General features: G+C 73.5%; 52 protein-coding genes and 1 riboswitch (1 of these 53 only partly in view). Of the genes, 18 read left to right on the top strand and 34 right to left on the bottom strand.

Annotated features, from left to right (window positions below; all coding sequences use genetic code 11):
- From ACIF8T_RS04005 to rsmH, 16 genes are all read right to left on the bottom strand, one after another.
- On the bottom strand, nt 1-1096 hold the 5' portion of the coding sequence (locus tag ACIF8T_RS04005) for a DivIVA domain-containing protein (protein WP_400030844.1). It extends 62 nt beyond the left edge of the window; 1096 of the gene's 1158 nt are visible here — the first part of the coding sequence; it begins with the start codon at nt 1094-1096; the stop codon falls past the left edge of the window.
- Nucleotides 1097-1148: 52 nt separating this feature from the next.
- A complete protein-coding gene (locus ACIF8T_RS04000; protein ID WP_115908676.1) occupies nt 1149-1433 on the bottom strand; it encodes a YggT family protein in 285 nt (94 codons plus the stop codon).
- Between the two features lie 62 nt (nt 1434-1495).
- Nucleotides 1496-2137 (bottom strand): cell division protein SepF, encoded by a 642-nt coding sequence (locus tag ACIF8T_RS03995; RefSeq protein ID WP_400030842.1) that lies wholly within the window; start codon nt 2135-2137, stop codon nt 1496-1498.
- A gap of 129 nt (nt 2138-2266) precedes the next feature.
- Nucleotides 2267-2986, bottom strand: coding sequence for a YggS family pyridoxal phosphate-dependent enzyme (locus tag ACIF8T_RS03990; protein WP_400030840.1), 720 nt, complete (start codon nt 2984-2986; stop codon nt 2267-2269).
- A gap of 5 nt (nt 2987-2991) precedes the next feature.
- Nucleotides 2992-3720 (bottom strand): peptidoglycan editing factor PgeF, encoded by a 729-nt coding sequence (pgeF, locus tag ACIF8T_RS03985; RefSeq protein ID WP_400030838.1) that lies wholly within the window; start codon nt 3718-3720, stop codon nt 2992-2994.
- Nucleotides 3721-3730: 10 nt separating this feature from the next.
- Nucleotides 3731-4924 carry a cell division protein FtsZ gene (ftsZ, locus tag ACIF8T_RS03980; RefSeq protein WP_400030836.1) on the bottom strand — a complete coding sequence of 398 codons (1194 nt, stop codon included), beginning with the start codon at nt 4922-4924 and terminating at the stop codon, nt 3731-3733.
- Nucleotides 4925-5212: 288 nt separating this feature from the next.
- Nucleotides 5213-6007: a cell division protein FtsQ/DivIB gene (locus tag ACIF8T_RS03975; protein WP_400030834.1), complete on the bottom strand. Its 795-nt coding sequence runs from the start codon at nt 6005-6007 to the stop codon at nt 5213-5215.
- A 25-nt stretch (nt 6008-6032) separates the two neighbouring features.
- Complete coding sequence (gene murG / locus ACIF8T_RS03970; RefSeq protein ID WP_400030832.1) at nt 6033-7130, bottom strand: undecaprenyldiphospho-muramoylpentapeptide beta-N-acetylglucosaminyltransferase; 1098 nt, start codon at nt 7128-7130, stop codon at nt 6033-6035.
- A 6-nt stretch (nt 7131-7136) separates the two neighbouring features.
- Complete coding sequence (gene ftsW / locus ACIF8T_RS03965; RefSeq protein ID WP_400030830.1) at nt 7137-8489, bottom strand: putative lipid II flippase FtsW; 1353 nt, start codon at nt 8487-8489, stop codon at nt 7137-7139.
- A gap of 81 nt (nt 8490-8570) precedes the next feature.
- Nucleotides 8571-10013 (bottom strand): UDP-N-acetylmuramoyl-L-alanine--D-glutamate ligase, encoded by a 1443-nt coding sequence (murD, locus tag ACIF8T_RS03960; protein ID WP_400030828.1) that lies wholly within the window; start codon nt 10011-10013, stop codon nt 8571-8573.
- The gene (gene mraY, locus ACIF8T_RS03955) at nt 9995-11068 is read right to left on the bottom strand and encodes a phospho-N-acetylmuramoyl-pentapeptide-transferase (protein ID WP_400030826.1); all 1074 of its coding nucleotides are present in this window, start codon (nt 11066-11068) and stop codon (nt 9995-9997) included. Before mraY ends, murD begins: the two co-directional genes overlap by 19 nt.
- Nucleotides 11065-12480 carry a UDP-N-acetylmuramoyl-tripeptide--D-alanyl-D-alanine ligase gene (gene murF / locus ACIF8T_RS03950; protein WP_400030824.1) on the bottom strand — a complete coding sequence of 472 codons (1416 nt, stop codon included), beginning with the start codon at nt 12478-12480 and terminating at the stop codon, nt 11065-11067. Before murF ends, mraY begins: the two co-directional genes overlap by 4 nt.
- A gap of 28 nt (nt 12481-12508) precedes the next feature.
- Entirely contained in the window at nt 12509-14029 is a 1521-nt protein-coding gene (locus ACIF8T_RS03945) for a UDP-N-acetylmuramoyl-L-alanyl-D-glutamate--2,6-diaminopimelate ligase (RefSeq protein ID WP_400030822.1), read from the bottom strand.
- A gap of 213 nt (nt 14030-14242) precedes the next feature.
- Nucleotides 14243-16198: a peptidoglycan D,D-transpeptidase FtsI family protein gene (locus tag ACIF8T_RS03940; protein ID WP_400030820.1), complete on the bottom strand. Its 1956-nt coding sequence runs from the start codon at nt 16196-16198 to the stop codon at nt 14243-14245.
- Between the two features lie 5 nt (nt 16199-16203).
- Nucleotides 16204-16698 (bottom strand): septum formation initiator family protein, encoded by a 495-nt coding sequence (locus ACIF8T_RS03935; RefSeq protein WP_400030818.1) that lies wholly within the window; start codon nt 16696-16698, stop codon nt 16204-16206.
- Between the two features lie 21 nt (nt 16699-16719).
- Nucleotides 16720-17676: a 16S rRNA (cytosine(1402)-N(4))-methyltransferase RsmH gene (gene rsmH / locus ACIF8T_RS03930; protein WP_400030814.1), complete on the bottom strand. Its 957-nt coding sequence runs from the start codon at nt 17674-17676 to the stop codon at nt 16720-16722.
- 408 nt (nt 17677-18084) lie between these two features.
- On the opposite strand from rsmH, the gene ACIF8T_RS03925 reads away from it, so the two are divergent.
- The 4 genes from ACIF8T_RS03925 to ACIF8T_RS03910 all read left to right on the top strand — a co-directional run bounded on the left by ACIF8T_RS03925 (nt 18085) and on the right by ACIF8T_RS03910 (nt 23698).
- The gene (locus ACIF8T_RS03925) at nt 18085-18630 is read left to right on the top strand and encodes a beta-class carbonic anhydrase (RefSeq protein ID WP_400030812.1); all 546 of its coding nucleotides are present in this window, start codon (nt 18085-18087) and stop codon (nt 18628-18630) included.
- A gap of 270 nt (nt 18631-18900) precedes the next feature.
- Nucleotides 18901-19938 carry an AAA family ATPase gene (locus ACIF8T_RS03920; RefSeq protein WP_400030810.1) on the top strand — a complete coding sequence of 346 codons (1038 nt, stop codon included), beginning with the start codon at nt 18901-18903 and terminating at the stop codon, nt 19936-19938.
- Nucleotides 19938-21317: a DUF58 domain-containing protein gene (locus ACIF8T_RS03915; protein ID WP_400030808.1), complete on the top strand. Its 1380-nt coding sequence runs from the start codon at nt 19938-19940 to the stop codon at nt 21315-21317. Before ACIF8T_RS03920 ends, ACIF8T_RS03915 begins: the two co-directional genes overlap by 1 nt.
- Nucleotides 21317-23698, top strand: coding sequence for a DUF3488 and DUF4129 domain-containing transglutaminase family protein (locus ACIF8T_RS03910; protein WP_400030806.1), 2382 nt, complete (start codon nt 21317-21319; stop codon nt 23696-23698). The genes ACIF8T_RS03915 and ACIF8T_RS03910 overlap by 1 nt, the downstream gene beginning before the upstream one ends.
- Before the next feature lie 367 nt (nt 23699-24065).
- Here ACIF8T_RS03910 and ACIF8T_RS03905 read toward each other — a convergent pair whose 3' ends face one another.
- The 3 genes from ACIF8T_RS03905 to ACIF8T_RS03895 all read right to left on the bottom strand — a co-directional run bounded on the left by ACIF8T_RS03905 (nt 24066) and on the right by ACIF8T_RS03895 (nt 26331).
- Entirely contained in the window at nt 24066-24455 is a 390-nt protein-coding gene (locus ACIF8T_RS03905; protein ID WP_400030804.1) for a DUF3040 domain-containing protein, read from the bottom strand.
- A 275-nt stretch (nt 24456-24730) separates the two neighbouring features.
- Nucleotides 24731-25537 carry a methyltransferase gene (locus tag ACIF8T_RS03900; RefSeq protein ID WP_400030802.1) on the bottom strand — a complete coding sequence of 269 codons (807 nt, stop codon included), beginning with the start codon at nt 25535-25537 and terminating at the stop codon, nt 24731-24733.
- A gap of 188 nt (nt 25538-25725) precedes the next feature.
- Nucleotides 25726-26331: an SAV_6107 family HEPN domain-containing protein gene (locus tag ACIF8T_RS03895; protein ID WP_400030800.1), complete on the bottom strand. Its 606-nt coding sequence runs from the start codon at nt 26329-26331 to the stop codon at nt 25726-25728.
- A gap of 1247 nt (nt 26332-27578) precedes the next feature.
- On the opposite strand from ACIF8T_RS03895, the gene ACIF8T_RS03890 reads away from it, so the two are divergent.
- The 4 genes from ACIF8T_RS03890 (at nt 27579) to ACIF8T_RS03875 (ending at nt 33300) form a co-directional block, all read left to right on the top strand.
- Nucleotides 27579-28508: an ATP-binding cassette domain-containing protein gene (locus tag ACIF8T_RS03890; RefSeq protein ID WP_400030798.1), complete on the top strand. Its 930-nt coding sequence runs from the start codon at nt 27579-27581 to the stop codon at nt 28506-28508.
- Nucleotides 28480-30564 carry a YhgE/Pip family protein gene (locus tag ACIF8T_RS03885; protein WP_400030797.1) on the top strand — a complete coding sequence of 695 codons (2085 nt, stop codon included), beginning with the start codon at nt 28480-28482 and terminating at the stop codon, nt 30562-30564. Before ACIF8T_RS03890 ends, ACIF8T_RS03885 begins: the two co-directional genes overlap by 29 nt.
- Before the next feature lie 95 nt (nt 30565-30659).
- Nucleotides 30660-31289 carry a TetR/AcrR family transcriptional regulator gene (locus ACIF8T_RS03880; RefSeq protein WP_400030795.1) on the top strand — a complete coding sequence of 210 codons (630 nt, stop codon included), beginning with the start codon at nt 30660-30662 and terminating at the stop codon, nt 31287-31289.
- A 496-nt stretch (nt 31290-31785) separates the two neighbouring features.
- Complete coding sequence (locus tag ACIF8T_RS03875; RefSeq protein ID WP_400030793.1) at nt 31786-33300, top strand: phytoene desaturase family protein; 1515 nt, start codon at nt 31786-31788, stop codon at nt 33298-33300.
- A gap of 19 nt (nt 33301-33319) precedes the next feature.
- Here the strand turns inward: ACIF8T_RS03875 and ACIF8T_RS03870 are convergent, their stop codons facing one another.
- From ACIF8T_RS03870 to ACIF8T_RS03845, 6 genes are all read right to left on the bottom strand, one after another.
- The gene (locus ACIF8T_RS03870; protein ID WP_400030791.1) at nt 33320-34264 is read right to left on the bottom strand and encodes a hypothetical protein; all 945 of its coding nucleotides are present in this window, start codon (nt 34262-34264) and stop codon (nt 33320-33322) included.
- A gap of 56 nt (nt 34265-34320) precedes the next feature.
- The gene (gene metF, locus ACIF8T_RS03865) at nt 34321-35244 is read right to left on the bottom strand and encodes a methylenetetrahydrofolate reductase [NAD(P)H] (protein WP_400030789.1); all 924 of its coding nucleotides are present in this window, start codon (nt 35242-35244) and stop codon (nt 34321-34323) included.
- Between the two features lie 115 nt (nt 35245-35359).
- A complete protein-coding gene (thiE, locus tag ACIF8T_RS03860) occupies nt 35360-36022 on the bottom strand; it encodes a thiamine phosphate synthase (protein ID WP_400030787.1) in 663 nt (220 codons plus the stop codon).
- A 354-nt stretch (nt 36023-36376) separates the two neighbouring features.
- The gene (locus tag ACIF8T_RS03855; protein ID WP_400030785.1) at nt 36377-36742 is read right to left on the bottom strand and encodes an Rv2175c family DNA-binding protein; all 366 of its coding nucleotides are present in this window, start codon (nt 36740-36742) and stop codon (nt 36377-36379) included.
- A gap of 64 nt (nt 36743-36806) precedes the next feature.
- A complete protein-coding gene (locus ACIF8T_RS03850; RefSeq protein ID WP_400030783.1) occupies nt 36807-38048 on the bottom strand; it encodes an NAD(P)/FAD-dependent oxidoreductase in 1242 nt (413 codons plus the stop codon).
- Between the two features lie 32 nt (nt 38049-38080).
- On the bottom strand, nt 38081-38431 hold the full coding sequence (locus tag ACIF8T_RS03845) for a hypothetical protein (RefSeq protein ID WP_400030781.1): 351 nt from the start codon (nt 38429-38431) through the stop codon (nt 38081-38083).
- 52 nt (nt 38432-38483) lie between these two features.
- A riboswitch (TPP riboswitch) is annotated at nt 38484-38595 on the top strand.
- Between ACIF8T_RS03845 and thiO the strand changes: the two genes are divergently transcribed.
- The 5 genes from thiO to ACIF8T_RS03820 all read left to right on the top strand — a co-directional run bounded on the left by thiO (nt 38593) and on the right by ACIF8T_RS03820 (nt 43726).
- Nucleotides 38593-39762: a glycine oxidase ThiO gene (gene thiO, locus ACIF8T_RS03840; protein ID WP_400030779.1), complete on the top strand. Its 1170-nt coding sequence runs from the start codon at nt 38593-38595 to the stop codon at nt 39760-39762. It overlaps the preceding riboswitch by 3 nt.
- A complete protein-coding gene (gene thiS, locus ACIF8T_RS03835) occupies nt 39759-39959 on the top strand; it encodes a sulfur carrier protein ThiS (RefSeq protein WP_400030777.1) in 201 nt (66 codons plus the stop codon). Before thiO ends, thiS begins: the two co-directional genes overlap by 4 nt.
- Nucleotides 39960-39961: 2 nt before the next feature.
- Complete coding sequence (locus ACIF8T_RS03830; protein WP_400030776.1) at nt 39962-40756, top strand: thiazole synthase; 795 nt, start codon at nt 39962-39964, stop codon at nt 40754-40756.
- Nucleotides 40757-40844: 88 nt separating this feature from the next.
- Nucleotides 40845-42773, top strand: coding sequence for a Stk1 family PASTA domain-containing Ser/Thr kinase (gene pknB / locus ACIF8T_RS03825; RefSeq protein ID WP_400030774.1), 1929 nt, complete (start codon nt 40845-40847; stop codon nt 42771-42773).
- Nucleotides 42774-42847: 74 nt separating this feature from the next.
- A complete protein-coding gene (locus ACIF8T_RS03820; RefSeq protein WP_400030772.1) occupies nt 42848-43726 on the top strand; it encodes a deoxyribonuclease IV in 879 nt (292 codons plus the stop codon).
- A 10-nt stretch (nt 43727-43736) separates the two neighbouring features.
- On the opposite strand, the gene ACIF8T_RS03815 is transcribed toward ACIF8T_RS03820, so the two are convergent.
- Entirely contained in the window at nt 43737-44384 is a 648-nt protein-coding gene (locus tag ACIF8T_RS03815; RefSeq protein WP_400030770.1) for a sulfite oxidase-like oxidoreductase, read from the bottom strand.
- A gap of 185 nt (nt 44385-44569) precedes the next feature.
- Here ACIF8T_RS03815 and bfr point away from each other — a divergent pair, with 185 nt between their 5' ends.
- Nucleotides 44570-45049 carry a bacterioferritin gene (bfr, locus tag ACIF8T_RS03810; protein ID WP_400030768.1) on the top strand — a complete coding sequence of 160 codons (480 nt, stop codon included), beginning with the start codon at nt 44570-44572 and terminating at the stop codon, nt 45047-45049.
- Here bfr and ACIF8T_RS03805 read toward each other — a convergent pair.
- Nucleotides 45046-45300, bottom strand: a complete 255-nt coding sequence (locus ACIF8T_RS03805; protein ID WP_400030766.1) for a bacterioferritin-associated ferredoxin — start codon at nt 45298-45300, stop codon at nt 45046-45048. The two genes, bfr and ACIF8T_RS03805, sit on opposite strands and share 4 nt — an antisense overlap.
- Nucleotides 45301-45449: 149 nt before the next feature.
- Nucleotides 45450-46802 carry a class II 3-deoxy-7-phosphoheptulonate synthase gene (locus tag ACIF8T_RS03800; protein WP_400030764.1) on the bottom strand — a complete coding sequence of 451 codons (1353 nt, stop codon included), beginning with the start codon at nt 46800-46802 and terminating at the stop codon, nt 45450-45452.
- A 94-nt stretch (nt 46803-46896) separates the two neighbouring features.
- On the opposite strand from ACIF8T_RS03800, the gene ACIF8T_RS03795 reads away from it, so the two are divergent.
- Both ACIF8T_RS03795 and ACIF8T_RS03790 read left to right on the top strand, forming a co-directional pair.
- Nucleotides 46897-46953, top strand: coding sequence for a trp operon leader peptide (locus tag ACIF8T_RS03795; protein WP_225634270.1), 57 nt, complete (start codon nt 46897-46899; stop codon nt 46951-46953).
- 97 nt (nt 46954-47050) lie between these two features.
- On the top strand, nt 47051-48931 hold the full coding sequence (locus ACIF8T_RS03790) for an anthranilate synthase family protein (protein WP_400030762.1): 1881 nt from the start codon (nt 47051-47053) through the stop codon (nt 48929-48931).
- Here ACIF8T_RS03790 and ACIF8T_RS03785 read toward each other — a convergent pair.
- The 5 genes from ACIF8T_RS03785 to ACIF8T_RS03765 all read right to left on the bottom strand — a co-directional run bounded on the left by ACIF8T_RS03785 (nt 48883) and on the right by ACIF8T_RS03765 (nt 53832).
- Nucleotides 48883-49878: a 2-hydroxyacid dehydrogenase gene (locus tag ACIF8T_RS03785; protein WP_400030761.1), complete on the bottom strand. Its 996-nt coding sequence runs from the start codon at nt 49876-49878 to the stop codon at nt 48883-48885. The genes ACIF8T_RS03790 and ACIF8T_RS03785 overlap by 49 nt on opposite strands.
- A gap of 125 nt (nt 49879-50003) precedes the next feature.
- Nucleotides 50004-51032 carry an ATP-dependent 6-phosphofructokinase gene (locus ACIF8T_RS03780; protein ID WP_400030759.1) on the bottom strand — a complete coding sequence of 343 codons (1029 nt, stop codon included), beginning with the start codon at nt 51030-51032 and terminating at the stop codon, nt 50004-50006.
- 78 nt (nt 51033-51110) lie between these two features.
- Nucleotides 51111-51800: a response regulator gene (locus ACIF8T_RS03775; RefSeq protein WP_400030757.1), complete on the bottom strand. Its 690-nt coding sequence runs from the start codon at nt 51798-51800 to the stop codon at nt 51111-51113.
- On the bottom strand, nt 51797-53029 hold the full coding sequence (gene macS, locus ACIF8T_RS03770) for a MacS family sensor histidine kinase (RefSeq protein ID WP_400030755.1): 1233 nt from the start codon (nt 53027-53029) through the stop codon (nt 51797-51799). The genes ACIF8T_RS03775 and macS overlap by 4 nt, the downstream gene beginning before the upstream one ends.
- A 26-nt stretch (nt 53030-53055) precedes the next feature.
- Entirely contained in the window at nt 53056-53832 is a 777-nt protein-coding gene (locus ACIF8T_RS03765; RefSeq protein WP_400031486.1) for a lysophospholipid acyltransferase family protein, read from the bottom strand.
- A 198-nt stretch (nt 53833-54030) separates the two neighbouring features.
- Here ACIF8T_RS03765 and ACIF8T_RS03760 point away from each other — a divergent pair, with 198 nt between their 5' ends.
- Together ACIF8T_RS03760 and ACIF8T_RS03755 are read left to right on the top strand one after the other, a co-directional pair.
- Complete coding sequence (locus ACIF8T_RS03760; RefSeq protein WP_400030753.1) at nt 54031-54846, top strand: alpha/beta hydrolase; 816 nt, start codon at nt 54031-54033, stop codon at nt 54844-54846.
- Entirely contained in the window at nt 54839-55489 is a 651-nt protein-coding gene (locus tag ACIF8T_RS03755) for a hypothetical protein (protein WP_400030751.1), read from the top strand. The genes ACIF8T_RS03760 and ACIF8T_RS03755 overlap by 8 nt, the downstream gene beginning before the upstream one ends.
- 28 nt (nt 55490-55517) lie before the next feature.
- On the opposite strand, the gene ACIF8T_RS03750 is transcribed toward ACIF8T_RS03755, so the two are convergent.
- The gene (locus tag ACIF8T_RS03750; RefSeq protein WP_400030749.1) at nt 55518-56270 is read right to left on the bottom strand and encodes an endonuclease/exonuclease/phosphatase family protein; all 753 of its coding nucleotides are present in this window, start codon (nt 56268-56270) and stop codon (nt 55518-55520) included.
- Nucleotides 56271-56679: the final 409 nt, after the last annotated feature.

Raw genomic sequence — 56679 nt, 5'->3', positions numbered from 1 at the left:
ACGGGCCCTGCGGACGCACCGGCGCCATCGGCTGGGTCATCGCCGGCGACATCTGCTGCTGACCGCCGTAGGACGGACCGGACGGCGACGGGCCGCCGCCCATCGTCTGGTTGCCGCCGTACGACGGCGCGCTCGCACCGGCCGGAGCCATGGACGGCGCCGGGGACGGCGGCAGCGACGCGGCCGCCGGAGTGCGCGGCGGGGCGAGCGAGTCGTCCGCCTGGGTCTCCAGCTGACGCAGCTGCGACTCCAGGTAGGACTTCAGCCGCGTGCGGTACTCGCGCTCGAAGCCGCGCAGGTCCTCGACCTTGCGCTCCAGCGTGGCGCGGGCGGACTCCAGGGAGCCCATCGCGACGCGGTGCTTCTCCTGCGCGTCCCGCTCCAGCGCGTCGGCCTTGGCACGGGCGTCACGCTCGAGACCCTCGGCACGCGAACGGGCCTCGCCGACGATCTTGTTGGCCTCGGAACGGGCCTCCGCGATCGCCTGGTCGGCGGTCTGCTGGGCCAGCGACAGGACACGGGCGGCGCTGTCGCCACCAGGGCCCTGACCGGGCATGCCGGGACCGCCCATGGGGCCGCCCATCGGACCCGGACCCATCTGCCCCTGCATCGGACCCTGGCCCATCGGACCGGGACCCTGCCCCATCGGGCCGGGGCCCTGCGGGCCCCCCTGACCGCCGGGGCCGGCGGGCAGCTGCGGCGCACCGCTCGGCAGCTGGGGCGGACCAGCCATGGGGCCGCCCATCTGCTGCTGCGGCGGGCCCGATATGCCGGCGGGGACGGGAGCACCCGGACCGCGCATGCCCTGCTGAGGCATGCCTTGCTGGGGCATGCCCTGCTGAGGCATGCCCTGCTGGGGCATGCCCTGCTGCTGGTCCTGCTGCTCCGGAGGCTTGCGCATGTTCTGCTGGTTCTGCGCGGCCGCGCGCGTGGCGGCGGCCAGCTTGGCGCGCAGGTCCTCGTTCTCGCGGAGCAGGCGGGTCAGTTCGGCTTCGACCTCGTCGAGGAAGGCATCGACCTCGTCCTCGTCATAGCCTTCTCGGAGGCGGACGGTCGTGAACTGCTTGTTCCGCACGTCCTCGGGGGTCAACGGCATCTCTTCACCTCAACGTAGTCGTCGGCATCGGCAAGACCGTAGTTCACATCGCTCACAGCCGGCTCACGATCGAGATCAGGATGTAGACGATGATCATCAGTACGAAGAAGGACAGGTCGAGCGCCACGCCCCCGAGACGCAGCGGCGGGATGACCCGCCGCAGAAGCTTGAGCGGTGGATCAGTGACAGTGTAGGTGGCCTCCAGAACGACCACCATCGCCTTGCCGGGTTGCCATGAGCGGGCGAACTGGAACACGTAGTCCATGACCAGCCGGAAGATGAGCACGATGAGGAAGCACATCAGCGCGATGTAGATGACATCCAGAACCACGCTCATGACCCGCGCTTCCCTCTCCCCTGTGCCGTGCTCTGCGGTACTGCTGTTTCCGGTGGTGCGTCTCAGCTCTGGTTGAAGAACCCGCCCTCTGCGATGCGGGCCTTGTCCTCCGCCGTGACATCGACGTTAGCAGGCGACAACAGGAACACCTTCTGCGTCACCCGCTCGATGCTGCCGTGAAGACCAAACACCAAACCCGCCGCAAAGTCGACAAGTCGCTTCGCATCTGTGTCATCCATCTCAGTCAGATTCATGATCACAGGGGTGCCCTCACGGAAGTGTTCCCCGATGGTACGGGCCTCGTTGTAGGTCCGCGGGTGAAGCGTGGTGATCCGGTAAGGCTCCCGCTCGGACACGACCTTGGGCATGATCACCGGTGCGTTCTTCTCCAGACTCGATCGTTCTTGTGTGATGGATGCCACGGGCGCGATGCGCGCCGGGCGGCTGGATTCCGCGGGGAGCGAAGCGGCGCGTGCGACCGGCTCGCGGGGCGCGGGCGGCTGCACGACTCGCACCTCTTCGTCCCTTTGGGGCTGATGTGAGATATGTGCCGGATGGGACGGCTCGTGCCGCCGGTGGTCCCGTTCGGGCTCCGGATCCAGTTCGGGTTCGAAGTCGTCGTCGGGGTCGAATCCGCGGCCGTCGTACCCATCGTCCTCCACGAGGCCGAGGTAGACCGCCATCTTGCGCATCGCGCCGGCCATGCTCTGAGTCCTCCGCTCTGTGGTGGATCCGCTGACGACCGCCAAGTGCCCGCGATCCACGTGGTCCTTGAGTCCGCCTATCGGCGGCAATGACCATATTTTCTGCTGTGGTCCGACTTCCTGGCGACGTTACCCGAGCCTGGGGCGGACTCCGAGTACCGCGGTGCCGACGCGTACATGTGTCGCCCCGGCGGCCACGGCCTGTTCGAGGTCCGCGCTCATCCCTGCCGAGACCATGTTCGCAGCCGGATGGGCGCGACGCAGGTCGGTCGACAAATCAACCAGCCGCTCGAAGACCGCCTGTTGACGCCCCGCGTACTCCCCGGTGAGCGGCGCGACGGTCATCAGCCCGCCGACCCGGAGCCCCGGCGACTCGGCGATGAGTCCGGCCAACTCCTCGACCCCCTCGGGGGACACCCCGCCGCGCTCCCCCCGGCCGCTCGCCCCGGCGTCGAAGGCGACCTGGACGAGGCAGCCGACCTCCCGCCCGGTCCGGACGGCCTCCCGGGAGAGGGCGGTGACGAGCTTCGCGCGGTCGACGGACTGCACGACATCCGCGTAACCGACCACGGAACGCACCTTGTTGGTCTGGAGCTGACCGACGAAGTGCCACGAAAGGGGCAGATCCGAGCAGGCTGCGGCCTTGGGGGCCGCGTCCTGGTCGCGGTTCTCGGCGACATGACGCACACCGAGTTCCGACAGCATCCGCACATCGCTCGCCGGATAGGTCTTGGTGACCACGATCAGGGTCACCTCGTCACGCCTGCGCCCGGCGGCGGCGCAGGCGGCGGCGATCCGCTGCTCCACCTTCGCCAGATTGGCGGCGAGTTCGTCCTTGCGGTCCGTCATGCCCATCAGTCCAGCCACACATAGCCCGCGAGCCGCCCGGTGGTGCGGTCGCGCCGGTACGAAAAGTGATCGCCCGACTCCAGCGTGCACACCGGCGAACGCTCCCGGTCGCGCACCCCGAGCCGGCCGAGCTGGGCGTGCACCCCGGCGCCCACGTCGACCGCCGGCGTGCCCCAGCTCGTCCCGGCGTACGCCGCCGGCTCGACGGCGGCCACCTCGGCGCGCATCGCCTCGGGTACCTCGTAGCACCTCCCGCACACCGCCGGCCCGGTGCGGGCGACGATCCGGGACGGTTCGGCGCCCAGGTCCGTCATCGCGCGCAGCGCGGCGGGGACGACCCCGGCGACCATGCCGGGCCGGCCGGCGTGCGCCGCGGCGGCGATCCCCGCGACCGGGTCGGCCAGCAGGACGGGGACGCAGTCGGCGGTGAGCACGGCGAGGGCCAGGCCCCGCTGCGCGGTGACGATCGCGTCGACCTCCGGCACCGGCCGGTCGCCCCACGGTCCGTCCACGACCGCGACCTCCGCGCCGTGCACCTGGTTCATCCAGACCACCCGGCCCGGCTCGACGCCGAGCGACTTGGCGGCCAGCTCCCGGTTGGTGCGGACGGCGCCGGGGTCGTCGCCGACCGCGCCGCCGAGATTGAGCTCCTCATACGGAGCGGCGCTCACCCCGCCCCACCGGTCGGTGAAGGCGAAGTGCGCGCCGCTCACGCTCTCGCGCTGTCCTATCACGTCAGAAGGATCACTTGAGGAAGTCCGGCACGTCCAGTTCCTCGGCCGCGCTGTCCGCGTAGGTGCGCGGTGCCGGGGTGACCGGCGGGGCGACCGGGAGGTCGCTGACCGGCTCCGGCGCGGGCTCCGGCTCCTCCTTCGGGACCACGCTGCCGAGCGAGCCGAAGGACGGGCGGGACTCGGGCTGCCGGACCGGCGCCGGCTCCTCGCGCTTGGCCGAGGCCGAGCCGAGGACGTTGTCCCGGCGGGCCGGGGGCTGGCCCCCGTCGAAGCCGGCCGCGATCACGGTCACCCGGACCTCGTCGCCGAGGGCGTCGTCGATCACGGCGCCGAAGATGATGTTGGCCTCGGGGTGGGCGGCCTCGCTGACCAGTTGGGCGGCCTCGTTGATCTCGAACAGGCCGAGGTCGGAGCCGCCGGAGATGGAGAGCAGCACACCGCGGGCGCCGTCGATGGACGCCTCCAGCAGCGGCGAGGAGATCGCCATCTCGGCCGCGGCCACCGCGCGGTCGTCGCCGCGGGCCGAGCCGATGCCCATCAGGGCCGAGCCGGCCTCGGACATGACCGACTTGACGTCGGCGAAGTCGAGGTTGATCAGGCCGGGCGTGGTGATCAGGTCGGTGATGCCCTGGACGCCGGAGAGCAGGACCTGGTCCGCCGACTTGAAGGCGTCGAGAACCGAGACCTGGCGGTCGGAGATGGACAGCAGCCGGTCGTTCGGGATGACGATGAGGGTGTCGACCTCTTCGCGCAGCTCGGCGATGCCGTCCTCGGCCTGGTTGGCGCGGCGCCGTCCCTCGAAGGTGAACGGCCGCGTCACCACGCCGATGGTGAGGGCGCCGAGGGACCGGGCGATGTTGGCCACGACGGGCGCGCCGCCGGTGCCGGTGCCGCCGCCTTCACCGGCCGTCACGAAGACCATGTCGGCCCCCTTGAGGACCTCCTCGATCTCCTCGCGGTGGTCCTCGGCGGCCTTGCGGCCGACGGCCGGGTTGGCTCCGGCGCCGAGTCCGCGGGTGAGTTCGCGGCCGACGTCCAGCTTGACGTCGGCGTCGCTCATCAACAGAGCTTGCGCGTCGGTGTTGATGGCGATGAACTCGACGCCCTTGAGACCGACCTCGATCATCCGGTTGATGGCATTGACACCACCGCCGCCGACACCGATGACTTTGATGACTGCGAGGTAGTTCTGCGGTGCTGCCACGTCGAAGGCCTCTCGCCTCGAGTTACGTGTCGCCGTACCGCCGTGACGCGCTGCGCCCTGCGGTGCGACGACTGATGCCGAATGGGACGGTCCGTTTCGCCGACCCGAACCCTAACGCTGAAGTTTAGGGTTACCAGTGTGTCTGTTCCCTGGAGTCTTCTGAACAGGACACTAAGTCGACAAGTGGCGCACGTTCAACGAACACGCCGAACCTCCCGTTTTTCTTTTCACCCTATGTGATCAGCCATAGCGGTGCCCAACCAGGGTGCTGGCCTGCGCGGATGTGCGTCAACTCCCCGATGACGCCGGGGCGGTGGGCACGCTGACGTCGAAGTGCCGTGCGCCCGGGGCCGCTTTCATGAGAGCGGTGAGCGTACGGGCCTTCGCGGCCCCCTTCTCACCACTGCCCCAGTCGACGGTCCGGCCGTCCCGCAGGCGCAGCGAGATGTCGTCGTAGGAACGCACCTTGACGGTGCGCGTCTCGCGGGCGACGGCGGCCGGAACGGCGCGGGCGACCCGGACGGCCTCCCGCACCAGCCGGTCCTCGCCGAAGCGGCGCAGGCTCGCCGCGGCCGAGCTGGAACGCGTCACCGACAATTCGAGTCCGGGCACGCCTTTCGGCGCCTCGGAAACCGTGGCGAATCGGACGCCCTTATCATCCACCTCCACGAACTTTCCGCCCTTTTCGACAAGAAGTACCGGAGTTCGCTCCGTCACTTTCAGGTCGATTTGGTCCGGCCAGGAACGGACCACGTCGACCTCGTCGATCCGGGGCAATTCCCGGCGCAGCCGCGTCTCGATCCCCTCGGTGTCGACGGAGGCCAGGGGATCGCCGACCGGGACGTCGGCGGTCTCGCGCACCTGGGCGGACGTCAGCACCCGGGTGCCGGACACCGACACGCGCTCGACGCGCAGCCAGCTCGACGCGTACAGCAGCCAGAGCGTCCCGGCCCCGGCGAGCACGAGGGCCACCGCCGAGGCGACGACCGTCCGGGGACGGAGCCGGCGCAGCCGCCCGACGAGCGGCGGGCCGGACGACTCCTGCTGGGCTTCACCACGCTCGGCGGTGGTCGGTCCGGCCACGCTTCCTGCCCTCCGTCATACGTCCCTAGTGGTGTGCACGGCCGGCGGCGATCGCCTCGTACACCATGCCGACGAGCAGGTCGTCGGCGTCCCGGCGGCCGAACTCGGCGGCGGCGCGGGACATCTCGTACAGCCGGTGCGGGTCGGCGAGCACGGGCAGGACGTTCTGCTGGACCCACTCGGGCGTCAGTTCCGCGTCGTCGACCAGCAGGCCGCCGCCGGCCTTGACCACCGGCTGGGCGTTGAGCCGCTGCTCGCCGTTGCCGATGGGCAACGGGACGTAGGCGGCCGGGAGTCCGACGGCGGAGAGCTCGGCGACGGTCATCGCGCCCGCGCGGCACAGCATCATGTCGGCCGCGGCGTACGCGAGGTCCATCCGGTCCAGGTAACTTACCGGGATGTAGGGGGGCATCCCCGGCATCTGCTGCACCTGCGGCAGTTCGTTCTTCGGGCCGACCGCGTGCAGGATCTGGATGCCGGCCTGCTGGAGCCACGGGGCGACCTGCTGGACCACCTCGTTGAGGCGGCGGGCGCCCTGGGAGCCGCCGGTGACCAGCAGGGTCGGCAGGTTCGGGTCGAGGCCGAACGCCGCGCGCGCCTCGGGCCGCACGGCGGCCCGGTCGAGGGTGGCGATGGAGCGGCGCAGCGGGATGCCGATGTAGCGGGCGCCCCGCAGCTTGCTGTCGGGCGTCGAGACGGCGACCTGCGCCGCGTACCGGGAGCCGATCTTGTTGGCCAGACCCGGGCGGGCGTTGGCCTCGTGGATCACGATCGGCACGCCCAGGCGCTTGGCCGCGAGGTAGCCGGGCAGGGCGACGTAGCCGCCGAAGCCGACCACGACGTCCGCCTTGGTGCGCTCCAGGATCTGCTCGGTCGCCTTGATCGTGCCGCGCAGCCGGCCCGGGACGGTGATCAGCTCGGGGGTGGGCTTGCGCGGCAGCGGGACCGCGGGGATCAGCGCGAGCTCGTACCCACGCTCGGGTACGAGACGGGTCTCCAGGCCGCGCTCCGTGCCCAGGGCCGTGATGCCCACGGTCGGATCCTGCCTGCGCAGGGCGTCCGCGAGGGCGAGCGCGGGCTCGATGTGGCCCGCGGTTCCTCCGCCGGCGAGTACGACATGCACCGAAATTCACCGCTCTCCGGACGAGCGCGCCGGGGCGCGCCGTCGCATCGTGTTCCATCTCCGAGGCCCCGCGGAGCCTTTGGCCCCCCGCTTTCTACCAAAGCGAGGTTGCCGCATCGCAAGCGCCGCCCGCGCAGCGGGCTCGTCGCGCGCGAAGGCGATCAGCAACCCGATGGCGAACATGGTCGGCAGCAGGGCGGAGCCCCCGTAGGAGAACAGCGGGAGCGGGACGCCGGCGATCGGCAGCAGGCCGAGCACCGCACCCATGTTGATCACGGCCTGGGCCGTGATCCAGGTGGTCACGCCTCCCGCGGCGTACCTCACGAAGGGGTCCTCCGTGCGTCCGGCCACGCGGATACCCGCATAGCCTAGAGCCGCGAAGAGGGCGAGTACCGACAGCGTCCCCGCCAGGCCCAGTTCCTCACCGGTGACGGCGAAGATGAAGTCGGTGTGCGCTTCCGGGAGTTGTCCCCATTTTTCCACACTCGCGCCGAGCCCGGAGCCGAAGAATCCGCCGGACGCGAGGGCGTAGATCCCGTGCACGGCCTGCCAGCAGTCGACCGGTCCGGACTGGGGCTCGGTGGCGCCGAGGCACTGCAGGCGCGCCATGCGGTTCGCGCTGGACGTGATCAGGATCGTGCCGATCACGGCGGCGACCGACAGCACGCCGATGAACAGCCGGGTGGGAGCGCCCGCCAGCCACAGCAGCCCGAACAGGATGGCCGTGAGGATGATCGCGGTGCCCATGTCGCCGCCGAGCATGATCAGCCCGAGCAGCATGAAGGCGGCCGGCACCAGCGGGACGAGCATGTGCTTCCACTGCGCCAGCATCCTCTTGTCCTGCTTGCGGGCGAGCAGGTCGGCGCCCCACAGCACGAGGGCGAGCTTGCCGAACTCGCTGGGCTGGATCTGGAAGGAGCCGCCGAGGGAGATCCAGTTCTGGTTGCCGTTGACCGCCACTCCCACCCCCGGCACCTGCACCAGGGCCATCAGCACGACGGCGCCGGCGAGGATCGGGTAGGCCAGCGCCCGGTGCAGCCGCACCGGCATCCGGGAGGCCGCGTACAGCAGCGTGCCGCCGATCACGGCGGCGAGCAGCTGCTTGCGGAAGAAGTACGAGCCGGGCAGCGACATCTGCAGCGCGGTGATCTGGGAGGCCGAGTAGACCATCACCAGCCCGAGCACGGTGATCAGCATGCTGCCGCCGAAGATCACGTAGTAGGCGGTCAGCGGCCGGTCCCAGGCCTTGCGCACGCGCGTGTAAAGGCCGAGGACGGGGTTCTCGCGCGAGGGCCGGGGCGCGGCCGGCCCCCGGACGGCCCGCTGCACGGGCGGCCGCCCGGTACGGCTACCGGGCATCGGTGCCTCCGCTGTACGTCCGCATCGACCTCGACGGTCCCACGCGTCCCTCCCAAGGTCGCCCGGCGGCAGAGGGCCGGGTCAGGCGCCGAGTTCGCGAACCGCCTCCGCGAACGCGTCACCGCGCTTGTTGTAGTTGGCGAACATGTCCATCGAGGCGCAGGCCGGGGCCAGCAGCACCGTGTCGCCGGGCTGCGCGAGCCGCTTCGCCTCCTGGACGGCCTGGAGCATCGCCCCAGTGTCGGTCCGGTCGAGGTCGACCACGGGTACCTCGGGGGCGTGTCGCGCCAGGGCTTCGCGGATCAGGGCGCGGTCGGCGCCGATGAGGACGGCGCCGCGCAGCCGCCGCGCCGACTTGGCGACCAGCTCGTCGAAGGTGGCGCCCTTGGCGAGCCCGCCCGCGATCCACACGATCGAGTCGTACGCCGCCAACGAGGCTTCCGCCGCGTGCGTGTTGGTGGCCTTGGAGTCGTCGACGTACGCCACCCCGTCCACGTCGGCGACGTGGGCGATGCGGTGGGCGTCCGGGGTGAAGGCCCGCAGTCCGTCGCGGACGGCCCGGGCGGGTACGCCGAAGGCGCGGGCCAGGGCCGCCGCGGCCAGGGCGTTGGCGATGTTGTGCGGGGCCGGCGGGTTCACGTCGGAGACCTCGGCGAGCTCCTGGGCGTTCTTGTGCCGGTCCTCCACGAAGGCGCGGTCGACCAGGATGCCCTCCACGACGCCGAGTTGGGACGGCCCGGGCGTGCCGAGGGTGAAGCCGATCGCCCGGCAGCCCTCCTCGACGTCCGCCTCGCGCACCAGGTCCTCGGTGGCCTTGTCGGCCGCGTTGTAGACGCAGGCGACCCGGTTGCCCTCGTAGATACGGCCCTTGTCCCTGGCGTACGCCTCCATGGAGCCGTGCCAGTCGAGGTGGTCGGGGGCGAGGTTGAGGACGGCGGCCGAGTGGGCGCGCAGCGAGGGCGCCCAGTGGAGCTGGTAGCTGGACAGCTCCACGGCCAGCACGTCGTACTCCTCGTCGCCGAGGACGGCGTCCAGCAGCGAGACGCCGATGTTGCCGACGGCGGCGGTGCGCAGGCCCGCCGCCGTGAGGATGGAGGCGAGCATCTGGACGGTCGTGGTCTTGCCGTTGGTGCCCGTGACGGCCAGCCAGGGGGCCGCGTCCGGGCCGCGCAGCCGCCAGGCCAGCTCCACGTCGCCCCAGACCGGGACGCCCGCCTCCTCGGCGGCCGTGAACAGCGGCTTGTCCGGCTTCCAGCCGGGCGCGGTGACGATGAGCTCGGTGCCCTCGGGGAGGGTGTCGCCGTCGCCGAGGCGGACGGTGACGCCCAGCGCCTCCAGCGGGGCCGCCTGGGCCCGGGCGCGCTCGTCGTCGCCGTCGTTGACGACGGTGACGTGCGCGCCGAGGCCGTGCAGCACCGTGGCCGCCGGGACGCCGGAGACGCCGAGTCCGGCGACGGTGACGTGCTTGCCCTGGAAGTCGGGGCGTTCCGAAGACACCGAGGAGGTCACTTGTCCGCTGCCCATCCCGCGTAGAAGAGGCCCAGTCCGACGATCACGCAGATGCCCTGGATGATCCAGAAGCGGACCACCACCAGGACTTCGGACCAGCCCTTGAGTTCGAAGTGGTGCTGGAGTGGTGCCATCCGGAAGACGCGCTTGCCGGTGAGCCGGAAGGAGCCGACCTGGATGACGACCGACATGGTGATGAGGACGAACAGGCCGCCGAGGATGGCGAGCAGCAGCTCGGTGCGCGAGCAGATCGCGAGACCCGCGAGCACGCCGCCGAGCGCCAGCGAACCGGTGTCGCCCATGAAGATCTTGGCCGGCGAGGTGTTCCACCACAGGAAGCCCAGGCAGGCGCCCATCAGCGCGGAGGAGACGACCGCGAGGTCGAGCGGGTCGCGCACCTCGTAGCAGGCGCCCGGGTTGGTCAGGTCCAGCGCGTTGGCGCAGGACTCCTGGAACTGCCAGACGCCGATGAAGGTGTAGGCGCCGAAGACCAGGACGGAGGCGCCGGTGGCCAGACCGTCCAGACCGTCGGTCAGGTTCACGCCGTTCGACATCGCGAGGATCATGAACAGCGCCCAGACCACGAACAGCACCGGGCCGATCGTCCAGCCGAAGTCCGTGATGAACGACAGCTTCGTGGACGCCGGGGTGTTGCCGCGGGCGTCCGCGAACTGCAGTGAGAGCACCGCGAAGGCGATGCCGACGATCAGCTGGCCGGCCATCTTCGCCTTGGCCCGCAGACCGAGCGAGCGGCGCTTGACGATCTTGATGTAGTCGTCGAGGAAGCCGACCAGGCCCATGCCGACCATCAGGCCCAGCACCAGCACGCCGGAGTACCTCGGCGGCTCGCCGCTGATCACCTTGGAGAGGAAGTACGCGGCGACCGTCGCCAGGATGAAGGCGATGCCGCCCATGGTCGGCGTACCGCGCTTGCTGGCGTGCTCGCGCGGGCCGTCGTCGCGGATGTACTGGCCGTAGCCCTTGCGGGCCAGCAGCTTGATCAGCAGCGGGGTGCCGATCAGGGTGAGGAAGAGGCCAATGACTCCTGCGAACAGGACCTGATTCATCATCGGGCGGCGACCTCACCCTCGGCACCGGTCTCGAGCAGCGCCTCGGCCACCTTCTCGAGCCCGACCGAACGGGACGCCTTCACGAGCACGACGTCCCCCGGGCGCAACTCGCTGCGCAACAGGTCGACCGCCGCCTGTGCGTCGGACACGTGCACCGACTCCTCACCCCACGAACCCTCGTTGTATGCGCCCAGTTGCAGCCAGGCGGCTTCCCTGCCCCCGACCGCGACGAGCTTGCTGACGTTGAGCCGGACGGCGAGCCGTCCGACCGCGTCGTGCTCGGCGAGCGCCTCGTCCCCGAGCTCGGCCATCTTGCCGAGCACCGCCCACGTACGACGCCCCTTGGCCATGGCCGCCAGCGCGCGCAGCGCGGCCTTCATGGACTCGGGGTTCGCGTTGTAGGCGTCGTTGACGACCGTCACGCCGTCCGGGCGCTCGGTGACCTCCATCCGCCAGCGGGAGAGGGAGCCAGCCTCGGAGAGCGCGACGGCGATCTCGTCAGCGGACATGCCCAACTCGTGGGCGACGGCGGCCGCGGCGAGCGCGTTCGACACGTGGTGCTCACCGTACAGGCGCATGGTCACATCGCTTGCACCGGAGGGTGTGTGAAGCCTGAAGGAGGGCTGTCCGCTGTCCGTGAGTCGCACGTTCTCGGCACGAACATCCGCTTCGCCGGACTCTCCGAAAAAGATCACCTTCGCCTTCGTACGGGAGGCCATGGCCCGTACGTAGGGATCGTCCGCGTTGAGGATCGCGGCACCGCCGTCGGCCTCGGAGGGCAGCGCCTCCACGAGCTCGCCCTTGGCCTGGGCGATCTGCTCGCGGCCGCCGAACTCGCCGATGTGGGCGGAGCCGACGTTGAGGACGAGACCGATCCGCGGGGGCGTCAGCCCGGTCAGGTAGCGGATGTGCCCGATGCCGCGGGCCCCCATCTCCAGGACGAGGAAGCGGGTCTCCTCGGTGGCGCTGAGGGCGGTGAGCGGCAGCCCGATCTCGTTGTTGAGGGAGCCTGGCGTGAACACCGTGGGCGCCTTGCGCTGCAGCACCTGCGCGATGAGGTCCTTGGTGCTGGTCTTGCCCGCCGAGCCGGTGAGGGCCACGAGGGTGGCGCCGAGGCTCCGGACGACGTGCCGGGCGAGGGCGCCGAGGGCCGCCTGGACGTCCTCGACGACGATCGCGGGGACGCCGACCGGGCGGGTGCCGAGCACGGCGGCCGCGCCCGCGTCCACGACCTGCCGCGCGAAGTCGTGGCCGTCCACGCGTTCGCCGGCGAAGGCGACGAAGAGGCTGCCGGGCACCGCCTCGCGGGAGTCCCGGACGACCGGTCCGGTGACCTGTACGGACGGATCCGGTATGTCGTGCGTCTGCCCGCCGACGACTGCTGCGATCTCGGCGAGGGAGAGGGCGATCACAAGTTCATCCCCTGGGTCTTCTGGATTTTCATCCCTGGGTCTTCCGGATTGCTTCGCGGAGCACCTGGCGGTCGTCGAAGGGACGGACCACCCCGGCGATGTCCTGGCCCTGCTCGTGGCCCTTGCCCGCGACCAGCACGGTGTCCCCGGGCTGCGCGCGGGCGACGGCGGCGGCGATGGCCGCGGCCCGGTCCTCGAAGACCTGCACCTCGCCGCGCTGGTGCGCCGGCACGGAGGCCGCGCCCTGGAGCATGGTGGCGAGGATCGCGAGGGGGTCCTCGGAGCGGGGGTTGTCGGAGGTCAGCACGGCGGTGTCGGCGAGCCGGGCCGCGGCGGCGCCCATCGGGGCGCGCTTGGTGGTGTCCCGGTCGCCGCCGCAGCCGAGCACGACGTGCAGGCGGCCCTCGGTGACCTTGCGCAGGGCGCGCAGCACCGACTCGACGGCGTCGGTCTTGTGGGCGTAGTCGACGACCGCGAGGTACGGCTGCCCGGCGTCCACGCGCTCCAGGCGGCCCGGCACGCCCGGCACGGCGGCGATGCCGTCGGCGGCGGTCTGCGGGTCGAGACCGGCGGCGGCCAGGGCGACGACGGCGGCGAGGGTGTTCGCCACGTTGAAGGGGCCGGGCAGCGGGGCCTTGGCGCTGATCCGCTCGCCCTTGGGGCCCACGACCGTGAACGTGGAGTCGAGCTGGCCGATCCGGACGTCCTCGGCGCGCCAGTCGGCGTCGGGGTGGCCCTCGGCGGAGTAGGTGACGACCGGGACGGTCGCCTCCTTGGCGAGCCGGCGGCCGTACTCGTCGTCGGCGTTGACCACGCCGAGCCTGCTGCGCTCCGGCGTGAACAGCTGCGCCTTGGCCCGGAAGTAGTCCTCCATGTCGGAGTGGAACTCCATGTGCTCCGGGCTGAGGTTGGTGAAGACGCCGATGTCGAAGACGCAGCCGTCGACCCGGCCGAGGACCAGCGCGTGGCTGGAGACCTCCATGGCGACCGCCTCGACGCCGCGTTCGCGCATGACGGCGAACAGGGCCTGCAGGTCGGTGGCTTCGGGGGTGGTGCGCTCGGACTTGATGCGCTCGTCGCCGATGCGCATCTCCACCGTGCCGATCAGGCCGGTGGACCTCGCGGTCCGCAGGCCGCCTTCGACGAGGTAGGCGGTGGTGGTCTTGCCGGAGGTGCCGGTGATGCCGATCTGGAGCAGGTCCCGGCCGGGGTGGCCGTAGATCGCGGCCGCCAGTTCGCCCATCCGCGCGCGCGGGTCGTCGACGACCAGGACCGGCAGGCCGGTCGCGGCGGCGCGGTCGGCGCCGGACGGGTCGGTCAGCACGGCGGCCGCGCCGAGGCCGGCGGCCTGGGTGACGAAGTCGGCGCCGTGCAGGCGGGCACCGGGCAGGGCGGCGTACAGGTCGCCGGGGCGGACGGCGCGCGAGTCGTGGGTGATGCCCGTGATCCCGGCGGTGTCCTGCGGTGCGGCGACACCCAGCTGACCGGCGAGTTCCGCGAGGGGTGCGGCGGAGACCCGCGCCGGACGGGGCGGTCCCGGATATGTCACGGGATGACCCTTCTGGGTGGTTTGGGACTGATCAGCGTGTGGCACGGCGGTGAGCGTACCGGGCGTACCCGCCCGGGAGCGAAGCGAGGGGCCGGGGGCGCTCTGGTTCCCGGGGCCGGGGGTGATCGTTGTCACGGGGTGGTCCTGGTGGCTCGATGGTGCTCGGTGCTGTTCAGGGCTTGCGGGTGACGGGCCGGGGCCCTGCGGCCGCGGTCAGGGCCGGAAGGTGACGGGCAGGTTCGCGGGCTGGGTGCCGGTCGGCGGGATCTGCAGGGTCTTCAGGGCGAACTCCATCACCTGCTTGTAGACCGGCCCGCAGATCTGGCCGCCGAAGTAGCTGCCCTTGGTGGCGTTCTGGATGGCGCAGTAGACGGTGACGCGGGGCTGGTCGGCGGGCGCGAACCCGGCGAACGACGAGGTGTAGCCGTGGTACTTGCCGGTGGCCGGATCCACGCGGTTGGCCGTACCCGTCTTGCCCGCCACCCGGTAGCCGGGGATGCGCGCCTTGGTGCCCGTGCCCTCCTCGTCGTCCACGACCGACTCCAGCATCCGGGCGAGGGTCTTCGCCGTGCCGGCGCTGACGACCCTGGTCTTCTCGGGCTCCGGCGCGGCGCTGAAGCGTCCGTCGGGTCCCTTCGTGCCGCGCACGAGCGTCGGCTCGACGCGTACGCCGCCGTTGGCGATCGTCGAGTAGACGGACGCCGCCTGCATCGCGTTGATGGACACGCCCTGGCCGAAAGGGATCGTGTACTGCTGCGAGGTCGACCACTGGTCCGGCGGGGCGAGGATGCCCTTGGTCTCGCCGGGGAAGCCGAGCCCGGTGTAGCCGCCGAGGCCGAACTTGCGCAGGTAGTCGTAGAGGACCTTGTTGGCCTCCTTCTGCGTCTTGCCGAGCTGCCCGGTGGCCAGGATGGTGCCGATGTTGCTGGACTTGGCGAGCACGCCGTTGAGCGTGAGGTACCAGGTCGGGTGGTCGACGTCGTCCTTGAAGAGCCGGTCGCCGCGGTGCAGCCGGTTGGGCACCACGACGTGGGTCGTCGGCGTCGCCGCGTTCTCCTCCAGGACGGCCGCCATCGACATCACCTTGGCGGTGGAGCCGGGCTCGTAGGCGTCCTGGAGGGCCGCGTTGCCGAGCGCCGCGGGGTCGGCGTCGGACAGGTCGTTCGGGTCGAAGCCGGGCGAGTTGGCCATGGCGAGGATCTCGCCGGTGCGGGTGTCCTGGACGATCACGTAGCCGCGGTCCGCGCCGGACGTCTCCACCTGCTCGGTGATGGCGTTCTGCGCGGCCCACTGGATGTCGCGGTCGATGGTGAGCTCGATGTCGCTGCCGGGCACGGCCGGCGTCTCGGTGGAGCCCACGGTGGGCACCAGGCGGCCGCCGGACTGGGCGTAGCGGATCTTGCCGTCCTTGCCGGAGAGCTGCTCGTTCAGCTGGAGCTCGATGCCGCCGCCGGCCTTGTCCTCGGCGTTGACCCAGCCCAGTATCCCGGCGGCGAGGTCGCCGTTGGGGTACACGCGCTTGCTGGTGGGTACGGCGAAGACGCCGGAGAGGACGTTGACGGTGGTGCCGTCCGCCTCGGCCTTCTTGGTCAGCGCGCTCTTCAGGTCCTTGATCTGCTTCCAGACCTGGGGGGTCTGCCGCCCGGCGAGCTTGGTGTAGCGCAGGTTCCTGTTCTCGGGCCGCAGCTTGGCGACGAGGTCGTCCTGCTCCTGTCCCAGGATCGGCGCGAGCAGCGCGGCCGCCTGCTCGGGGCCGTCGGCGACCTTCAGCTCCCCGGGGGCGAACATCGTGGGGTCGGCGGTGATGTCGTAGGCGTCCTCGCTGGTGGCCAGCGCGATGCCGTTGCGGTCGGTGATCTCGCCGCGCTCGGCGGCCAGCACCTGCCCGACGTACCGGTTGCGCTCCGCCTTCGCGGCATACGTGTCGGCGTCGACGGCCTGCACCTGGAAGAGCCGTACGACGAAGGCGGTCAGGACGAGGGTCAGCGCCAGGCCGATCAGCCGCAGCCGGGGGCGCGGGCTGCCCAGGCGGATGGCGCGCGGGGCCGGGCGCGCGGCGGCGGGGCGGCGGGCCGGGCGGGCGCCCGGGCCGGGGCGGCGCCGGGCGTCCGGGCGGACGGGCCGGGCGGGGCCGGGCACACGGCGGCGCGTCGGTTCCCTGTCGGACACTTCCGTCACCTGCCGGGGGTCGGGGCCGTGGAGGGCGTGGGGGCGGGATCGGCCGTCGGGGGCGCGGGCGGGAGCGTCTGGGTGCGCATCGCCTCGGGGGCGAGGACCAGGGGCGCCCGCGCGCCGGCCGGCCGGGCGGCGGCCGGGCCGGGGACCCCCTTGACCGTGCCGTCGGGGTTCAGGAACGCCGGGTCGCCGCCGGGCACCATGCCGAGCTCGCGGGCGCGGCGCTGGAGGGCCTCGGGGGCGGAGTAGGCGTCGATGTCCCGCTCCAGGGCCTGCTCCTCGTCGGTGAGGTCCTTGGTCTCCCGCTGGAGGTCGTCGAGCTTGAACGCGCCCTCGCTCAGCGCGGAGTTCAGCACCAGCAGCCCGATCAGGCCGCCGCCGAGGAGCAGGACGACGAGGAGCACGAAGGGGGTGCGGGCCGCCTGCGCGCGCCCCGTCGGGAGGAGCTGGGCGAGCCGGGCCGCCCTGCCCCTCAGTTCGGGTTTGCTACTCACTGGCGTTCCCCTCCGCGGGCCTCACTCGGCGTCCTCCCTGATGCGTTCGGCGCCGCGCAGCCGCGCGGGTGCCGCCCGCCGGTTCTCGGCGATCTCCTCCTCGGTGGGAAGTTCGGCACCGCGGGTGAGCAGCTTGAGCCGGGGCTGGTAGCGCTCGGGGACGACGGGCAGCCCGGGCGGCGCGGTCGTGGCGGCGCCCGCCGCGAACACCTGCTTGACCAGCCGGTCCTCCAGCGAGTGGTACGACAGCACGGCGATCCGCCCGCCGACGGCCAGCGCCTTCACCGCCGCAGGGACGGCCCGCTCCAGCACCGACAGCTCGCCGTTGACCTCGATGCGCAGGGCCTGGAAGGTGCGCTTGGCCGGGTTGCCGCCGGTGCGCTTGGCGGCCTGCGGCAGCGCGTCGCGGATCAGTTCGACCAGGCGCGCGCTGGTGGTGAACGGCTCCCTCTCGCGCTCGCGCACGATCGCCGCGACGATCCGCTTGGCCTGCTTCTCCTCGCCGTACGCCCGCAGGATCCGCACCAGCTCGCCCGGCGGGTAGGTGTTGAGGACCTCGGCGGCGCTCATGCCGGTCGTCTGGTCCATGCGCATGTCGAGCGGGGCGTCCTGGGCGTAGGCGAAGCCGCGGTCCGCCTCGTCGAGCTGCATGGAGGAGACGCCGAGGTCGAACAGGACGCCCTGCACGCGCGCGATGCCGAGCCGGTCCAGCACCTCGGGCAGCTCGTCGTACACGGCGTGCACGAGCGTGGCCCGCCCCCCGTACGGCGCGAGCCGCTCGCCGGACAGGCGCAGCGCCTCCTTGTCGCGGTCGAGCCCGATCAGACGGGCCTCGGGGAACCTCCGCAGCAGCGCCTCGCTGTGCCCGCCGAGGCCGAGCGTGCAGTCGACGACCACGGCGTCCGGCCGCTCCAGGGCGGGTGCCAGCAGGTCCAGGCACCGCTGGAGCATCACCGGGACGTGTCGACTCTGGCTCAAGGGGCCCTCTCAAGCTCGGCGCGGCCGTACGCACCGCCGGGTCCCCGCCCTCCCCCGGCTTCGCCGGGTGACCCCGGTGAAGGGGAGGCCCGCCGGCGCCGGAAGCGTCAGCCGACCGGGAGCGGGAGGAGGCCGAGCCGTACGTACGCGCCGCGCACGTGGGGAGATCTCCGGAACGTCGCCCAGGTCTCCGGGGGAATTCGTCCAGCGGGGAGAGTCTCCGCGGAGAACCTCGCCTCCCGCTTCGCGTCACTTTAGTGCACCCTGTCTTGCGGTCAATCAACCGGCCTGCGCGTCGCGGCCGCCTCGGGCCGTGGCTATGGAGTAGCTCACATCCGGGTTCAATGGCGTTCTTTTGTCCCGTATCACAGGAGGCCGGTTCCGGGTGTGACCAGTACCGTCATGATTATGACGACTTCCGCATCGGTTCCCGCAGGCTCCGAAGCCGCCATCGGCGGCGGCACCGTGACCGACCGCCTCGTCGAGGCCAACGCCCGGTACGCCGCCGCGTTCACCGACCCCGGGATGGACGCCCGTCCCGTCCTCAAGGTGGCCGTCGTGGCCTGCATGGACGCCCGTATCGACCTGCACGCCGCACTCGGCCTGGAACTCGGCGACTGCCACACCATCCGCAACGCCGGCGGTGTGGTCACCGACGACGTGATCCGCTCGCTGACGATCAGCCAGCGCAAGCTCGGCACGCGCAGCGTCGTCCTCATCCACCACACCGGCTGCGGCATGGAGACCCTCACCGAGGACTTCCGCAGCGAGCTGGAGACGGAGATCGGACAGCGCCCGGCGTGGGCGGTGGAGTCCTTCAGCGACGTCGACCAGGACGTGCGGCAGTCCATGCGGCGCGTGCGCACCTCGCCGTTCCTGGCGCACACCGACGACGTGCGCGGTTTCGTCTTCGACGTGAAGACCGGCCTGCTGCGGGAGATCGACGCCGCCTGACCCTCCCGACCTGCCCGTCCCGTAACGTCCTGCTGTCGGAAACCTGTCGTTCAGGAGACGAAAAGGCCGCAAGACCGGACATGTCGCTGCCGGATGTCCACAGGCGAGTGACACGAATCGGTAACGGCGGCAAGAATGCGGGAGTGGTGTCACGCGGAACTGTTCACGCGTGATGTCCGTGTTACGGGGCGGGCCGGTCGGAGTGCCGGCCCTGGAAGATGGGGTAACCCCGCTCTTCACGAGCTGCGGGGAAAGGCCGAGGAGGGCCGGGTGACGACCTATGACGATCGAGCGAGCCTCACTGATCTGACCGCCGTGGTCGAGCGCGTGCGGAGTTCGGTGGAAGGCGTGATCGAGGGCAAGCCCGAGGTCGTACGGCTCTCGCTGACCGTACTGCTCGCCGAGGGGCACCTGCTGATCGAGGACGTTCCCGGTGTCGGCAAGACGATGCTGGCCAAGGCGCTGGCGCGGTCCATCGACTGCTCGGTGCGGCGCATCCAGTTCACGCCCGACCTGCTGCCGTCGGACATCACCGGCGTGTCCATCTGGGACCAGCAGCGCCAGGACTTCGAGTTCAAGCCGGGTGCCATCTTCGCGCAGGTGGTGATCGGCGACGAGATCAACCGCGCCTCGCCCAAGACCCAGTCCGCGCTGCTGGAGTCGATGGAGGAGCGCCAGGTCACCATCGACGGCAAGACCTACGAGCTGCCCAGCCCGTTCCTGGTCGTGGCGACGCAGAACCCGGTCGAGATGGAGGGCACCTACCCGCTGCCGGAGGCCCAGCGCGACCGCTTCATGGCCCGCGTCTCGGTCGGCTACCCCAGCGCGGAGGCCGAGCTGCGCATGCTGGACGTGCACGGCGGGGTCTCCCCGCTGGAGGACCTGCAGCCGGTGGCGCACGCCCACGAGATCGTGAAGCTGATCGAGGCGGTGCGCGGCGTGCACGTCTCGGACGCGGTCCGGCGGTACGCCGTGGACCTGGTCGGCGCCACCCGCACCCACCCCGACCTGAGACTGGGCGCCTCCCCGCGCGCGACGCTGCACCTGCTGCGCGCGGCGAAGGCGTCCGCCGCCCTCAGCGGCCGGGAGTACGCGCTGCCGGACGACGTGCAGGCGCTCGCCGTGGCCGTCCTGGCCCACCGGCTGCTGCCCACCGCCCAGGCCCAGCTCAACCGCCGCACCGCCGAGCAGGTCGTCCACGAGATCCTGCAGCACACGCCGGTGCCCGCGACGTCCCACCAGCAGAGCGGCTTCGGTCTGGGCCGCGGCGCGCAGGCCTACCCGCAGCAGCCGCCGCGGAGGCTGTGATGACCACCCCGTCCGCCGGGGGCACCGGGTACACGGAGGCCGACCGGGGGGACCGGAACGGCATCCGCACGGCCCTGGCGGGCCTGACCACCCGCGGGCGTTCCTTCCTGGCCGCCGGCGTCGCGGCGGCGGTCTGCGCCTACGTGCTCGGGCAGAGCGACCTGCTGCGGGTCGGCCTGCTGCTGGCGGTCCTGCCGCTGGTGTGCGCGACCGTGCTGTACCGGACCCGCCACCGGGTCGCGGGCAGCCGCCGCCTCTCCCCCGCGCGCGTGCCCGCCGGCTCCGAGGCCCGGGTCCACCTGCGGATGGAGAACGTCTCGCGGCTGCCGACGGGCCTGCTGATGCTCCAGGACCGGGTGCCGTACGTGCTCGGCCCGCGCCCGCGCTTCGTGCTCGACCGGGTCGAGGCGGGCGGCCGCCGCGAGGTGTCCTACCGGGTCCGCTCCGACCTGCGCGGCCGCTACCCGCTGGGACCGCTCCAGCTGCGCCTGAGCGACCCGTTCGGGCTGTGCGAGCTGACCCGGTCCTTCTCCACGTACGACACGCTGACGGTGGTCCCGCGCGTGGAGCCGCTGCCGCCGGTGCGGCTGAGCGGCGAGGGCCAGGGGTACGGCGAGGGCCGGCAGCGCTCGCTGGCGCTGGCCGGCGAGGACGACGTCATCCCGCGCGGGTACCGCTACGGCGACGACCTGCGCCGGGTGCACTGGCGCTCCACCGCCCGCTACGGCGAGCTCATGGTGCGCCGCGAGGAGCAGCCGCAGCGCGCCCGCTGCACGGTCCTGCTCGACACCCGCGGCATCGCCTTCCAGGGCGCCGGCCCGGACTCGGCCTTCGAGTGGGCGGTGGCGGGCGCCGCCTCCGTCCTGGTGCACATGCTGGAGCGGGGCCTCTCGGTGCGGCTGCTCACGGACACCGGCGACGCGGTGCCCGGCGAGGGCGGCGACGGGTTCTCCGGCGCGAGCCAGGAGTCGGCGGACGCGGCGGGGCTGATGATGGACACGCTCGCGGTGATCGACCACTCCGACGGGGCGGGCCTGTCCCGGGCGTACGACGTGCTGCGCGGCGGCGGCGAAGGGCTGCTGGTGGCCTTCCTCGGCGACCTCGACGAGGAGCAGGCCGCGGTGGCGGCCCGGATGCGGCAGCGCAGCTCGGGCGCGGTCGCCTTCCTGCTCGACAGCGGCACCTGGGGCCGGGAACCGGCCGGCGTGCCCGGCCCGTCGGACAAGGGCGGGGAGCGGCTGCGGATGCTGCGCGAGGCGGGCTGGACCGTGGTCGGCGTGCCGCGGGGCGCCTCCGTGGCCGAGCTGTGGCGGCAGGCCGACCGGGAGCGCACCGGCGTGGCCGCGGCCGGCGGGACGAGGGACGGGGGGACACCGTGATGAGCGGGCGGACACGACTGACGCTGGGCGCGTGGGCGGCGACCCTGATGGCCGCGTGCGCCCTGCTGCCGCTGGTCGAGCCGTCCACCTGGATCCTGCAGGCCGCGTTCCTGCTGGCGGTGCAGTCGGGGGTGGGCGCGGCGACCCGCCGGGTGCCGCTGCCCCGGCCGCTGACCGTGGCGGCGCAGGCGCTCGTCACGGTGCTGCTGCTGACGCTGGTCTTCGCCCGCGAGCACGCCTTCGCCGGGCTCGTACCGGGCCCGCGGGCGCTGGACCACTTCGGCGAGCTGCTGCGTCAGGGCTCCGACGACATCGCCCGGTACGCGATCCCGGCGCCGCTGACGTCCGACGGCATCCGTCTGATGCTCCTCGGCGGGGTCCTGATCATCGGGCTGCTGGTGGACGCCCTCGCGGTGACCTTCCGCAGCGCGGCCCCGGCGGGTCTGCCGCTGCTCGCGCTGTACTCCGTGGCGGCGGGGCTGTCCGACGGCGGCCTGGACTGGCTGTGGTTCCTGCTCGCGGCGGTCGGCTACCTGATGCTGCTGCTGGCCGAGGGACGCGACCGGCTCTCCCAGTGGGGCCGGGTCTTCGGCGGCGCGGGCGGGGAGCCGGGCGCCACCGTCGCCCCCGTGCGCACCGGGCGGCGCATCGGCGTGCTGGCCCTGGGCATCGCCCTGGTGGTGCCGCTCGGCCTGCCCGCGATGAACGGCGGCCTGCTGGACGCCGCCGGCGCCGGCGTGGGCTCCGGCAGCGGGGGCGGCGGCACGATCTCCGCGGTGAACCCGCTGGTGTCCCTGCGCGACAGCCTGAACGTGGACGAGGACCGCCAGGTGCTGTCCGTGCGCAGCGAGACACCGGACCGCAGCGACCTGTACCTGCGGATCGTCTCCCTGGACGACTTCGACGGCGAGACCTGGAAGCCGTCCAAGCGGCGCATCGAGCCCGTGCCGGACGACGCCTTCCCCACCCCGACGGGGCTCGGCCCCGGGGTGAAGCGCACGGAGTTCGACACCACGATCGCCGCGGCCGACTGGTACGCCCAGGACTGGCTGCCGATGCCCTACCCGCCGAGCGGGGTGCAGCTCCGGGGCAACTGGCGCTACGAGCCGGTGGGCATGACGCTGGTCGGCGACCACGGCCAGAACACCCGCGGTCTGACGTACGGCGTGAAGAGCCTGGACGTGCAGCCGACGGCGCAGCAGCTCGCCTCGGCGCCGGAGGCTCCCGCGGCCCTCGAGCGCGAGTTCACCGAACTGCCGGAGTCGCTGCCGCCGGGCGTGGCCACGACCGCCCGCCGGATCACCGAGGGCGCGGCGAACCACTACGACGAGGCGGTCAAGCTCCAGGACTGGTTCGCCGTGAAGGGCGGCTTCGAGTACGACACCCGGGTGGAGGTCGGCAGCGGCTCGCAGGCCATCGCCCGCTTCCTGCGGGACAAGCAGGGCTTCTGCGTGCACTTCTCGTTCGCGATGGCGGCCATGGCCCGTTCGCTCGGGATCCCGGCCCGGGTCGCGGTCGGCTTCGCGCCGGGCACCCCGCAGGCGGACGGCTCGGTGTCGGTGGGGCTGCGCGACGCCCACGCCTGGCCCGAGCTGTACTTCGAGGGCGTGGGCTGGACGCGTTTCGAGCCGACCCCGACGCGGGGCTCGATCCCGTCGTACACGGTGCCGGACACGCCCGGCATCTCGGTGCCGGACCCGGCGCAGCCGTCGGAGGCGGCGTCCTCGGCGCCCTCCGCCGCGCCCTCGGCGACCGAGAGCTGCACGCTGCAGCAGCGCAGGCTCGACGGCGGCTGTGCGAGCTCGTCGCCGCAGGCCGTGCTGGCCGCGGACGACGACGGCCCGAAGTGGTACACGGTGCTGGCGTGGGTCCTCGGCGGCCTCGTGGCGCTGGCGCTGCCCCTGGCACCCCTGCTCTGGCGGCGGCGGACCCGGGCCGTCCGGCTGGGGGCGCACGGCCGCTCGGACGCGGACGCGGCGGCGCACGCCCTGGCGGCCTGGCAGGAGCTGACCGACACCGCGTGGGACTTCGGCATCGTGCCGGACGAGTCGCTGACCCCGCGCAAGGCGGCGGCGCGGATCGTGCGGATCGGCGCTCTCGACCCGGCGTCCGCCGCGGCGGTGCACCGCGTCGCCGACGCGGTGGAGCAGGTCCTGTACGCGCCGCACCCCCGCCCCACGGCGGGTCTCACGGAGGACGTCCACCGCGTCACCGCGGGCCTGCGTGCGACGACGGGCCGCAGGACGCGGCTTCGCGCGGTGCTCGCCCCTCGTTCCACGGTCCGCGTGGTGTGGGCGGCGTCGGCGTGGTGGTCGGGTGTGCGGACACGGGTCCTGGCGATGCGGCCCACCTGGCGGAAGCCTTCGGGGCAGCAGGGCTGAGGAGCGGGGCGCGGGGGCTGAGAGGCGAGGCGCGCCGGCCGGCTGATGCCGGGGGGAGGGCCGGGTCCCGGGGATCCGGCCCTCAGGGCGTACCGAGGAGAGGCGGCCTCCGCGCAACCACGCACGGCGGACTGCACTCACGGCGTACGGCGAGGGCTCCGCTGCCGGTGGGCCCCGACGGCGGGACACCCCTTGATCCGGGGGCGGTGCGTGGACAGGGAGGGGCGGCGACGCGCCCGGTCCTCGGCGACCGCCTCGCCACTGCCCGCCGTGCGCGCGCATGCGTCAGGGGGGTGACCACCCGGCGGTGGTCACCCCCCTGCACACGTCTTCACTTGTGACCCGGAGCGTGATCGTCCGGGAAGCGCTAATGGCCCTGCTCGTCGCGGCGCCGCTGCCAGCGCTCCTCGATGCGGTTCATCATGGAGCGGCGCTGCCGGCCCTGATGGCGGGCGTGCGGTGCCCCGGCGGGCTGTTCGCCCGGCTTGGGGGCCTTGCGCCAGCCGGTCACCGCGAGAACCGCGCAGCCCAGCATGACGAGGAAGCCCACCACGCTGAGCCAGACCTGCTGGGCGACCATACCGGCCATGAGGAGCGCAATACCAACGAGGAAGCCCGCGACCGCCTGGTAGACCCGCCGCCGGGTGTACGTACGCAGCCCGCTTCCCTCAAGCGCCGACGCGAACTTGGGATCTTCGGCGTACAGCGCTCGCTCCATCTGCTCGAGCATGCGCTGCTCGTGCTCCGAGAGCGGCACGGAGTCCTCCTCATCGTGCAGTCGCCGGGGCGACGCGGGGGGTCCCTTCAGGATAGGCAGGGAATCGCCCCCGTGAAACCCGCCCCTCTGCGCCAAATGGCCAACCGGAGCCGCCATGGACGCCCGGCTCGCTGAGGCTCTCATTCCCCGGCGGCCGACCCGTCATGCCGGACGGTCTCCCTCGATCATACGGCGCCGCGCCTCCGTTCGGGGGGCCTGTGGCGTACTCCATCCGCAGCCGCGCCGCTGATCAGCGGCGCGCGGGCCGACGCGTCTCAGGCCCCGGCGGACGCAGGCGGCTCGTGCGACTCCTGCGTCTCCTGTGCCTCACGGGTCTCACCCAGCACGTGGAGCTGCGTGGCCACCGAATGGAACGCGGCGAGTTCCGCCGCGGCCTCCTCCAGCTTGAGCAGCGCCTCCAGGGCACCCGGCTCGGTGTCCACCAGCACGCCGGGGACGAGGTCGGCGAAGACCCGCACGCCGTGCACGGCGGCGACCCGCAGGCCCGCGTCCTCGACCAGCCCGGTGAGCTGGCCGGCGGTGAAGCGGCGCGGCACGGGGTCACCCGCGCCCCATCGTCCGTCCGGGTCCTCCAGCGCGTGCTTGGCCTCCTTGAAGTGACCGGCGAGGGCGCGCGCGAGCACGGCACCGCCGAGGCCGGCGGCGAGCAGGCTGAGGACGCCCTCGGGGCGCAGCGCGGCCACCGCGTTGCGGACGCCCTCGGCCGGGTCGTCCACGTACTCCAGGACGCCGTGGCACAGCACCACGTCGTAGCCGCCGCGCTCGGCGACGTCGAAGAGGCCGTGCGCGTCGCCCTGCACGCCCTGCACCCGGTCGGCGACGCCGGCCTCGGCGGCGCGGCGCTCCAGCGCGAAGAGGGCGTTCGGGCTCGGGTCGACGACGGTGACGCGGTGGCCGAGTCGGGCGACGGGCACGGCGAAGTTGCCGCTGCCGCCCCCGGTGTCGAGGATGTCCAGCGCCTGCCGCCCCGTGGCCTTGACCCGGCGGTCCAGGGCGTCCTGGAGGACCTCCCAGACCACGGCGGTACGGAGTGAGGCGCGGGGGCGCATCGGGTCCGACACGGCAGTTGACTCCTCGGCGCGGCACCGCCCCCTGCTGGGCGGAGCGAACGGGGCCTGCCCGGTCCGGCTGCGACAGGGAAGGCTTCAGGCGCCCTCCACCCTATTGCCTCGGCCGCCGCGCCAGGTCACCCCGGTGTCCCGGCCCGCGCGGAGGCCGGGCGCGCGTCCGGCCGTCCCCCGTCCGGGGCTCAGCCCGCGTCCGGCATGTCCCGGCCCGTGCCGCGACGGTCCTGGTCCGTGCCGCGCGGGTCCCGGTCCGTGCCGGGCCGGTCCGGCTGGTCCGTGTCCGGGCGCGGCTGCGGAAGGACCGGCTGGAGGACCAGCATGCGCTCCACCAGGCGGAGGAACATCGCCACGTCGCGTATCAGGTCGTCGGCGTCCCGGCTGCCGGCCGCGCCCTGGACGCCCGCCTCGGCCAGGGCGCGGCGCCGGGCACCCGAGGCGAACAGGGCGCTCCACTCGGTGAGTTCGGGCGCGATCTCGGGGAGCACTTCCCACGCGCTCCGTATCTTCGCCCGGGCCCGCGGCGAGGTCTCCGGCCGGCCCCGGGCGGCGAGCACGGCGGCGGCCGTGCGCAGGGCGGCGAGGTGGGCCGTCGCGTAGCGCTCGTTCGGCGTCTGGAGGCCGGTCGCCTCGTCGAGCCCCGCGCGCGCCTGGGCGAGCAGGTCGAGGGCGGCGGGCGGCGCCGAGGCCCGGCGCAGCACGGGGTGGACGTCGCTCGCCGGGCCGGTCAGTGAGGGGGCAGGGCCGGTGGCGCGGCGCCGGTGGGCGGCTGCTGCGTTGGAGCGGGCCATGACGAACCTCCTGTCGTCTGCGTGACGGCACACCTGCTACGGGAATGCCGTATGTGCCCATCGTGAGGTATGGCACTGACAATCCGATCTGACCTGGTGTTCTTTCCGGTAGCCAGACTCCGGGCGTCCATCCCTTACGGCCGGGTGGATCCGGTTGCGGCGGGAGCGGTGAGCCCGGTGGGGAGCCTCCGCGGGCGGTGCCGGGGAGGCGCGAGGGACGAGGCCGGGAAGAGGCGGCAGGGGTACGGCCCGGCCGGCCGCGTGGCGCGGACCGGTTGTGCTCGCGTTCCTGGCGCCGGCCGCCTTCGCCTTCGACACCGAGGGGAACCTGCCGGTCGGCCTCCTGGAGCCCGTCTCCGCGAGCCTGCGGGGCCGGTGCCGGTGCCGGCGGGGTCGGCCTCTTGGCACCGGTCACGGCGCGACGGTCGCCGTGGCGTCCCCGCCGCTCGCCCACGGTGTGCGGGCCGTGCCCCGGCGCCGTGTGCTCACGGGGCTGCCGGCCGCGCTGGTCGTGTCGGGTGCGGTCGCCGCGCCGGCGACCTCCCGTCGGCCGCTTCCCGTGGCGCGGCTGCTGACCGCGCTCGCCCAGGCACCGTCCCGGGCCGTGACGGGGCCGGTCGCGGTGGGTCCGTTCGCGCCCGAGGTCCGCGGGCGGGTGGTCGGGGCGCCGTCCGTCGCCGGTTCGCCCGGCCTTCGTGCTCGGTGTTCCCGCCGGGACCTGGCCGGGCCGGCGGACCGACTGGCGGGTGCCCGTCGCCGTGCCGGCGGGGCTGGGGCTCGTCTCCCTGGTGGCGATCGCCGTCGCGCTGCCGCCCTCGCGTCCGCAGGAGGAGCACGCCGCCTACGGGACGGGCCCGACGGCCGCCGGTTCGGGATCGTGCCGGCGGCCGGGGCACTGTCCGTCGCCGGGGCGTTCGCGGGGTTCACCTGCATCGTGAGGTTCCTGAGCGACGTGGGCGGGTTCGCCCCGAGCACGGTCCCGCCCTGTTCGCGGCTTTCGGAGTGGCGTGCCCGGCCGGAGTGAGCATCACCGGGGTGCTGCCGGCCCGCTTCCCGCGCGCCGCGCCGGCCCGCCCGTGCCTGAACCGACCCCCCGGGAACGCCCGGCACAACCGGGCACGGCACACGTGCGCCGGATCGGCGGGAACGGATCACCCGCGGTTTTGCGTCGGCCGGACGTTCGGGCTAGCTTTTGCACTGACCAGTCAGTTCAAATCGAGGTGACGAGTGCAGGGGGTGGGTGTGCCGTGGGCGGAATCGCCGTCACGGCCCGGGACCTCGGGCTCAAGGGGCCCCGCGGGTGGACGTTCCGCGGGGTCTCCCTTGACGCGCGGCCCGGCGCGCTGATCGTGATCGAGGGGCCGTCCGGCTCCGGCCGTACGTGTCTGCTGCTCGCGCTCACCGGGCGGATGAGGACCACCGAGGGGACGGCGGTCGTGGGCGGGGCCCCGCTGCCGAAGCGGATGGCTGCCGTGCGGCGGGTCAGCGCCCTCGCCCACGTGCCGGGGGTCACCGACCTGGATCCGGCGCTGACCGTCGGGGAGCACCTGCACGAGCGGGCGCTGCTGCAGCACCGGTACGGCGGCTCGCTGCGCGCGCTGCTGCGGCCGCGTGCCGAGCGCCGGAGCGAGGAGAGGCGGCGGACCGACGCCGTGCTCGCCGCCGCCGGCCTCGACCTGGAGGCCCTGCCCAAGGGCGGCCGGACGGCGGTGCGCGACCTGGAGCGCGTGGAGGTGCTGCGCCTGTCGGTCGCCCTCGCCCTGCTCGGCGGCCCCCGGCTGCTCGGGGTCGACGACACCGATCTGAAACTGTCGGCCGCCGAGCGCGCCGAGGTCTGGGCCCTGCTGAGGTCGATCGCCGAGAGCGGGACGACGGTCCTGGCCGTGGCCGGCGAGGCCCCCGACGGCGCGGTGGTGGTGTCCACCGCGGCGACCGCCGGCCGGGACGACGCGGCGGACGCAACCGAAGAGACCGAAGAGATCGAAGAGGCCCGAGGGACGCAAGAGACCCAAGGGACGGAAGAGACCGAAGAGACCGACCGGGCGGACCCGACCGAGCAGGCCGACCCGACCGAGCAGGCCGACGCGACCGGCCGGTCCGGCCGTACGGACACCTCCGACCGAGCCGACGAAGCGAAGGAGGCGGCCGATGCGCTCGCCGAAACTGGCCGCGCTTGAGCTGCGGCGCTTCGGCCGGGGCAGGCTCCCGCGGGCCGCCCTGGTCGCCCTGCTGGTGCTGCCCCTGCTGTACGGCGCCCTGTACCTGTGGTCGTTCTGGGACCCGTACGGCCGGCTGGACCGCATCCCCGTGGCGCTGGTGAACGAGGACAAGGGCGCGCGGGCCGACGGGGAGCGGATCACGGCGGGCGACGACATCACCGAGGGACTGCGGGACAGCAAGACCTTCGAGTGGCACGAGGTGAGCGCCGCCGAGGCCCGTGCGGGCGTCGAGGACGGCACGTACTACCTGTCGCTCACCATGCCCGCCGACTTCAGCCGGCGGATCGCCTCCAGCTCGGGCGACTCCCCCGAGACCGGCGCCCTGCAGGTGCGGACGAACGACGCCAACAACTACATCGTCGGCCAGATCTCCCGGACGGTCTTCGGCGAGGTGCGCCGGGCCGCGTCCTCGAAGACCTCGCGCGGCTTCCTGGACAGGATCTTCGTCTCCTTCTCGGACATCCACGGCGAGACCGTGAAGGCGGCCGAGGGGGCCGACAAGCTCAAGGGCGGCATCGGGAAGGCGGAGAAGGGCTCCAGGGACCTGGCCGGCGGGCTGGAGAAGGCCCAGGCGGGCAGCGGCAAGCTGGCCAAGGGCGTGAAGAAGCTGCACACCGCCGCGGGCCGCCTGGCGGACGGCTCCGCCCGGGTCGCGGCGGGCACCCGGACGCTCGCCGACAAGGTCAACGCGATCGACGACCGGATCGGCCCGTTCCTGAAGGACGACGAGAAGGCCATCGGGGACACCGCCCAGCTCGTCGCGGACGGCTCCCAGGCGGCCCGTGACGACCTCGCCGCCCTGGTGAAGCGGGCCCCGGAGGCCGCCGGGAAGGCCCGCACCGCCTCCGGCACACTGGACGAGGCCTACGCCGCCCAGTGCGAGGAGCCGGTCCTGCCCGGCGCCGCCTGCGCCGACCTGGAGAAGGCCAAGGAGGCGGCGGCCGACGTGGCGGTCGTCGCCGGCGACCTGGACACGCTGGTCGGCGACCACGACGCCGAGCTGAAGAAGCTCGACGAGGACCTCGGCACCCTCCAGAAGCAGGCCCAGGCCCTCGCGGACCGCGCGCCGCACCTGTCCGAGGACCTCGACGACGCCGTCGAGAAGGTCAACGATCTCAACGACGGGGCCGCCGCGGTCGCCGCCGGCGCGAAGAAGATCGACAAGGGGCTCGGCACCGCCGAGACCGGCGCCGCGGACCTGGACCGGGGCATCGACGAGCTGAAGACGGGCGCCGACGACCTGAGCGGCGGCATCTACAAGCTCGTCGACGGCTCCGGCAAGCTCGCCGGCGGACTCCACGACGGCGCGGAGAAGATCCCCGACTACGACAAGCAGGACCGCGACCGGCGCACCGAGGTCATGGCGGACCCCGTGCAGCTCGTCTCCCGGGACCTGCACAAGGCGCCCAACTACGGCACCGGTTTCGCCCCGTACTTCATCCCGTTGTCCCTGTGGGTGGGCGCGATGGTGGCGTACATGCTGATCCCGCCGATGAACCGGCGCGCGCTGGCCGCGGGTGCCTCGGCGTGGCGGATCGCGCTGGCGGGCTGGCTGCCGGTGGCGGCGATCGGGATGCTGCAGACCGTGGCGCTGATGTCGGTGCTGCACTGGGCGGTGGGCCTGGAGATGGTCCGGGCGGCCGGGACGGTGGGCTTCCTGTTCCTGGTGACGGCGTGCTTCGCGGCGATCGTGCAGTGGCTGAACGCGCGCTTCGGGGCGGCCGGCCGGATCCTCGTGCTGGCCCTGCTGATGCTCCAGCTGACGTCGGCCGGCGGCACGTACCCCGTGCAGACCAGCCCCGGCTTCTTCAACGCGCTGCACCCCTTCCTGCCGATGAGCTACGTCGTCGAGGCCCTCCGCAGGCTCATCACGGGCGGCGGCCTGGAACCGGTGTGGCACGCGTGCCTGGTGCTGACGGTGTTCACCGCGGGCGCCCTCGCGCTGACCGCGCTGTCGGCCCGCCGCCGCCAGGTGTGGACCCTGGACCGGCTGCACCCGGAGCTGACCCTGTGAGCGCACGCGTACCCGCGGCCTCCGCCGCCGGGCCGGCGGGCGTACCCTCCCCTCCCGTGCCGGAGCCGGGTGCCGCTCCTGTGACAATCAGGGCCATGGAACGCAGCAGTGCCGCGTCGGGCGGCAGCACCCGTCGCGAGGCCACCCGGCAGAAGCTCTACGAAGCGGCCGTCACGCTCATCGCCGAGCAGGGCTTCTCCGCCACCACGGTGGACGAGATCGCCGAGCGCGCCGGGGTCGCGAAGGGCACGGTCTACTACAACTTCGCCAGCAAGTCGGTCCTCTTCGAGGAACTGCTGCGGCACGGCGTGGGCCTCCTCACCGCCTCCCTGCGGGCGGCGGCCGAGGCGACGGCCGAGAGGGGCGGCACCAGGGTCGACGCGCTGGACGCGATGATCCGCGCGGGACTCGTCTTCATCGACCGCTACCCGGCCTTCACCCAGCTGTACGTGGCCGAGCTGTGGCGGACCAACCGGGCCTGGCAGGACACCCTGATGGTGGTGCGGCAGGAGGCCGTCGCGGTCGTGGAGGACGTACTGCGCGAGGGCGTGGCGAACGGCGAGCTCAGCGAGGAGATCGACGTGCCGCTGACGGCGGCCGCGCTGGTCGGCATGGTCCTGGTGGCCGCGCTGGACTGGAAGTCGTTCCAGCCGGAGCGCTCCCTGGACGACGTGCACGCGGCCCTGTCCCGGCTGCTCCAGGGGCGCGTGAGCGGCCGTCCCTGAGACGCGCGGCGGCGCCCGCCGTCCGCACGTGAAGGCGCCGGCCCGGGGTGGCCGCGTCCCCCGCGGGCCACCGTCGGACCGGCGCCTTCCGTGCTTCCCCCGTGTTCCCCCGTGCTTCCCCCCGTACGTTCCCCCTTCGGACCCCCGTCGCGGTCGTCCCCCGGGATCCCCCGTGCCTCGCTCCCGCCGGCACCGCCGGCGGAAGGAGCGGATCGCGGGCCGGCCCGTTCCGGCGCCCCGTGTCGCCGGTACCGGAGCCGTGCCCCTCTCCGTGTCTCCACTCTCCCGCCGACGGGGGCCGGCCCCCATCCGCGCGCGTACTCAAGTCCCCGGCTAGGTACGGGTACTCACCCCTGGGCCCGCGCCCCCAGCCCTCCTCGCCGCTCCCTGGTCACGTGCGCCTCCGCGCCGGTGCTCCCCCGCCGGAGTATCCGGGGAACCGGCTGGTCACGGACCCGGTCGGGGCTAGCCGGCGGCGGCCGATAAAGTCGCTGGCATGGCACGGATTGCGGTGATCGGCGCCGGGATGGGCGCGATGGCGGCCGCGGCCCGGCTGGCCGTCGCGGGCCACCGGGTGGCGGTGTACGAGCGGACGGAGACGTACGGCGGGGCCGTGCGCCGGTTCGAGCGGGACGGCTTCTCGTTCGACACCGGCCCGGGCCTGCTGCCGCTCCCCGCCGTCTACCGCGACCTCTTCGTCAAGACGGGCAAGGAGCCGCTGGAGGCGTGCGTCGAGCTGGTCCAGGTCGACCCCTCGGCGTGCCACGTCTTCGCGGACGGCACGCGGGCCGCGCTGCCCAACGCCTCCCGGGCGGGCGTGGTCGCGGCCCTCGACCGGGCGCTGGGCGCGGACGCCGGCCGGCGCTGGGGCGACTTCCTGGTGCGCGCCCGCGAGGCCTGGGACCGCACCCGCCGGCCCCTGCTGGAGGAGCCGCTGTGGCCGAACTGGCAGGTGCTGGCCGAGCGCGAGCCCTACCCGGCGGTCCCGCACCGCCGGCTGCTGCGCACCCGCCGGGCGGGCACCCTCGCCGAGGTCGGTGCCCGGGAGCTGCGCGACGCCCGGCTCGCCGCCCTGCTGGAGAGCCACGCCCTCGCCCACGGCCTGGACCCGCGGACCGCCCCGGCCGCCGCGGCCGTCCTGCCGTACATGGAGCACGCCTTCGGCACCTGGTACGTGCGCGGCGGGCTGCGGGAGCTGGCGCGCGCGGTGTACGAGCGCTGCCGGGCCCGGAAGGTCGAGTTCCACTTCGGTGCCGAGGTCGCCGGGGTGGTGGAGAAGGACGGCCGGGCGGCCGGGGTGCGGCTCGCCGACGGGACGGTGGCGGAGGCGGACTTCGTGGTGGCGGGGACCGCGCCCGGCACGCTGGAGCGCCTCACCGGGGGGACGGCGCCGCGCGGGGCCGGCGAGGTCCCGGCCCGGGCCGGCGCGGCCGGCCGCCTCACGGTGCTGCTCGCGCTGCGCGGCGGCCGCCCCGCGGACGCGCCGCACCGGACGGTGGTGCACACCCGGGACCGGGAAGGGGAGCTGGACGCCCTGTTCGGCCCGGCGTCCGCGCTGCCCGCGGACCCCACGGTCACCGTGCTGCGCCCCGGCGACCCGGCGCTGGTCCCGGACGCCGGGCACGAGGCGGTGACGCTCACCTCGGTGGTCCCCGCGCGGTCCGACGGCGGCCCGGCCGGGCCGCAGGCCTGGGAGCGGCACGCCGAGCGCATGGTCACCGCGGCCGGGCGGGCGGTGCCGGACCTGCGCGACCGTCTGCTCTGGCAGGAGGTCCGCACCCCCGCGGACGTCGCGGAGGCGACCGGCGCGGCGGGCGGGGCCGTCCCGGCGCCGGCCCTGGCGGCGGCCGGCGGGCGGCTGCTGCACCCGTCGAACCGCACGCGCGTCGAAGGGCTGTTCACCGTCGGCGGCTGGGCGCACCCGGGCGGGGGCCTGCCGCACGCGGGCATGTCGGGAGCCCTGGTGGCCGGGCTGATCGTGGAGGGGCCGGACTTCCGCGGCTCGCGGTGACCGGTGCGCCGCGGCGCGGTCAGAACCGGTACTGCTCGTCGAACCCGTTGCCGTGCGCCTGCTGCCCGTTGCCCTGGTACGGGTGGGGCTGCTCCGGCGGGAGCTCCCCGTACGGGTCGTCGGTGCTGCGCTGCTGCGGGACCCAGACGCCGCCGGGCGGGGTCGGGCCGTAGCCGCCGGCGGCGTACGGGTCCTGGGCGTAGCCCTGCTGGTCGTACTGCTGGTGGGCGCCGTAGCCGGAGTCGTACCCGCCCGCGTAGGACTGGGTGCCGATGTACGGGTCGGAGTAGGCGGCGTACTGCTGCTGGCCCGCCGTGTCGTAGCCGTAGCCCTGCTGCCCGTAGCCGGAGTAGTCGTAGGCGTAGGACGGGTCGGCGGTCCGGGCGGCGGCCGCGTGCTGGTCCTGGCCGTAGCCGGAGTCGTACGTGCCGTAGGAGCCGGTGTCGTCGGGCAGGGGCTGCGGCTCGTACACGGCGGTGGTCTCGGCGGCCGAGGGCTGCGCGGACCGGCCCGGCGTGAACACGTCGTCGCGGTCGTGGTCGTCGTCCCGGCCGTGGGCCGCGGCGTCGTGGCCGTGCGTGCCGTCGTCGTAGCCGTGCGTGCCGTCGTCGTAGCCGCTCCCGGCTTCGAGGCCGGAGACCTCCAGCGTCGGCTCCCGGCGGCCCCGGTCCGCGCGGCCGCGCCGGCCGCCGAGCCCGGGCAGGCCGGCCGGGGCGGAGACCGCCCAGCCCGCCGCGAAGCCGCGGCGGAAGGAGAGCGTGACGTAGGTCTGGCCGATCGCGAAGGCGGCCGCGCCCAGGCCGATGACGACGACGGACGGGATCAGCACGCCGATCACGACGCCGAGGAAGCCGCCGAAGGCGAGCAGGCGCCAGCGCAGCCGCGCCTTGTACTGCAGCAGCACCTCGCCCAGCAGCCACAGCGCGACGATGCCGAACGCGATGTAGAGGACCGTCCAGCCCATGTACGCCCCTCTCCCAGTGGCCGCTACGCAGTGTGTCGTACTCCGGTGCGACCGGTCTAGGCCCGCGGTGGGTGGTGCAGGCCCAGGTTCTCGTAGATTTCCAGCGTCGCCGTGGAGTTGTTGAGCGTGATGAAGTGCAGTCCGGGCACGCCCTCGGACAGCAGCCGCGCACAGAACTCCGTGGCGAAGTCGATACCGATGGAGCGTACCGCTGTCGGATTGTCCTTCGCTGTGAGGATCCGCTCTTTCAGGGCGTCCGGGAACGAGGCGTTACTGAGCTTCGGCAACCGTTCCAGCATCTTCACACTGGTCACCGGCATGACCTCGGGGATCACCGGGGTCTCGCAGCCGGCCGCGGCGACCCGGTCGCGCAGCCGGAGGTAGGACTCCGGGTGGAAGAACATCTGTGTGATCGCGTAGTCCGCGCCGGCCCGGCACTTGTCGACGAAGCGGGCGACGTCGCTGTCCCAGTCCGCGGAGCGCGGGTGCATCTCCGGGAAGGCCGCCACGCCGACGCAGAAGTCGCCCGACTCCTTGATGAGCTGGACGAGTTCGGCGGCGTAGGTGAGGCCCTGCGGGTGCGGGACCCACTCGCCCATGGGGTCGCCGGGCGGGTCGCCGCGCACGGCGAGCATGTTGCGGATCCCGGCGTCGGCGTACTGGCCGATGATGTTGCGCAGCTCGGCGACGGAGTGGTCGACCGCGGTGAGGTGGGCGACCGGGGTGAGGGTGGTGTCGGAGGCGATCTGCTCGGTGGCCCGCACGGTGCCGGCGCGGGTGGAGCCGCCCGCTCCGTACGTCACGGAGACGAAGTCGGGGCCGACGGCCTCGACCCTGCGCAGCGCGTTCCACAGGTTCCGCTCGCCCTGCTCCGTCTTGGGAGCCCAGAACTCGAACGAGTACGTCGTCTTCCCGGCGGCGAGCATGTCGCGCACGGTGCGTGCGCGATCAGTCCTGGTGGATGCGGTTCCGAGGGCCATACGGGCAGGTTAGCCAGGGGGCGGCGGTCCCCCAACAAGAGCAGGGAGATTTGACCTGTTTGTCGACTTGCTGTCCACCCCTTGGACAACGGGCCTCCGGCGGCCCCGCCCGCCCTCAGACCTGCCGCAGCCGCTTCGCGAACCCGGCCGCCGCCGCGCCCGGGTCGTCCGCCTCCGTGATCGCCCGTACGACGACGACCCGGCGGGCGCCCGCGTCGAGGACCTCGTCGAGGTTGCCGAGGTCGATGCCGCCGATGGCGAACCAGGGGCGGTCGGTACCGAGAGAGGCCGCGTACCGGACCAGGTCCAGGCCGGGGGCCGGACGGCCCGGCTTGGTGGGGGTCGGCCAGCACGGGCCGGTGCAGAAGTAGTCCACGCCGTCCTGCACGGCCGCGGCGGCGGCCTCGGACTCGGCGTGCGTGGAGCGGCCGATCAGGACCCGGTCGCCGAGGATCGCGCGGGCCGCGGGCACGGGAAGGTCGCCCTGCCCGAGGTGCAGGACGTCGGAGCCGGCCGCGTGGGCGACGTCCGCGCGGTCGTTGACCGCGAGCAGCTTGCCGTGGCGGGCGCAGGCGTCCGCGAAGACCCGCAGGTGCTCCAGCTCCTCGGCGGCCTCCATGCCCTTGTCGCGCAGCTGCACGACGTCGACGCCGCCGCCGAGCACCGCGTCGAGGAACTCGGGCAGGTCGCCCTGCCGCCTGCGGGCGTCCGTGCACAGGTAGAGCCGGGCGTCGGCGAGCCGGGCACGCGGGTCGGTGGCGGTGTCGGTTCCGGGCATGCGGATGTCCCCCGTGGTCGATGTGGACGGGCCCGGCGGGCCCGCTCTCGCGGCCGTCGGACCCGGGCCGGGCCCGACGACGGGTCAGGATAAGCCCCCGCCCGGACGCGCTCCGAGCCCTCGGCCGGGCCCCGGGCCGCCATGGACGGGTCGTGGCCGGCGCCGCGGGGGACGGGGCGCGGGGCGGACCGGGCACGCCGCCCGGCCCACGCCTGCCTCCCTCGGCACCCGCGTCGAGGAACACGGCCGGGCGACCGCCCCGGTCCCCCTCGCGGCGCCCGGCCGGCACCGGGCGCGTCCCGCTGTCGCCCCGGGGCACCGGGGACGGTCAGGCCCGTACCCGGCCGACCCGGGTCAGACGGCCAGCGCCTGGGCGCGGCGCTTCACCTCCGTGCCGCGGTTCTCGCGCAGGGCCTGCGCCGGGGTGCCGGGCAGGCTCGGGTCGGCCGTGAACAGCCACTCCAGCATCTCTTCGTCCGTGAAGCCGTCGTCCCGCAGCAGCGTCAGGGTCCCGGACAGGCCCTTGACGACCTTGTCCCCGTCGATGAAGTCGGCGGGGACGTGCAGCGCCCGGTTCTCACCCCGGCGTACGGCGATGAGCTGGCCCTCCTTGACCAGCTGCCGCACACGCGTCACCTCGACGCCGAGCATCTCGGCGATGTCGGGAAGGGTGAGCCAGGCAGGGACGAGAGCATCGATCTTTGCGTCAATCTCGGTCACGGAAACAAGCCTGCCATCCCCCACTGACAGGAGGAAGCCAGGCCGGTCCACCTGCGCGAACGCATCAGGCCGTCGCCGCCTTCAGCGGCCGCGCCGGGTCCGCCAGCAGCCGCGGCTCCATCACCGCGCCCGACTCGATCAGGCGGCGCCCCTGCGCCAGGTCCCGGGGCCGGCCGACCGCCAGCAGGGCGACCAGACGGCCGCCGCGCAGCCAGCACACCGTCCACGCCGGGCCGGAGGCGTCACCGCGCCACACCGTCCGGTCGGCGGACGCGTGGTGGCCGGCGTACTGGACGAAGCGGCCGAACTGCTCGGACCAGAAGTACGGCACCGGGTCGTACACCGCCGGTGTCTCGCCGGTGGCCCCGCCGACGATGTTCACGGCCACCGTGCGCGGCCCCTGCAGGGCGTTGTCCCAGTGGTGGACGAGCAGGCGCTCGCCGTAGCGGCCCGACGGGAAGGAGGCGCAGTCGCCGACCGCGTAGACGTCGGGCAGCGAGGTGCGCAGGTGCCGGTCGGCCACGATCTCGCCGTGCGCGCCGAGCTCGATGCCCGAGCCGGCCAGCCAGGCGGTGGCGGGCCGGGCCCCGATGCCGACGACGACCGCGTCCGCGGGCAGCCGCGTGCCGTCGTCCAGGAGCACCGCGCCGGGCTCGACGCGCCGCACGCGCGCGTGCGTGCGCAGCTCGGCCCCGGCGTCGGCGTACCAGGCGGCCATCGGCGCGGCCACCTCGTCCGGCAGCGCCCCGGCCAGCGGCCGGCCGGCGGCCTCGACGACGGTCACCGCGCAGCCCGCCTCGCGCGCGGCGGTGGCGAACTCCGCGCCGATCCAGCCGGCGCCGACGACCACGATGTCGTGCTGCCGGGCGAGCACCGGCCGCAGCCGTTCGGCGTCGTCCAGGGTGCGCAGCAGGTGCACGCCGGGCACGCCCTCCGTGCCCGGCAGCCGGACCGGCTCGGCCCCGGTCGCGACGACCAGGACGTCGTACGGCACGGGCCCGGCCCCGGTGTCCAGTTCGTGGTCGGCGGGCCGCAGGCCCAGCACCTCGCAGCCGAGCCGCAGTTCGATGCCGAGCGCCTCGAAGTCGACGTCGAAGGCGGAGCCCTCGGCCTTGCCGAGCAGCACGGCCTTGGACAACGGCGGCCGGTCGTACGGCTGGTGGGGCTCCGCGCCGATCAGGGTCACGGTGCCGGGGAAGCCCTGTTCCCGCAGCGCGACGGCGGTCTGCACGCCGGCCATGCCCGCGCCCGCCACGACCACCCGGCGCGGCCCGGACGCTCCCTGTTCCTGGGTCTGCTCGCTCACCTGATCACCCTAGTCACCTGACGGACCGTCAGTCAGTGCCCGTGCGCGGGAATCTGCTCCACCACGCTCGTCCCGCTGCCCCGCTGCGACTCCCACCGCCAGGTCTCCTCCAGCCGCACCCGCCCGTCGGGCAGTTCCGTCACCGTCGACACGCAGTGTCCCGACGAGGTCGTCCCGTCGTGCTTGAGCTGCACGTACCGGAAGTCCAGCCGGTCCCCCTCCCGGGTACCCACCAGATGCCCCCGTACGACGTCGCCGCCCGCGTACTCGGCCCACACCACGCCGTCCTCCTCGCGGTAGGCGAACCGGGTGCGGGTGCCGACCTGGCCCGGGGCCTGGTCGGCGACGGGGGCGAGGACGAGACCGTCGAGCGAACGGGCCACGGGCGGAGGCTCCCTTACTGAGACGTGCGGCGTCGGGCTAGGGTGGCCAACGTAGAGCACTCGCGGGAGCCCGGACGCACCGGGCTGAGAGGGAGGCTGGCGGCCTCCGACCGTACGAACCTGATCCGGGTCATGCCGGCGAAGGGAGGGGCTGGACGCCCATGTCGCGCACGTCCGACACGTCAGACGTCCTGGTCGTCGGGGGCGGGATCATCGGCCTGGTCACGGCCTGGCGGGCCGCGCAGCGCGGCCTGGCCACGGCCGTGCTGGACCCCGAACCCGGCGGCGGGGCCGCGCAGGTGGCGGCCGGGATGCTGGCCGCCGTCACGGAACTGCACTACGGCGAGCAGACCCTGCTCGGCCTCAACCTGGAGTCCGCCCGCCGCTGGCCCGGCTTCGCGGCGGAGCTGGCCGAACTGACCGGCCACGACCTCGGCTACCGCCGCAACGGCACGCTCGCGGTCGCCCTGGACGCCGACGACCGCGCCCATCTGCGCGAACTGCACGCCTTCCAGCAGCGCTCGGGGCTGGACTCCCAGTGGCTGTCGGGGCGGGAGTGCCGGCGTCTGGAGCCGATGCTCGCGCCGGGGGTGCGCGGCGGGCTGCGCGTCGACGGCGACCACCAGGTCGACCCGCGGCGGCTGGCCCGGGCGCTGGTGGCCGCGTGCGAGCGGGCCGGGGTGGTGTTCCACCGCGCGTGGGCCGAGCGGCTCACCGTCGTACGGGACCGGGCCACGGGCGTGGTGACGGCCGACGGCACCGCGCTGGGCGCCGGGCGGGTGGTCCTGGCCGCGGGCAGCCTCAGCGGGCGGCTGGCGGGCGTCCCCGACGACGTCCTGCCGCCGGTGCGGCCGGTGAAGGGGCAGGTCGTGCGGCTGGCGATGCCGACGCGGCACGGGCCGTTCCTCGGCCGGACCGTGCGGGCCGTGGTGCGCGGCAGCCACGTCTACCTGGTGCCGCGCGAGAACGGGGAGCTGGTCGTCGGCGCGACGAGCGAGGAGCTGGGCTGGGACACGACGGTGACCGCGGGCGGCGTGTACGAGCTGCTGCGCGACGCGCACGAGCTGGTCCCGGGCATCACCGAGCTGGCGTTCACCGAGGTCCGGGCCGGGCTGCGGCCCGCCTCCCCCGACAACGCGCCGCTGCTGGGCCCGACCGGGCTGGACGGACTGCTGCTGGCCACCGGCCACTACCGCAACGGCGTGCTGCTCACCCCGGTCACCGGCGACGTCATGGCGCACGTCCTGGCGACCGGTGAGCTCCCCGACGAGGCCCGTCCCTTCACCCCCCGCCGTTTCGGCACCGCCGTCCTCACGGAGCAGCCCGCATGAACATCTCCGTCAACGGCCGCCCCCGGGAGATCGCCCCCGGCACGGCCCTCGACACCGTGGTGAAGTCCCTCACCCAGGCACCCTCGGGCGTGGCCGCCGCCCTCAACGAGACCGTCGTCCCGCGCGCGCAGTGGCCGGTCACCGCCCTGAGCGAGGGCGACCGCGTGGAAGTCCTCACCGCCGTCCAAGGAGGCTGACCATGGCCGACGACCCCTTCGTCCTCGGCGGCACGTCCCTCGCGTCCCGCCTGATCATGGGCACGGGCGGGGCGCCCAGCCTCGACGTGCTGGAGCGCGCCCTGGTGGCCTCCGGTACGGAGCTGACCACGGTCGCGATGCGGCGCGTGGACCCCTCGGTGCACGGCTCGGTGCTGTCGGTGCTCGACCGGCTCGGCATCCGGGTGCTGCCCAACACGGCCGGCTGCTTCACCGCCGGGGAGGCCGTCCTCACCGCCCGTCTGGCGCGCGAGGCGCTGGGCACCGACCTGATCAAGCTGGAGGTCATCGCCGACGAGCGCACGCTGCTGCCCGACCCGATCGAGCTGCTGGAGGCGGCGGAGACGCTGGTCGACGACGGGTTCACGGTCCTGCCGTACACCAACGACGACCCGGTGCTGGCCCGGAAGCTGGAGGACGCCGGCTGTGCGGCGATCATGCCGCTGGGCTCGCCGATCGGCTCCGGCCTCGGCATCCGCAACCCGCATAACTTCCAGCTGATCGTGGAGCACGCGCGCGTGCCGGTGATCCTGGACGCGGGCGCCGGCACGGCCTCGGACGCCGCCCTGGCGATGGAGCTGGGCTGCGCCGGTGTGATGCTCGCCTCGGCGGTGACGCGGGCGCAGGAGCCGGTGCTGATGGCCGCGGCGATGAGGCACGCGGTGGAGGCGGGGCGGCTGGCGTACCGGGCCGGGCGCATCCCGCGCCGCCGTTTCGCGGAGGCGTCCTCGCCGGCCGAGGGCCGCGCGCACCTGGACCCGGAGCGCCCGGCGTTCTGAGGGCGCGACCGTCACAGGTCTGCTGCATTCCGTCCCCCGGGCGGCGGAACGAGCCGCCCTGCCGGCGGCGGCTCGTACACTCGCCTGCGTGGACACGACCCTTCAGGACCCGCTGGTCGGGCAGGTGCTCGACGGCCGGTACCGCGTCGAGGCGCGGATCGCGGTCGGCGGGATGGCCACGGTCTACCGGGCCGTGGACACCCGTCTCGACCGGGTCCTCGCGCTCAAGGTGATGCACCCGGCGCTCGCGGCCGACGCCTCCTTCGTGGAGCGGTTCATCCGCGAGGCGAAGTCGGTGGCCCGGCTGGCCCACCCGAACGTGGTGCAGGTCTTCGACCAGGGCACCGACGGGCCGTACGTCTACCTGGCGATGGAGTACGTGGCCGGCTGCACCCTGCGCGACGTGCTGCGCGAGCGCGGGGCGCTCCAGCCGCGGGCCGCGCTGGACATCCTGGAGCCGGTCCTGGCGGCGCTCGGCGCGGCGCACCGCGCCGGGTTCGTGCACCGGGACATGAAGCCGGAGAACGTCCTGATCGGCGACGACGGGCGGGTCAAGGTCGCCGACTTCGGCCTGGTCCGGGCCGTGGACACGGTGACCAACACCACCGGGACCGTGCTCGGCACGGTCTCCTACCTCGCGCCCGAGCAGATCGAGCAGGGCACCGCCGGCCCGCGCGTCGACGTGTACGCGTGCGGCGTGATGCTGTACGAGATGCTGACCGGCGCCAAGCCGCACGACGGGGACTCCCCCGCCACGATCCTCTACAAGCACCTGCACGAGGACGTCCCGCCGCCCTCGGCCGCCGTGCCGGGCATGGCGTACGAGCTGGACGAGCTGGTCGCGTCGGCGACCGCGCGCACCCCTGACGTCCGTCCGCACGACGCGGTCGCCCTGCTCGCGCTGACCCGCGGGGCGCACGCCCGGCTCGGCGCGGACCAGCTGGACGCGGTGCCGCCGCAGGCGCTCGCCGCGGACCACGACAACGCCGAGGACCGCACCAGCGTGATCCCGCGCGCGCTGACCGTGCCCCGGCCGCTGCCGGTCGGCGAGGACGGCGAGGCCCCCGCCGGCCTCGACCGCACCAGCCGCCTGCGCACGCCCGCCCCCGACCCGCCCCGGCGCCGCACCCGGCTGCGGCGCGGGCCGATGGCGGCCGTCGTCGCCGTCCTGCTGCTGCTCGGCGTCGGCACCGGCGTCTGGTACATCAACTCGGGTCAGTTCACCAAGGTCCCGCCGGTGCTGGAGAAGACCGAGACGCAGGCCCGGGACCGGCTGGAGGCGGCCGGGCTGGAGGTCGGCGAGGTCACGCACGCGTACAGCGACACGGTGGAACGCGGCACGGTCATCGGCACCGACCCGGCGGTGGGCGCCCGCATCCGCGGCAACGACTCGGTGGCCCTGACCGTCTCCAAGGGACCGCGGACCGTGCGGGTGCCCGACCTGGAGGGCTACCGGCTGGACAGGGCCCGGTCGGCCCTGAAGGACGAGGGGCTCCAGCCGGGCATGGTCACCCGGGCGTTCAGCGAGGACGTGGCCGCGGGCCAGGTCGTCTCCACGCGGCCCGAGCTGGGCACGAAGGTGCGCGCGGGCTCGGCGGTCGCGCTGACCGTCAGCAAGGGCCGCCCGGTGGACGTGCCCGACGTGACCGGGGAGGACCTGGCGGACGCCAGGGCGGAGCTCGCCGACGCCGGCCTGAAGGTGAAGGTCGCCGCCGAGCGGGTCACCTCCGAGCACGACAAGGGCCGGGTCGCCCGGCAGAGCCCGGGCAGCGGCGGCCGGGCCGCCGAGGGCGACACGGTGACGCTGACGCTGTCCAAGGGCCCGGAGATGGTCGAGGTCCCGGACGTCGTCGGCGACGGCGTGGACGACGCCAGGCGGAAGCTGGAGGCCGCCGGTTTCCGGGTCGAGGAGGACCGCGGGCTGCTCGGCCTGTTCGGCGACACCGTGGAGGGCCAGTCGGTGGACGGCGGGGACACCGCGCCCAAGGGGTCGACGATCACCCTCGAGATCCGCTGACCGGGCCCGCGGAGCGGCGGGCGTCACAGCGGTCCGGCGGCCGTGCGGGGCCTGCCGCATGACACCCTGAACGGGTGAACAGTGAGCAGTCCGGCCGCCCGCGCAACCCCGTCGGCGGCCACGTCCCCGTGGCCGGCGGCCTGCACTCCGTCGGCCTGTCCTACGCCCGCGAGCTGAAGGCGGAGGCCGTGCAGGTCTTCGTCGCCAACCCGCGCGGCTGGGCCACCCCCGCCGGCAACCCGAAGCAGGACGAGGCCTTCCGCGCGGCGTGCGCGGCCGAGTCGATCCCGGCGTACGTGCACGCCCCGTACCTGATCAACTTCGGTTCGCACACCGAGGCGACGGTGGAGCGGTCGGTGGAGTCGCTGCGGCACTCGCTGCGGCGCGGCCGGGAGATCGGCGCGCTGGGCGTGGTGGTGCACACCGGCAGCGCGACCGGCGGCCGGGAGCGGTCGGTGGCGCTGCGGCAGGTGCGGGAGCACCTGCTGCCGCTGCTGGACGAGCTCACCCACGACGACGACCCGTACCTGCTGCTGGAGTCGACGGCCGGCCAGGGCGCCTCGCTGTGCTCGCGGACCTGGGACTTCGGGCCCTACTTCGAGGCGCTGGACGCCCATCCGAAGCTGGGGGTCTGCCTGGACACCTGCCACATCTTCGCGGCCGGCCACGACCTGACCGGGCCCAGCGGCATGCACCAGACCCTGGACCTGCTGGTGGAGACCGTCGGCGAGGGCCGGCTGAAGCTGATCCACGCCAACGACTCCAAGGACGTGGTCGGCGCGCACAAGGACCGGCACGCCAACATCGGCGCCGGCCACATCGGCGAGGACGCGTTCCGGGCGCTGATGACGCACCCCGCGACCGAGGGCGTGCCGCTGGTCATCGAGACGCCCGGCGGCAAGGAGGGGCACGCGGCGGACGTGGAGCGGCTGAAGAAGCTGCGGGACCCGTGAGGCGGGCCGCTCAGAGGTCGGGGCCCTCCCCGGGCTCCTCCTGGTAGGAGTAGCGCTGTTCCTTCCACGGATCGCCGATGTTGTGGTAGCCGCGCTCCTCCCAGAAGCCGCGGCGGTCGGCGGTCATGTACTCCACGCCGCGGACCCACTTGGGGCCCTTCCAGGCGTACAGGTGCGGGACGACCAGGCGCAGCGGGAAGCCGTGCTCGGCGGTGAGCAGTTCGCCGTCCTTGTGGGTGGCGAACAGGGTGCGCTCCGAGGCGAAGTCCGACAGCCGCAGGTTGGAGCTGAACCCGTACTCGGCCCACACCATCACATGGGTGACGTCGGGCGCGGGCGGGGCGATGTCGAGGATGGTGTGCGCCGGGATGCCGCCCCACTCGGCGCCGAGCATGCTGAACTTCGTGACGCAGTGCAGGTCGGCGACGACCGTCCGGTAGGGGAGGGCGGTGAACTCCTCGTGGGTCCAGCAGTGCTTCGCGCCGTCGGCGGTGGCGCCGAAGACCCGGAACTCCCAGCGCTCCGGGCGGAACTTCGGGACCGGTCCGTAGTGCGTGACCGGCCAGCCCTTCTGCACCCGCTGCCCCGGCGGAAGCTCGAACTGTGCCCCTCCTCCTGAACCACGCGCTCCCGATCCGCGCTCTGCCGGCTGACCCATGACTCCATCCTGACAGACCTCGGGGGATGCACAGGACCGGGCCCACCCGTATTCGGACAATAAGCAACAAGCATGACTAAGCCAGCACTTACTTACTAAGTGAAGACTTACTGGACGATCTTCACCACCGGTGGAATCATGCGGCGCAACCCGCCAGTACCCACCGGTTGGAAGGAGCCTCTGCGATGCAGGGCGACCCCGAGGTCATCGAATTCCTGAACGAGCAGCTCACCGGTGAGCTGACCGCCATCAACCAGTACTTCCTGCACGCGAAGATGCAGGAGAACTTCGGCTGGACGAAGCTCGCGAAGTACACCCGGCACGAGTCCTTCGACGAGATGAAGCACGCCGAGGTGCTCACCGACCGGATCCTGTTCCTGGAGGGGCTGCCGAACTACCAGCGGCTCTTCCACGTGCGCGTGGGGCAGACCGTCACGGAGATGTTCCAGGCGGACCGGCAGGTCGAGGTCGAGGCGATCGACCGGCTCAGGCGCGGCATCCAGGTGATGCGGGAGAAGGGCGACATCACCTCGGCCAACATCTTCGAGACCATCCTCGCCGACGAGGAGCACCACATCGACTACCTGGACACCCAGCTCGAACTGATCGAGAAGCTCGGTGAGGCGCTCTACCTGGCGCAGCTGATCGAGCAGCCGGAGAGCTAGACGGCGGCCTCTTCGAACTCGCCCCGCTCCTCCGGCCCGGCCAGCACCGGCTCCCCCTGGCCGGCCGGCTCACGGCGCGGGTACGCACCCCTGCCCAGCAGCGCCTGGATCCGGCGCACGCACGACCCGCAGTCCGTGCCCGCCTTGCAGGCGGAGGCTATCTGGCGGGGCGTGCAGGCGCCGTTGTCCGCGTGCTGCTTGACCTGCTGCTCGGTGATGCCGAAGCAACTGCAGACGTACACGCGGTTCACCTCCTGCCGGGATCGTCGGTGGTGCCCGTCCCGACTGGTCGGTGAGGCAAACCTAACCTTACCCATGGCGCAGGTGCCGCAAAAGCGGGAGGGGGCGCGGATCGTATGTGATCCGCGCCCCACTCCCGGGCTGGTGACGGGCGACCGGGCTACTGGTCCCGGTACATCTCCGCGACGAGGAACGCCAGGTCCAGCGACTGGCTGCGGTTGAGCCGCGGGTCGCAGGCCGTCTCGTAGCGCTGGTGCAGGTCGTCGACGAAGATCTCGTCGCCGCCGCCCACGCACTCGGTGACGTCGTCACCGGTCAGCTCGACGTGGATGCCGCCCGGGTGGGTGCCGAGGGCCTTGTGGACCTCGAAGAAGCCCTTGACCTCGTCGAGCACGTCGTCGAAGCGGCGGGTCTTGTGCCCGGAGGCCGCCTCGAAGGTGTTGCCGTGCATCGGGTCGGTCACCCAGGCCACGGTCGCGCCCGAGGCGGTGACCTTCTCGACCAGCTCGGGCAGCTTGTCGCGGACCTTGTCGGCGCCCATGCGGACGATGAAGGTCAGCCGGCCCGGCTCCCGCTCGGGGTCCAGGCGCTCGATGTACTGCAGCGCCTCCTCGGCCGTCGTGGTCGGGCCGAGCTTGATGCCGATCGGGTTGCGGATCCGCGAGGCGAACTCGATGTGCGCGTGGTCCAGCTGCCGGGTGCGCTCGCCGATCCACACCATGTGCGCGGAGACGTCGTACAGCTGCCCGGTGCGCGAGTCGACGCGGGTCAGCGCCGACTCGTAGTCGAGCAGCAGCGCCTCGTGCGAGGAGAAGAACTCGACGGTCTTGAACTCCTCCGGGTCGGCCCCGCAGGCGTGCATGAAGTTGAGCGCCTGGTCGATCTCGCGGGCCAGCTGCTCGTAGCGCTGCCCGGACGGCGACGACCTCACGAAGTCCTGGTTCCAGGCGTGCACCTGGCGCAGGTCGGCGTAGCCGCCGGTGGTGAAGGCGCGCACCAGGTTCAGCGTGGAGGCGGACGCGTGGTACATCCGCTTCAGGCGCTCGGGGTCCGGGACGCGGGCCGCCTCGGTGAACTCGAAGCCGTTGACGGAGTCGCCGCGGTAGGTCGGCAGCGTCACGCCGTCGCGGGTCTCGGTCGGCTTGGAGCGCGGCTTGGAGTACTGGCCGGCGATCCGGCCGACCTTCACGACCGGCACGGAGGCCGCGTAGGTCAGGACCGCGCCCATCTGGAGCAGGGTCTTCAGCTTGTTGCGGATGTGGTCGGCGGACACCGCGTCGAAGGCCTCGGCGCAGTCGCCGCCCTGGAGGAGGAACGCCTCTCCCTTGGCGACGGCCGCCATCCGGGCGCGCAGCTGGTCGCACTCGCCCGCGAAGACGAGCGGCGGATACGACTCGAGGTCCGCGATCACTGCGCGCAGAGCCTCGGGGTCGGGGTACTCGGGCTGCTGCGCCGCGGGCAGGTCTCGCCAGGTGTTGCCAGCGGTCGGGCTGGTCTTAGCGTTCACGGTCACGCCCTCAACATTACGGGGTGATGTCCGGGCTTCCGGCCGATGCCCAGGAATTGAGACGCCGGATACGGTCCGGGCATGGGGTAGGGTGCGCCGTATGTTCGCGCACTCGACCCAGAACTGGTGGTGGACCGCTCCTCCGGCGGCCCACTGACTGCGCGTACGCACGACTTCGCGAAGGCCGCCCGAGAGGCGGCCTTCGGTGTTCTCCGGCTCCGGGGTCGTCTCTCCTCCACCGAGGGAGCACGACGATGAACCTGCTCGACCTGACCGACGATCCCCGCCCCTTCGCCCTGCTGCACCGCCGCACCCCGGGGCGCGACGGGAACACCGTGGAGCTGCTGCTCGGCCCGGTGTCCGCACGCGACCGCCTCGCCGACCTGCCCGACGAGGGCCTGGCCCTGGTGCCCTTCCGCCAGATCCGCGAGCGCGGCTTCGACGTGCGCGACGACGGCACCCCGCTGCTGGTGCTGACGCCCGAGGAGCGGTACGAGATCCCGCTGGCCGAGGCCCTGGACCGGCTGCCCGCCCACGACGTGCGCGTCGAGGGCGGCGGCTTCGACGTCGGCGACGAGGAGTACGCGCGGATCGTCGGGCGGGTGCTGCGCGAGGAGATCGGGCGGGGCGAGGGCGCGAACTTCGTCATCCGGCGCACCTACCAGGGCCGGATCCCCGGGTTCGGGCGGGCCGACGCGCTGGCGCTGTTCCGGCGGCTGCTGGAGGGCGAGCGGGGCGCGTACTGGACGTTCGTGGTGCACACCGGCGACCGGACGCTGGTCGGGGCGAGCCCGGAGGTGCACGTGCGGATGTCCGGCGGCACGGTCGTCATGAACCCGATCAGCGGGACCTACCGCTATCCCGACGGGGGCCCGACCCCCGAGCACCTGCTCCGCTTCCTCGCCGACGGCAAGGAGATCGAGGAGCTGTCGATGGTCGTCGACGAGGAGCTGAAGATGATGTGCACCGTCGGCGACATGGGCGGGGTCGTCGTCGGGCCGCGGCTGAGGGAGATGGCGCACCTCGCGCACACCGAGTACGAGCTGCGCGGCCGGTCCTCGCTGGACGTGCGGGAGGTGCTGAAGGAGACCATGTTCGCGGCGACCGTCACCGGGTCGCCGGTGCAGAACGCCTGCCGGGTGATCGAGCGGCACGAGGCCGGCGGCCGGGGCTACTACGCCGGTGCCCTCGCGCTCCTCGGCCGGGACCCGGGCGGCGCCCAGACGCTGGACTCCCCCATCCTCATCCGGACCGCCGACATCGACGCCGGCGGGCGGCTGCGGGTGCCGGTCGGCGCCACGCTGGTGCGCGGCTCGGACCCGGCGGGCGAGGTCGCCGAGACCCACGCCAAGGCGGCCGGGGTGCTGGCGGCGCTCGGGGTCCGCCCCCGGCGGCCGCGCGGGGAGGCCGTACGGCCCCGGCTCGCCGACGACCCCCGGGTGCGGGCCGCGCTGGACGGCCGCCGGGCCTCGCTGGCGCCGTTCTGGCTGCGGATGCAGGAGCGCTCGGACGCGCCGGGCGGGCACGCCCTGGTGGTCGACGGGGAGGACACCTTCACGGCGATGCTGGCGCACCTGCTGCGCGCTGGCGGACTGGACGTCACCGTCCGGCGCCACGACGAGCCCGGGCTGCGCGCGGCGGTGCTCGGGCACGACGGGCCGCTCGTCCTGGGCCCCGGTCCCGGCGACCCGGGCGACCCGCACGACCCCAGGATGCGGTTCCTGCGCGGGCTGGCCGCCGAGGCGCTCCGGACGCACCGGCACGGCGTCCTCGGCGTCTGCCTCGGGCACGAGCTGATCGCGGCCGAGCTGGGCCTGGACATCGTCCGCAAGGACGTCCCGTACCAGGGCGCGCAGACGGCCGTCGACCTGTTCGGGCGCACGGAGACGGTCGGCTTCTACAACAGCTTCACGGCGCGCTGCGACGACGGGACCGCCGCGGAGCTGGCCGCGCGCGGCATCGAGGTCAGCCGGGCGGCGAACGGGGAGGTGCACGCGCTGCGCGGGCCCTCCTTCGCCGGGGTGCAGTTCCACCCGGAGTCGGTGCTGACGCTCGACGGCGCCGCCATCGTGCGGGAGCTGATGGGTCAGCTGCGCGGCACCAGCACGTTCTCCGAGCGGCGGCCGGCCGTGTAGTCCAGGACGTTGCGCACCGTCGTCTCGACGATCTGGCCGACCGCCTCGCGCGTGTAGTACGCCTGGTGGGAGGTGACCAGGACGTTGGGGAAGGTGACGAGGCGGGCCAGGGTGTCGTCGGCGATGGCCTCCAGGGACTTGTCGAGGAAGAACAGGCCCGCCTCGGCCTCGTACACGTCGAGGCCGACGCCCGTGAAGCGGCCCGCGCGCAGCTCGGTGACCAGGGCGGCGGTGTCGACGAGGCCGCCGCGGCTGGAGTTCACCAGGATCGCGTCGTCCTTCATCGCCTTCAGGGCGTCGGCGTCGATCAGGTGCTGCGTCTGCGGCAGGAGGGGGACGTGCAGGCTGACCAGGTCGGACTCGGCGAGCAGCTGCTCCTTGGTGACGTACCGCATGCCGAGCTCCAGGCAGGCGGGGTTCTCCACGACGTCCCAGCCGAGCAGCCGCATGCCGAAGCCGTGCGCGATCCGGGTGAACGCCTCGCCGATCTTCCCGGTGCCCAGCACGCCCGCGGTGCGGCCGTGCAGGTCGCGGCCCATCAGGCCGTCGAGCCGGAAGTCGAAGTCGCGGGTGCGGGTGGAGGCGCGGACCACCCGGCGGTTGACCGCCATGGCCAGGGTCCAGGCGAACTCGGCGACCGAGTACGGGGAGTACGACGACACCCGCGCGATGGTCATGCCGAGGCGCTCGGCGACGGCCAGGTCGATGTTGTTGAAGCCGGTGGAGCGCTGGGCGGTCATCCGGGTGCCGCCGGCGGCGAGGGCCTCCAGGACGCGGGGGCCCAGGTCGCAGTTGACGCTGGTGGAGATCGCCTCGTGGCCGGCGGCGATGGGGGCGGTGTCCTCGTTGAGGAAGACGTCCAGGCAGCGGACCGGGTGGTGCCCGGCGAAAGCCCGCTCGATCAGTGGCTGCTCGTCGGCCTGCACGCCGAAGGCGAGGATCTCCACGGGGTGGGTTCCTTCCTGAGAGGTGGACCGTGTCCGCCGGACAGGGCGGACACGGCGGGCACGGGGGGGGCACGGCGGATGCGCGGTGGGGCGGGTACCCGCGTCCCGCCCGGGGCGACGCCGGCTCAGCCGAAGAACACGCCGATCTCCTCGTACAGCCGCGGGTCGACCTTCTTCAGCCGGGCCGTGGCCTCCGTGAGGGGCACGCGGACGACGTCCGTGCCCCGCAGGGCGACCATCGTGCCGAAGTCGCCCTCGTGGACGCAGTCGACGGCGTGCAGACCGAAGCGGGTGGCGAGCCAGCGGTCGGAGGCGCTCGGGCTGCCGCCGCGCTGGACGTGGCCCAGCACGGTCGTCCGGGCCTCCTTGCCGGTCCGCTTCTCGATCTCCACCGCGAGCCACTCGCCGACACCGGAGAGGGGCACCGGGTTGCCGGTGCCCGGCGAGTCGCCCGTGAACACCAGGTCGCCGCTGCTGGGCCGGGCCCCCTCGGCGACCACCACGATCGGGGCGTACGTGGCCCGGAACCGGGAGGTCACCCAGGCGCAGACCTGGTCGAGGTCGAAGGGCTGCTCGGGGATGAGGACGACGTTGGCGCCGCCGGCCAGGCCGGAGTGGACCGCGATCCAGCCGGCGTTGCGCCCCATCACCTCGACGACGAGCACCCGCATGTGGGACTCGGCGGTGGTGTGCAGCCGGTCGATCGCCGCGACCGCGGTGTTGACGGCCGTGTCGAAGCCGATCGTGCGGTCCGTCGCGGCCATGTCGTTGTCTATGGTCTTCGGCACGCCGACGCACGGCACGCCGTGCTCCTGCCACAGGCGCGCCGCCACGCCCAGGGTGTCCGCCCCGCCGATGACGACGAGTCCCTCGATCCCGTGCCCGGCCAGGTTCTCCCTGATCCGCGCGACGGCGCCCTCGTGCCGGAACGGATCGGTGCGCGAGGAGCCGAGGACGGTGCCGCCGCGGGGCAGGATGCCGCGCACCGCGGGGATGCCGAGGGGGACGGTCTCGTCCTCCAGCACCCCGAGCCAGCCGTCCCGGAAGCCGGTGAAGTCGTGGCCGTACTCCTGGACGCCCTTGCGGACGAGAGCGCGGATGACAGCGTTGAGACCGGGGCAGTCGCGGCCCCCGGTCAGTACTCCGACTCGCATGGGCAGGTCCCTTCGCCGCGGTGTCCGCTCCTTCCACGCTAACGAGGAATCGGCGCCCGCACGGCCGCACGCGCCGGGTCAGTCGTCGTCGAGGCCGCGCTCTATCGCGTACCGGACCAGCTCCACGCGGTTGTGGAGCTGGAGTTTGCCGAGGGTGTTCTGGACGTGGTTCTGCACCGTGCGGTGGGAGATGACGAGCCGTTCGGCGATCTGCTTGTAGCTCAGGCCCTTGGCGACCAGGCGCAGCACCTCGGTCTCGCGCTCGGTCAGCCGGGGCGCCCCCGGTGCGTCGGTGCCCTGCGCGGGGGCGGGTTCGGAGGCGAGGCGGCGGTACTCGCCGAGGACCAGGCCGGCCAGGCCCGGGGTGAAGACCGGATCGCCGGCGGCCGTGCGGCGCACCGCGTCCTGGAGCTCCTCGGTGGAGGCCGACTTCAGCAGGTAGCCGGTCGCGCCGGACTTGACCGCCTCCAGCACGTCGGCGTGCTCCCCGCTCGCCGACAGCACCAGCACCCGCACCGCCGGGTCGGCGGCGACGACCTCCTTGCAGACCTGCACGCCGGGCTTGCCGGGCAGGTTCAGGTCGAGCACCAGGACGTCGGGGGCGGCGGCCTTGGCGCGGCGGACGGCCTGCTCGCCGTCGCCCGCGGTGGCGACCACCTCGAAGCCGGACTCGGCCAGGTCGCGGGCGACGGCGTCGCGCCACATGGGGTGGTCGTCGACCACCATCACCCTGATCGTGTCCTGCCGGTCCTGCGTGGCGTCCGTCATCGCCGCTCCGCCTTCCCCCGTGTCCCGTGCGTGTCGCTCGTGTCCTTGGGCACCCTCAGTTCGACCTCGGTGCCCTGCCCCGGCACCGAGACCAGCTCGGCGCTGCCGCCCAGGTCCCGCAGCCGTCCCCGGATCGACTGGGCCACCCCGAGCCGGCCCTCGCCCTCGGCCTGGGCGAGCCGGCCCCGCGGGATGCCGGGTCCGTCGTCCCGGACGGTGACGATCACCTCGTCCGGCTCGTCCTCGACCAGGATCCACGCGCGCGCGTGCTCCCCGGCGTGCCTGCTCACGTTGTCCAGGGCGGCCCCGACCGCGGCCGCCACCTCCCGGGCGGCGCGCGGCGCCAGGGTCACCGGCGCGCCGGGCTCGGCGAGGCTGACCCGGGCCCCGGCGTACGGGGCGAGCAGCGCGCGCAGGTCGGCCGGGCCGTCCGCGTCGGGTTCGCCGGCGGCCCGGACGACCGCTCCCTCGGCGGCGTCCCGCGACGCCCGGGAGACGGGCACCAGCCCGCCGGAGACCAAGGTGCGCAGGGCGACCTCCTGCTCGCCGGCCAGCCGGCCCAGCTCGGCCGCCTCGCCGCCGAGCGCGGTCCCGCGCCGCTTCACCATGGCCAGCACCTGGAGCACGCTGTCGTGGATGTCCCGCGCGAGCCGCTCCCGCTCCCGCGTGGCGGCCTCGATCTCCAGGGCGCGGGCGAGGGTGCGTTCGGAGGCGCGGGCGACCTCGACGACGTACCCGATGGCGATGGAGGCGACCCAGACCAGGATCACGTTGTGGACGGTGTCGCGGGCCGGGCTGCCGCGTTCGACCAGGTTGGCGACGGCGACGAGGGTGGAGGCGAGGGCCGCCCAGCGCCAGCCGCCCTTGATGGCGAAGGCCAGCACCGAGCCGGCCGTCCAGATCGACGGCAGCGTCGGGCCGCCCGCGTGGATCCGCTCGGGGGCGTCGGCCAGCGGCGTGAGCAGGATACCGGTGACCGCGAGGGTGAGGTCGGCGGCGAGGAAGCCCCTGGTGCAGCGGGCGGCGTTCGCGAGCCGGGGCAGGGTGGCCAGGGTCCAGACGCACAGCACGGCGAAGTAGGCGACGGCGAGCCAGGGCCGGACGAACTCCTCGTAGGCGGTGGCGAACAGGCCGACCGCGTACACCGTCGTCAGCACCCGGTAGCCGGTGAGCGCACGCCACAGCGGCTGCTCGACCGACATCCTCGTGACCTTCTCGCGCCTGGCCATTCCCCCACCCCCCGGACCCGGCCCGGCTAGGGCTCGGACCGCCGCTTCTCGGCCTTCTCCTTCTCGGCCTGTTCCTTCTCCGCCCGCGCGAGCGCGGCCCTGGCCGCCTTCTCCGCTTCCTTCCCGGCCTTCGCCTCCTCCGCGAGCTGCCGCTTCATGGCGGTCGCGTACATGTCGACGTACTCCTGGCCGGAGAGGTTCATGATCTCGTACATGACCTCGTCGGTCACCGCGCGCAGCACGAACCGGTCGTGCTCCATGCCCTGGTAGCGGCTGAAGTCCAGGGGCTTGCCGATCCGGATGCCCGGCCGCATCAGCTTCGGCACGACCTTGCCGGGCGGCTGGATCTTCTCCGTGTCGATCATGGCGACCGGGATGACGGGCGCGCCGGTGGCGAGCGCCACGCGCGCGAGGCCGCCCGGCTTGCCGCGGTACAGCCGGCCGTCGGGCGAGCGGGTGCCCTCCGGGTAGATGCCGAACAGCTCGCCGCGCTCCAGCACCTCTATGCCGCTCTTGATCGCGGCCTCGCCCGCGCCGCGCGCGCCGGAACGGTCCACGGGGAGCTGGCCGACGCCCTTGAAGAAGGCGGCGGTCAGCCGGCCCTTCACGCCGGGCGTGGTGAAGTACTCGGCCTTCGCGATGAAGGTGACCTTGCGGTCGAGGACCGCGGGCAGGAAGAACGAGTCGGAGAACGACAGGTGGTTGCTCGCCAGGATCGCGGGGCCCTCGGCGGGAACGTTCTCCAGGCCCTCCACCCAGGGCCGGAAGGCGAGCTTCAGCGGCCCTCCGATGGTGACCTTCATCGCGCCGTACAACAACCGAGTGCCTCCTGTGTCTGTGGATCAGACCATAACCCGGAGCGCCGTCAATGGCGCCGACGACCCTGGTCGGTGTCAGTACGGTCGCGTACGGTGAAGGCCCGCGCACGATGTGCCGGTCCCTTCACACCCGCCCGACCCCCTTTGCCGCCTTTGCCGCACTCGACGAACAGGAGGCCGAAGGTGCCGCTGCTGCCCGGAGCCGAGCCGCTGCGCCACGCCGGCTCTGAGACCGCCGTCCTGCTCTGCCACGGCTTCACCGGTTCGCCCCGGTCGCTGCGCCCCTGGGCGGAGCACCTCGCCGCCCGCGGCCTGACCGTCTCGCTGCCGCTGCTGCCCGGGCACGGCACGCGCTGGGAGGACCTGCGGATCACCGGCTGGCAGGACTGGTACGCGGAGGTGGACCGCGAGCTGCGGCTGCTGCGCGAGCGCTGCGCGACGGTGTTCGTGGCCGGGCTGTCCATGGGCGGGGCGCTCGCCCTGCGGCTGGCCGCCCGGCACGGCGACGCGGTCGCCGGCGTCATGGTCGTCAACCCGGCGAACAGGATGCACGGCCTGGCGCAGCACGCCCTTCCGGTGGTCCGTCACCTGGTGCCCGCCACCCGGGGCATCGCCGACGACATCGCCAAGCCGGACGTCACGGAGCTGGGCTACGACCGGGTGCCGCTGCACGCGGCGCACTCGCTGCGGGCCTTCTTCCGGCTCGTCGACCGCGAGCTGCCGCAGGTCACCCAGCCGCTGCTGCTGATGCGCAGTCCGATGGACCACGTCGTGCCGCCGGCCGACTCGGCCCGTATCCTCGGCCGGGTCTCGTCGACGGACGTGACGGAGGTCCTGCTGGAACAGAGCTACCACGTGGCGACGTTGGACCACGACGCGGGGCGGATCCACTCGGAGAGCGCCGCGTTCATCGACCGGCTGGCACCCGGCTCCGGCACGGATCCGCGTCCCGACGGGGAGCCCGCTCTCGGCATGGAAGGGACGACCGCAGGTGGCTGAGCACGACTCCGACCGCGAGGACCGCGAGCCGGACGAGAAGGGTGCCCCGCTCGACGAGGAGGCCGCCTGGGCGGCGATCGTCGCCGGCTACGGCGAGGAGCCGCCGGACCCGCCGGGTGCCAAGCCCTTCAAGTCCGTCGAGGACCTGGCGCTCCTGGAGGCCGAGACCAACGACGACCGGACCGGGTCCGACGACGGTGGAGCCGGGACCGGAACCGGGACCGTGGTGGACGACGACGGGCCCGGGGCCGGTTCCGAGGGGGACGAGCCGGGCACGGCCAGGCCGCTCGGCAGTTCGGTCGCCTTCGCGCCCGGCGTGGGCACCGGCCGCGCCGCGGGCCCGCGCGACTACACCACGGCGGAGCCGTCCGACGAGGACCTCGACGCGGACGACGAGGGGCACTTCGTGCCGCCGGAGCCGCCGCCGCTGCCCGAGGCCGACGCCACCGCGAAGTTCGCCTGGCTCGGCGTGCTGGGCGCACCGGTGCTGCTCCTGCTGGCGGTGCTGCTCGGCTGGGACATGACGTGGTGGCTGGCCACGCTCTGCATCGGCGGCTTCCTCGGCGGGATCGCCGCGCTGGTGCTGCGGATGAAGCCGGACGACGAGGACGACGACGACCCGGGGCGCGGCGCGGTGGTGTGAGCCGGGCGGGCCCGGCCCGTGCGCCGGGCTAGCCGGCGGGCACCCTGAGGGCGGCCAGGACCGGGAAGTGGTCCGTGGCCGCCCTCAGGTCCGTCTCGCTCACCCCGGGCTGGCCGAGGGGCACCCCGCAGCCCAGCACCTCGATGCCCTTCGTCGCGAAGATCGCGTCGATCCGCTGGTAGGGGTCGCCGGGCGTCCAGGTGTGCTCGGCGCCCCAGGGGGCGGTGGCCCAGCAGTCCTGGAGGCCGTCGGCCAGCAGCCGGAAGGCGCGGCCGTCCGGGCGTTCGTTGAGGTCGCCGCCGGCGACCGCGTGCTCCACGCCCAGCGCGGCGAGCCGGTCGAGGAGCAGGCCGCCCTGCTCGTGGCGCTCCTGCGCCCTGAGCGACAGGTGACAGCTGAGCACGCCGAGGCGGGCGCCTCCGAACCGCACGACGGCCGTGGCCAGGCCGCGGCGGTGCTGGCCGGGGGTGAGGGGCAGCAGGACGTCCTCGGTGCGTTCGACGGTCGTCCGCAGGGAGCACAGGATCGCCGGGCCCGCGGCCGTGGCCCCGCCGGTGAGGGTCACCAGGTCGGCGGCGTGGGCGAGGCGGGCGAGCTTCTTGCGCCAGCGGAAGAAGCGGGGGGCCTCCTGGAGGAGGACCAGGTCGGGGGCGCAGGCGCGGATGACGCGGGCGAGGGCGGCGGTGTCGTCCTTCATCGAACGGATGTTGTAGCTGAGGACGCGGATGACGGCTGAACCGTCGGGTTCGGTGCGGGAGTTGGGCAGCAGCGGTGTCGCCATGCCGTCAATTTACGGGGTGGGGCGCCGGGGCGCCTGACGGGCGGGGCGCCGGGCTCCGTCTCGGCGGGGCCCCGTTCGTCGTGGCTCGGCGCGCGGGTCCGCGCACCCCTGAGCAAGACGGGCGTGCGGCTCGACGGCGGGCGGCCCGTCGCCGTGGGACGACGCGCAGGCCCCCGCACCCCTGAGCAAGACAGGTGTACGGCTCGACGGCGGGCGGCCCGTCGCCGTGGGACGACGCGCGGGTCCCCGCACCCCTGAGGGGGTGCGGTTCGCCGGGGGGGGCGGGGGCGGGGGGGGGCTCCCCGCCCGCCGGGGTGTCACATGACCGGGTCGGGCTCCCCGGCCCGGTCGGCGGCGCCCACCACGCCCCCCGTGGTGCCGCGCTGGGGCGCCAGGACCTCGGCGCACC

The organism is Streptomyces sp. NPDC085946 (genome assembly GCF_044540485.1).
Lineage (GTDB): Bacteria > Actinomycetota > Actinomycetes > Streptomycetales > Streptomycetaceae > Streptomyces.
The sequence above is the reverse complement of the archived record's forward strand: the minus strand, read 5'-3'. Positions and strand labels throughout refer to the sequence as shown.

What these genes read in the sequence shown, in the direction of transcription:
- ACIF8T_RS04000 (WP_115908676.1), bottom strand. Translation starts at nt 1,433, where the DNA reads ATGAGCGTGGTTCTGGATGTCATCTACATCGCGCTGATGTGCTTCCTC.
- ACIF8T_RS03995 (WP_400030842.1), bottom strand. Translation starts at nt 2,137, where the DNA reads ATGGCCGGCGCGATGCGCAAGATGGCGGTCTACCTCGGCCTCGTGGAG.
- ACIF8T_RS03990 (WP_400030840.1), bottom strand. Translation starts at nt 2,986, where the DNA reads ATGACGGACCGCAAGGACGAACTCGCCGCCAATCTGGCGAAGGTGGAG.
- ftsW (WP_400030830.1), bottom strand. Translation starts at nt 8,489, where the DNA reads ATGCCCGGTAGCCGTACCGGGCGGCCGCCCGTGCAGCGGGCCGTCCGG.
- murD (WP_400030828.1), bottom strand. Translation starts at nt 10,013, where the DNA reads ATGGGCAGCGGACAAGTGACCTCCTCGGTGTCTTCGGAACGCCCCGAC.
- mraY (WP_400030826.1), bottom strand. Translation starts at nt 11,068, where the DNA reads ATGATGAATCAGGTCCTGTTCGCAGGAGTCATTGGCCTCTTCCTCACC.
- ACIF8T_RS03925 (WP_400030812.1), top strand. Translation starts at nt 18,085, where the DNA reads ATGACGACTTCCGCATCGGTTCCCGCAGGCTCCGAAGCCGCCATCGGC.
- ACIF8T_RS03915 (WP_400030808.1), top strand. Translation starts at nt 19,938, where the DNA reads ATGACCACCCCGTCCGCCGGGGGCACCGGGTACACGGAGGCCGACCGG.
- ACIF8T_RS03910 (WP_400030806.1), top strand. Translation starts at nt 21,317, where the DNA reads ATGAGCGGGCGGACACGACTGACGCTGGGCGCGTGGGCGGCGACCCTG.
- ACIF8T_RS03895 (WP_400030800.1), bottom strand. Translation starts at nt 26,331, where the DNA reads ATGGCCCGCTCCAACGCAGCAGCCGCCCACCGGCGCCGCGCCACCGGC.
- ACIF8T_RS03885 (WP_400030797.1), top strand. Translation starts at nt 28,480, where the DNA reads ATGCGCTCGCCGAAACTGGCCGCGCTTGAGCTGCGGCGCTTCGGCCGG.
- ACIF8T_RS03880 (WP_400030795.1), top strand. Translation starts at nt 30,660, where the DNA reads ATGGAACGCAGCAGTGCCGCGTCGGGCGGCAGCACCCGTCGCGAGGCC.
- ACIF8T_RS03875 (WP_400030793.1), top strand. Translation starts at nt 31,786, where the DNA reads ATGGCACGGATTGCGGTGATCGGCGCCGGGATGGGCGCGATGGCGGCC.
- ACIF8T_RS03870 (WP_400030791.1), bottom strand. Translation starts at nt 34,264, where the DNA reads ATGGGCTGGACGGTCCTCTACATCGCGTTCGGCATCGTCGCGCTGTGG.
- metF (WP_400030789.1), bottom strand. Translation starts at nt 35,244, where the DNA reads ATGGCCCTCGGAACCGCATCCACCAGGACTGATCGCGCACGCACCGTG.
- thiE (WP_400030787.1), bottom strand. Translation starts at nt 36,022, where the DNA reads ATGCCCGGAACCGACACCGCCACCGACCCGCGTGCCCGGCTCGCCGAC.
- thiO (WP_400030779.1), top strand. Translation starts at nt 38,593, where the DNA reads ATGTCGCGCACGTCCGACACGTCAGACGTCCTGGTCGTCGGGGGCGGG.
- thiS (WP_400030777.1), top strand. Translation starts at nt 39,759, where the DNA reads ATGAACATCTCCGTCAACGGCCGCCCCCGGGAGATCGCCCCCGGCACG.
- ACIF8T_RS03830 (WP_400030776.1), top strand. Translation starts at nt 39,962, where the DNA reads ATGGCCGACGACCCCTTCGTCCTCGGCGGCACGTCCCTCGCGTCCCGC.
- ACIF8T_RS03815 (WP_400030770.1), bottom strand. Translation starts at nt 44,384, where the DNA reads ATGGGTCAGCCGGCAGAGCGCGGATCGGGAGCGCGTGGTTCAGGAGGA.
- bfr (WP_400030768.1), top strand. Translation starts at nt 44,570, where the DNA reads ATGCAGGGCGACCCCGAGGTCATCGAATTCCTGAACGAGCAGCTCACC.
- ACIF8T_RS03790 (WP_400030762.1), top strand. Translation starts at nt 47,051, where the DNA reads ATGAACCTGCTCGACCTGACCGACGATCCCCGCCCCTTCGCCCTGCTG.
- ACIF8T_RS03780 (WP_400030759.1), bottom strand. Translation starts at nt 51,032, where the DNA reads ATGCGAGTCGGAGTACTGACCGGGGGCCGCGACTGCCCCGGTCTCAAC.
- ACIF8T_RS03775 (WP_400030757.1), bottom strand. Translation starts at nt 51,800, where the DNA reads ATGACGGACGCCACGCAGGACCGGCAGGACACGATCAGGGTGATGGTG.
- macS (WP_400030755.1), bottom strand. Translation starts at nt 53,029, where the DNA reads ATGGCCAGGCGCGAGAAGGTCACGAGGATGTCGGTCGAGCAGCCGCTG.
- ACIF8T_RS03765 (WP_400031486.1), bottom strand. Translation starts at nt 53,832, where the DNA reads ATGAAGGTCACCATCGGAGGGCCGCTGAAGCTCGCCTTCCGGCCCTGG.
- ACIF8T_RS03750 (WP_400030749.1), bottom strand. Translation starts at nt 56,270, where the DNA reads ATGGCGACACCGCTGCTGCCCAACTCCCGCACCGAACCCGACGGTTCA.